This window comes from Aquabacter sp. DMC10 (genome assembly GCF_056314145.1).
On sequence record NZ_JBQUYX010000006.1, the window covers coordinates 56323 to 113993 of the forward strand.

Annotated in this window: 50 protein-coding genes (2 of these 50 only partly in view); 30 read left to right on the plus strand and 20 right to left on the minus strand. The window is 66.5% G+C overall.

The window, feature by feature from the left end; genetic code table 11:
- The 7 genes from thiL to glyA all read right to left on the minus strand — a co-directional run.
- Positions 1–337, minus strand: partial view of a thiamine-phosphate kinase gene (gene thiL, locus ACT54L_RS16590; protein WP_476086748.1) — the 5' end (the start) only. It extends 656 nt beyond the left edge of the window; 337 of the gene's 993 nt are visible here — the first part of the coding sequence; it begins with the start codon at positions 335–337; its stop codon lies off the left edge, out of view.
- 1 nt (position 338) lies between these two features.
- Entirely contained in the window at positions 339–821 is a 483-nt protein-coding gene (nusB, locus tag ACT54L_RS16595) for a transcription antitermination factor NusB (RefSeq protein ID WP_476086749.1), read from the minus strand.
- Complete coding sequence (ribH, locus tag ACT54L_RS16600; RefSeq protein WP_476086750.1) at positions 818–1309, minus strand: 6,7-dimethyl-8-ribityllumazine synthase; 492 nt, start codon at positions 1307–1309, stop codon at positions 818–820. Before ribH ends, nusB begins: the two co-directional genes overlap by 4 nt.
- Before the next feature lie 31 nt (positions 1310–1340).
- A complete protein-coding gene (locus ACT54L_RS16605) occupies positions 1341–1952 on the minus strand; it encodes a riboflavin synthase (protein ID WP_476086751.1) in 612 nt (203 codons plus the stop codon).
- A gap of 99 nt (positions 1953–2051) precedes the next feature.
- A complete protein-coding gene (gene ribD, locus ACT54L_RS16610) occupies positions 2052–3209 on the minus strand; it encodes a bifunctional diaminohydroxyphosphoribosylaminopyrimidine deaminase/5-amino-6-(5-phosphoribosylamino)uracil reductase RibD (protein ID WP_476086752.1) in 1158 nt (385 codons plus the stop codon).
- Positions 3206–3682, minus strand: a complete 477-nt coding sequence (nrdR, locus tag ACT54L_RS16615) for a transcriptional regulator NrdR (RefSeq protein WP_476086753.1) — start codon at positions 3680–3682, stop codon at positions 3206–3208. Before nrdR ends, ribD begins: the two co-directional genes overlap by 4 nt.
- A gap of 36 nt (positions 3683–3718) precedes the next feature.
- The gene (gene glyA / locus ACT54L_RS16620; RefSeq protein ID WP_476086754.1) at positions 3719–5032 is read right to left on the minus strand and encodes a serine hydroxymethyltransferase; all 1314 of its coding nucleotides are present in this window, start codon (positions 5030–5032) and stop codon (positions 3719–3721) included.
- Between the two features lie 240 nt (positions 5033–5272).
- Between glyA and ACT54L_RS16625 the strand changes: the two genes are divergently transcribed.
- The gene (locus tag ACT54L_RS16625; RefSeq protein ID WP_476086755.1) at positions 5273–6397 is read left to right on the plus strand and encodes a hypothetical protein; all 1125 of its coding nucleotides are present in this window, start codon (positions 5273–5275) and stop codon (positions 6395–6397) included.
- 69 nt (positions 6398–6466) lie between these two features.
- On the opposite strand, the gene ACT54L_RS16630 is transcribed toward ACT54L_RS16625, so the two are convergent.
- From ACT54L_RS16630 to exbB, 3 genes are read right to left on the minus strand one after another with little or no spacing between them, the layout of a single operon-like run.
- Positions 6467–7321 carry an energy transducer TonB gene (locus ACT54L_RS16630; protein WP_476086756.1) on the minus strand — a complete coding sequence of 285 codons (855 nt, stop codon included), beginning with the start codon at positions 7319–7321 and terminating at the stop codon, positions 6467–6469.
- Complete coding sequence (gene exbD, locus ACT54L_RS16635) at positions 7318–7758, minus strand: TonB system transport protein ExbD (protein ID WP_476086757.1); 441 nt, start codon at positions 7756–7758, stop codon at positions 7318–7320. Before exbD ends, ACT54L_RS16630 begins: the two co-directional genes overlap by 4 nt.
- A 15-nt stretch (positions 7759–7773) precedes the next feature.
- The gene (exbB, locus tag ACT54L_RS16640; RefSeq protein WP_476086758.1) at positions 7774–8508 is read right to left on the minus strand and encodes a tonB-system energizer ExbB; all 735 of its coding nucleotides are present in this window, start codon (positions 8506–8508) and stop codon (positions 7774–7776) included.
- Positions 8509–9340: 832 nt separating this feature from the next.
- Here exbB and ACT54L_RS16645 point away from each other — a divergent pair.
- Together ACT54L_RS16645 and ACT54L_RS16650 are read left to right on the plus strand one after the other, a co-directional pair.
- A complete protein-coding gene (locus ACT54L_RS16645) occupies positions 9341–9733 on the plus strand; it encodes a DUF2946 family protein (protein ID WP_476086759.1) in 393 nt (130 codons plus the stop codon).
- Positions 9734–9862: 129 nt separating this feature from the next.
- Complete coding sequence (locus tag ACT54L_RS16650; RefSeq protein ID WP_476086760.1) at positions 9863–11965, plus strand: TonB-dependent receptor family protein; 2103 nt, start codon at positions 9863–9865, stop codon at positions 11963–11965.
- Between the two features lie 66 nt (positions 11966–12031).
- Here ACT54L_RS16650 and metG read toward each other — a convergent pair whose 3' ends face one another.
- From metG to ACT54L_RS16685, 7 genes are all read right to left on the minus strand, one after another.
- Positions 12032–13582 (minus strand): methionine--tRNA ligase, encoded by a 1551-nt coding sequence (gene metG / locus ACT54L_RS16655; protein ID WP_476086761.1) that lies wholly within the window; start codon positions 13580–13582, stop codon positions 12032–12034.
- 132 nt (positions 13583–13714) lie between these two features.
- A complete protein-coding gene (locus ACT54L_RS16660; protein ID WP_476086762.1) occupies positions 13715–14737 on the minus strand; it encodes a DNA polymerase III subunit delta' in 1023 nt (340 codons plus the stop codon).
- Positions 14734–15399, minus strand: a complete 666-nt coding sequence (tmk, locus tag ACT54L_RS16665; protein ID WP_476086763.1) for a dTMP kinase — start codon at positions 15397–15399, stop codon at positions 14734–14736. Before tmk ends, ACT54L_RS16660 begins: the two co-directional genes overlap by 4 nt.
- Positions 15396–16646: a D-alanyl-D-alanine carboxypeptidase family protein gene (locus ACT54L_RS16670; RefSeq protein WP_476086764.1), complete on the minus strand. Its 1251-nt coding sequence runs from the start codon at positions 16644–16646 to the stop codon at positions 15396–15398. Before ACT54L_RS16670 ends, tmk begins: the two co-directional genes overlap by 4 nt.
- Entirely contained in the window at positions 16630–17628 is a 999-nt protein-coding gene (locus tag ACT54L_RS16675) for a septal ring lytic transglycosylase RlpA family protein (RefSeq protein ID WP_476086765.1), read from the minus strand. Before ACT54L_RS16675 ends, ACT54L_RS16670 begins: the two co-directional genes overlap by 17 nt.
- 373 nt (positions 17629–18001) lie before the next feature.
- Positions 18002–19867, minus strand: a complete 1866-nt coding sequence (locus tag ACT54L_RS16680; RefSeq protein ID WP_476086766.1) for a TRAP transporter large permease — start codon at positions 19865–19867, stop codon at positions 18002–18004.
- Positions 19868–19990: 123 nt separating this feature from the next.
- Positions 19991–21007, minus strand: a complete 1017-nt coding sequence (locus ACT54L_RS16685) for a TRAP transporter substrate-binding protein (RefSeq protein ID WP_476086767.1) — start codon at positions 21005–21007, stop codon at positions 19991–19993.
- A gap of 203 nt (positions 21008–21210) precedes the next feature.
- Here ACT54L_RS16685 and ACT54L_RS16690 point away from each other — a divergent pair, with 203 nt between their 5' ends.
- The 5 genes from ACT54L_RS16690 to ACT54L_RS16710 all read left to right on the plus strand — a co-directional run bounded on the left by ACT54L_RS16690 (position 21211) and on the right by ACT54L_RS16710 (position 27071).
- Complete coding sequence (locus ACT54L_RS16690; RefSeq protein ID WP_476086768.1) at positions 21211–22089, plus strand: IclR family transcriptional regulator; 879 nt, start codon at positions 21211–21213, stop codon at positions 22087–22089.
- Complete coding sequence (locus ACT54L_RS16695; RefSeq protein WP_476086769.1) at positions 22086–23255, plus strand: acetyl-CoA acetyltransferase; 1170 nt, start codon at positions 22086–22088, stop codon at positions 23253–23255. The genes ACT54L_RS16690 and ACT54L_RS16695 overlap by 4 nt, the downstream gene beginning before the upstream one ends.
- Positions 23252–24886 carry an acyl-CoA synthetase gene (locus tag ACT54L_RS16700; protein WP_476086770.1) on the plus strand — a complete coding sequence of 545 codons (1635 nt, stop codon included), beginning with the start codon at positions 23252–23254 and terminating at the stop codon, positions 24884–24886. The genes ACT54L_RS16695 and ACT54L_RS16700 overlap by 4 nt, the downstream gene beginning before the upstream one ends.
- A 39-nt stretch (positions 24887–24925) precedes the next feature.
- Positions 24926–25687 (plus strand): SDR family NAD(P)-dependent oxidoreductase, encoded by a 762-nt coding sequence (locus ACT54L_RS16705; RefSeq protein ID WP_476086771.1) that lies wholly within the window; start codon positions 24926–24928, stop codon positions 25685–25687.
- Between the two features lie 112 nt (positions 25688–25799).
- On the plus strand, positions 25800–27071 hold the full coding sequence (locus tag ACT54L_RS16710) for a serine/threonine-protein kinase (RefSeq protein ID WP_476086772.1): 1272 nt from the start codon (positions 25800–25802) through the stop codon (positions 27069–27071).
- 1 nt (position 27072) lies between these two features.
- On the opposite strand, the gene ACT54L_RS16715 is transcribed toward ACT54L_RS16710, so the two are convergent.
- Positions 27073–27993, minus strand: coding sequence for a protein-methionine-sulfoxide reductase heme-binding subunit MsrQ (locus ACT54L_RS16715; protein WP_476086773.1), 921 nt, complete (start codon positions 27991–27993; stop codon positions 27073–27075).
- An 88-nt stretch (positions 27994–28081) separates the two neighbouring features.
- The gene (locus ACT54L_RS16720; RefSeq protein ID WP_476086774.1) at positions 28082–28876 is read right to left on the minus strand and encodes a thymidylate synthase; all 795 of its coding nucleotides are present in this window, start codon (positions 28874–28876) and stop codon (positions 28082–28084) included.
- Between the two features lie 240 nt (positions 28877–29116).
- Between ACT54L_RS16720 and ACT54L_RS16725 the strand changes: the two genes are divergently transcribed.
- Genes ACT54L_RS16725 through ACT54L_RS16735 form a run of 3 tightly spaced genes read left to right on the plus strand, consistent with a single transcriptional unit; the run spans position 29117 to position 31085 of the window.
- The gene (locus ACT54L_RS16725; protein ID WP_476086775.1) at positions 29117–29827 is read left to right on the plus strand and encodes a PP2C family protein-serine/threonine phosphatase; all 711 of its coding nucleotides are present in this window, start codon (positions 29117–29119) and stop codon (positions 29825–29827) included.
- The gene (locus ACT54L_RS16730) at positions 29824–30291 is read left to right on the plus strand and encodes a hypothetical protein (protein WP_476086776.1); all 468 of its coding nucleotides are present in this window, start codon (positions 29824–29826) and stop codon (positions 30289–30291) included. The genes ACT54L_RS16725 and ACT54L_RS16730 overlap by 4 nt, the downstream gene beginning before the upstream one ends.
- On the plus strand, positions 30288–31085 hold the full coding sequence (locus ACT54L_RS16735; protein ID WP_476086777.1) for a MinD/ParA family ATP-binding protein: 798 nt from the start codon (positions 30288–30290) through the stop codon (positions 31083–31085). The genes ACT54L_RS16730 and ACT54L_RS16735 overlap by 4 nt, the downstream gene beginning before the upstream one ends.
- 26 nt (positions 31086–31111) lie before the next feature.
- Here ACT54L_RS16735 and tssJ read toward each other — a convergent pair whose 3' ends face one another.
- Positions 31112–31648 (minus strand): type VI secretion system lipoprotein TssJ, encoded by a 537-nt coding sequence (gene tssJ, locus ACT54L_RS16740; protein WP_476086778.1) that lies wholly within the window; start codon positions 31646–31648, stop codon positions 31112–31114.
- Between the two features lie 267 nt (positions 31649–31915).
- Here tssJ and tssH point away from each other — a divergent pair, with 267 nt between their 5' ends.
- The 19 genes from tssH to tssG all read left to right on the plus strand — a co-directional run.
- Positions 31916–34555: a type VI secretion system ATPase TssH gene (gene tssH / locus ACT54L_RS16745; protein ID WP_476086779.1), complete on the plus strand. Its 2640-nt coding sequence runs from the start codon at positions 31916–31918 to the stop codon at positions 34553–34555.
- A gap of 7 nt (positions 34556–34562) precedes the next feature.
- Positions 34563–34961, plus strand: a complete 399-nt coding sequence (locus ACT54L_RS16750) for a PAAR domain-containing protein (RefSeq protein ID WP_476086780.1) — start codon at positions 34563–34565, stop codon at positions 34959–34961.
- 75 nt (positions 34962–35036) lie between these two features.
- Complete coding sequence (locus ACT54L_RS16755; RefSeq protein ID WP_476086781.1) at positions 35037–36017, plus strand: methyltransferase domain-containing protein; 981 nt, start codon at positions 35037–35039, stop codon at positions 36015–36017.
- A 171-nt stretch (positions 36018–36188) separates the two neighbouring features.
- On the plus strand, positions 36189–38738 hold the full coding sequence (locus tag ACT54L_RS16760) for a hypothetical protein (RefSeq protein ID WP_476086782.1): 2550 nt from the start codon (positions 36189–36191) through the stop codon (positions 38736–38738).
- Between the two features lie 71 nt (positions 38739–38809).
- Complete coding sequence (locus tag ACT54L_RS16765; RefSeq protein ID WP_476086783.1) at positions 38810–39292, plus strand: Hcp family type VI secretion system effector; 483 nt, start codon at positions 38810–38812, stop codon at positions 39290–39292.
- A gap of 191 nt (positions 39293–39483) precedes the next feature.
- Positions 39484–41418, plus strand: a complete 1935-nt coding sequence (locus tag ACT54L_RS16770; RefSeq protein WP_476086784.1) for a type VI secretion system Vgr family protein — start codon at positions 39484–39486, stop codon at positions 41416–41418.
- Between the two features lie 8 nt (positions 41419–41426).
- Positions 41427–42038: a DUF6931 family protein gene (locus ACT54L_RS16775; RefSeq protein ID WP_476086785.1), complete on the plus strand. Its 612-nt coding sequence runs from the start codon at positions 41427–41429 to the stop codon at positions 42036–42038.
- Entirely contained in the window at positions 42035–43081 is a 1047-nt protein-coding gene (locus tag ACT54L_RS16780; RefSeq protein ID WP_476086786.1) for an FHA domain-containing protein, read from the plus strand. The genes ACT54L_RS16775 and ACT54L_RS16780 overlap by 4 nt, the downstream gene beginning before the upstream one ends.
- Positions 43078–44412 carry a type VI secretion system baseplate subunit TssK gene (tssK, locus tag ACT54L_RS16785; RefSeq protein WP_476086787.1) on the plus strand — a complete coding sequence of 445 codons (1335 nt, stop codon included), beginning with the start codon at positions 43078–43080 and terminating at the stop codon, positions 44410–44412. The genes ACT54L_RS16780 and tssK overlap by 4 nt, the downstream gene beginning before the upstream one ends.
- Before the next feature lie 88 nt (positions 44413–44500).
- The gene (icmH, locus tag ACT54L_RS16790) at positions 44501–46039 is read left to right on the plus strand and encodes a type IVB secretion system protein IcmH/DotU (protein ID WP_476086788.1); all 1539 of its coding nucleotides are present in this window, start codon (positions 44501–44503) and stop codon (positions 46037–46039) included.
- A 16-nt stretch (positions 46040–46055) separates the two neighbouring features.
- A complete protein-coding gene (tssM, locus tag ACT54L_RS16795; protein WP_476086789.1) occupies positions 46056–49556 on the plus strand; it encodes a type VI secretion system membrane subunit TssM in 3501 nt (1166 codons plus the stop codon).
- A 135-nt stretch (positions 49557–49691) separates the two neighbouring features.
- Positions 49692–50837: a type VI secretion system protein TssA gene (gene tssA, locus ACT54L_RS16800; RefSeq protein ID WP_476086790.1), complete on the plus strand. Its 1146-nt coding sequence runs from the start codon at positions 49692–49694 to the stop codon at positions 50835–50837.
- Positions 50838–50890: 53 nt separating this feature from the next.
- Positions 50891–51403, plus strand: a complete 513-nt coding sequence (gene tssB / locus ACT54L_RS16805) for a type VI secretion system contractile sheath small subunit (protein ID WP_476086791.1) — start codon at positions 50891–50893, stop codon at positions 51401–51403.
- Between the two features lie 3 nt (positions 51404–51406).
- Complete coding sequence (gene tssC / locus ACT54L_RS16810; RefSeq protein WP_476086792.1) at positions 51407–52894, plus strand: type VI secretion system contractile sheath large subunit; 1488 nt, start codon at positions 51407–51409, stop codon at positions 52892–52894.
- Positions 52895–53051: 157 nt separating this feature from the next.
- A complete protein-coding gene (gene tssC, locus ACT54L_RS16815) occupies positions 53052–54512 on the plus strand; it encodes a type VI secretion system contractile sheath large subunit (RefSeq protein WP_476086793.1) in 1461 nt (486 codons plus the stop codon).
- Between the two features lie 16 nt (positions 54513–54528).
- Positions 54529–55329, plus strand: a complete 801-nt coding sequence (locus ACT54L_RS16820; protein ID WP_476086794.1) for a type VI secretion system accessory protein TagJ — start codon at positions 54529–54531, stop codon at positions 55327–55329.
- Positions 55326–55769 (plus strand): type VI secretion system baseplate subunit TssE, encoded by a 444-nt coding sequence (gene tssE, locus ACT54L_RS16825; protein ID WP_476086795.1) that lies wholly within the window; start codon positions 55326–55328, stop codon positions 55767–55769. Before ACT54L_RS16820 ends, tssE begins: the two co-directional genes overlap by 4 nt.
- Entirely contained in the window at positions 55766–57589 is a 1824-nt protein-coding gene (gene tssF, locus ACT54L_RS16830) for a type VI secretion system baseplate subunit TssF (protein WP_476086796.1), read from the plus strand. The genes tssE and tssF overlap by 4 nt, the downstream gene beginning before the upstream one ends.
- Positions 57586–57671, plus strand: partial view of a type VI secretion system baseplate subunit TssG gene (gene tssG / locus ACT54L_RS16835; protein WP_476086797.1) — the start only. Its footprint extends 919 nt past the window's final position; 86 of the gene's 1005 nt are visible here — the first part of the coding sequence; the start codon lies at positions 57586–57588; the stop codon falls past the right edge of the window. The genes tssF and tssG overlap by 4 nt, the downstream gene beginning before the upstream one ends.

Here is a 57671-nt window from a genome sequence, read left to right on the forward strand (position 1 = left end):
CGCAATCCTCGCCCAGCGCGGTGGCAAAGGCCTCCAGCCATTCGGGCGCGGTCTCGCGGGAGATGGCCAGCGCGATCAGCGCGCCAATCGGCTCCGCCCCCTTGGCGGCAAGATCCGACACATTCACCCGCAACAGCTTGCGGGCGATGGAGGCAGGGGGATCATCGGGAAAGAAATGGACGCCGGCCACCAGCGCGTCCTTGGTCAGGACCAGTTCGCTGTGGGGCGGAGGACGCAGCAAGGCCGCATCATCCAGGAGCCCGCGCGCGGCGGGGTGCCGCGCGATCGGCCGGAAGAGGCGCGCGATGAAGGCGTCCTCTCCCGACCCTTCGCTCATGTCAGGCCGCTCCGGGGCGCGCGAACTCGGCCGCGCGCAACTCCCGCGCCAGCGTGTCCAGCACCGCATTGACCATGCCGGTCTCGTCCCGCTCCAGGAAGGCGCCGGCCACGTTCACATATTCCGCCACCACCACGCGGGCGGGAATGTCCGGCCGGCCGATGAGCTCATAGGCGCCGGCCCGCAGCGTCGCCCGCAGCACCGTCTCCACCCGGCGCAGCGGCCAGCCGGCGGCCAGTGCCTGGTCGATCATGGGATCGATGCGCAATTGCTCGCGCAGGACGCCCTGCACCACGTCGCGGAACAGGTTGGTGTCGGCGTCGGGATATTCCACCCCCTCCACCTCGCGGCCGAGCCAATAGCTCTGGAACTGGGCCAGGATGTCCTGGACCGGGGTTCCCGCCACGTCCATCTGATAGAGCGCCTGCACCGCCCCGAGGCGCGCCGCGCTCTTCTTCAGCGGTTTGCCATTGCCTTCGCTCATGCCGCCACCTGCCGCTTGAGGCGGATCAGCGACAGGGCCGCCTCCGCCGCGCCGCCGCCCTTGTTGCCCTCGGCGACCCGCGCCCGCTCGAACGCCTGCGCCTCGGTCTCCACGGTCAGAATGCCGTTGCCGGTGGGCAGGCCATGGGCCAGCGCCAGGTCCATGAGCGCGCGGGAGGATTCGCCCGCCACGATCTCGAAATGATAGGTCTCGCCGCGAATGACGCAACCGAGCGCCACGAGCCCCTCATAGGGGTCGCCCTGAAGCTCGGCGCCTTCCATGGCGATCTCGGCGGCGATGGGGATTTCCAGCGCGCCGGGCACCGTCACCACGTCCACCCGCGCGCCCGCCGCCTCCAGGGCCGCCTTGGCGCCGGTCAGAAGCTCGTCCGCCAGTTCCTCGTAGTACCGGCCCTCCACGACCAGGACCCGGGCGCCGGTCACCGGCGCGTCCGTCCCGCTCGCGCCCGCGCTGCGCGTGCCTGCCATGATGTCTCTCCTCGATCCGCGCTGACGGGTACTAGCCTCTGGGAAACTCCGCAAGCCGCGCCGCGTAGCGGGCCATCAGATCCACTTCCAGATTTACCATGTCCCCCGCCTTGGCGGACCCCCAGCTGGTGACCGCCAGGGTGTGGGGAATGAGCAGGCAGGTGAAACGGTTGCCCTCCACCGTATTGACCGTCAGCGACGTCCCATCGAGGCAGACCGACCCCTTGGCGGCAATGAAGCGGGCCAGATGGTCCGGCGCCTCGAAGGTGAAGCGGCTGGTCTCGGCAAAGTCCTGCCGCTCCACCAGCGGAATCGCCGCGTCCACATGGCCGGTCACCAGGTGCCCCCCCAGTTCCGCCCCCATGGCCAGCGCCCGCTCCAGATTGACCCGCTGCCCCGCCTGCCACGTGGCGACCGTGGTGATGGCGAGGGTCTCGGGAGCGGCATCGAACGTGAAGAGCGCCCCGAGCGGTCCCCCGCCGGTCGCCGAGGTCACCGTGAGGCAGACCCCCGAGCAGCAGATGGAGGCACCGATCTCGACACCTTCCGAAGGGTAATGCGAGGCGAGGGTGAGGGTGCGGACCTCGTTATGGGCGCGCACCTCGGTCAGAAGGCCGAGGTCGGAAACAATGCCGGTGAACATGGCGCACTTCCGCTCTGAGAAGAAGAAATTCGCCGGTCTTTTCGACCATTTCAGCTGGTATGTCGATGCGCCTCAGCGCGCACCTGCCGTGCGCGGCATTCAGCGCCGCACCAGCCGGACCATGCGGTCCACACCGAAGCTTGCCTCCTCCACCCGCACGAAGCCGACCGGCTCCAGCAGGCGGCCGAGCGGCTGGCCCGGCAGGGCATCGAGGGCGAAATCCCCAAGCGGAACAGGGGATTGGAAGACGGTAACCTCGTCCACGAGCCCGGCGTCCAGTAGCCCCGCCGCCAGGTGCGGCCCGCCTTCCACCATCACGCGGGTCACGCCCAGCAGGCCCAGCAGGTGCAGAACGGCGGAAAGGTCAAGCCGACCCCGCGCACCGCGCGGCACCCGATAGACCTCAACTCCTTGATCCACCAACGCTTTCTCATTATCGGCCGAGGCATCCTCGGCACAGATCACCCAGAGCGGCACCTGCTCCGCAGACCCCACCAACCGGGACGCCAAGGGCAGCCGCAGATCCCCGTCCAGCACCACCCGGACCGGCGAGCGGCCCTCCTGGCCCGGCAGGCGACAGGTCAGGAGAGGGTCATCCGCCAGGGCCGTGCCGATGCCGACCAAGATCACATCGGTCCGCGCCCGCAGGCCGTGGACCTTTTCGCCGGCTTCGGGACCCGTGATGGCGACCGGCGCGGGGCCGGGGAGTCCCACCTTGCCATCGGCGGAAACTGCCATCTTTAGAAGCAAATGCGGGCGGCCGCGGGTGACCCGGCTGATATGGCCGGCATGATCGAGTAGCGCCTGCTCGGCCCCCACCCCGACGGTAACCCAGATGCCCGCCGCCCGCAGACGGGCGACGCCGCGCCCCTTCACCCGGCGGTCCGGATCCTCGATGGCGGTCACCACCCGGCGGATGCCGGCGGCAACCACCGCATCGGCGCACGGCGGGGTGCGGCCAAAATGGGAGCAGGGCTCAAGGGTGACATAGAGGGTCGCTCCGCGCGCCGCTTCGCCGGCCTGGGCCAAGGCGAGCGGTTCGGCATGGGGGCGGCCGGCTGGCGCCGTTCCCGCTTCACCAAGGATTTCAGGGCCTTGAGGGGTGTGGCGGACGACAACGGCGCCCACGGACGGGTTCGGCCAGGTGCGCCCCAGACCGGCCTGACCCACCGCCAGGGCGCGGGCCATGAGCCGCTCGTCTTCCTGCGGGGTGGTGACGGGGTAAGGCTCCGGGCGACGGAGCCCCTCCTCTCTCACTCGACGCCCCGAGGCGGTTCGCCCTGGTGGCCGAGCTCGCCCAGAAGGCTCTCGAAGTCCTTGGCTTCCCTGAAGTTCCGGTAGACCGACGCGAACCGCACATAGGCCACGTCGTCGATCTGCTTCAGGCCCTCCATGACCAGTTCACCGATGGTCTCGGAGGTGATCTCGGTTTCGCCGAGACTTTCCAGCTGGCGAACAAGGCCGGAGAGCATGCGCTCCACGCGCTCGGTTTCCACCGGCCGCTTGCGCAGCGCGATCTCCACCGAGCGGGCCAGCTTGTCTCGGTCGAACGGCACCCGCCGGCCGGACCGCTTCACCACCATCAGCTCGCGCAGCTGCACCCGCTCGAAGGTGGTGAACCGCCCGCCGCAATCGGGGCAGACCCGACGGCGGCGGATGGCGGTGTTGTCCTCGGTGGGTCGGCTGTCCTTCACCTGGGTGTCCAGGCTGCCGCAATAGGGACACCGCATGGTACCTCTCCCGCTCCGGTGTCCGTGGTCCGGCGATCAGCCGTAGATGGGGAAGCGGTCGAGCAGCGCGCCGACCTTCTCCCGCACCGCGGCTTCCACCAGGCTGTCCTCGTCGACGCCCTTCTGGGAGAGGACTTCCAGCACTTCGGCGATCATGTCGCCCACCTGCTGGAACTCCTTCACGCCGAAGCCGCGCGTGGTGCAGGCCGGCGTCCCCAGGCGGATGCCGGAGGTCACGAAGGGCTTCTCGGGGTCGAACGGGATGCCGTTCTTGTTGGTGGTGATGTGGGCGCGGCCGAGCGCGATCTCCGACACCTTGCCGGTGAGGCGCTTGGGACGCAGGTCCACCAGCATCACATGGGTGTCGGTGCCGCCGGAGACGATGGCGAAGCCGTGGCCGCGCAGGGTTTCCGCAAGCGCCTTCGCGTTTTCCACGACGTTCTTCGCGTAAAGCTTGAATTCGGGACGCAGCGCCTCGCCAAACGCCACCGCCTTGGCAGCAATCACATGCATCAGCGGGCCGCCCTGGATGCCGGGGAAGATGGCCGAGTTGAACTTCTTGGCCAGTTCCTCGTCATTGGTCAGGATCATACCGCCGCGCGGGCCGCGCAGGGTCTTGTGGGTGGTGGTGGTGACCACATGGGCGTGGGGGAACGGGCTGGGATGCGCGCCACCCGCGACCAAGCCGGCAAAATGCGCCATATCCACCATGAGCTTGGCGCCCACGCTGTCGGCGATTTCGCGCATCTTGGCGAAGTCGATGACGCGCGGATAGGCCGAGCCGCCGGCCACGATCAGCTTGGGCTTATGCTGGTCGGCGAGGCGGGCGACCTCTTCATAGTCGATGCGATGGTCATCCTCGCGCACCCCATAGGGCACAGCGTTGAACCAGCGGCCGGACATGTTCACAGGCGAACCGTGCGTCAGATGGCCGCCGGCGGCGAGGTTCAGGCCAAGATAGGTGTCGCCGGGCTGGAGCAGAGCGAAGAACACGCCCTGATTGGCCTGGCTGCCGGAATTGGGCTGCACATTGGCGAATCCGCAATTGAACAGCTTCTTGGCCCGCTCAATGGCAAGATTTTCCGCCACGTCCACGAACTGGCAGCCGCCATAATAGCGCTTGCCCGGATAGCCTTCGGCATACTTGTTGGTCAGCACCGAGCCCTGGGCCTCCAGGACTGCGCGCGACACGATGTTCTCGGACGCGATCAGCTCGATCTCGTTGCGCTGGCGACCAAGTTCCGCCGTGATGGCGGCAGCGATATCCGGGTCGCTGTCGGCCAGGCCGGCAGAGAAGAAGCGGTTGTTTTCCTCCGTAACGGAGGAATGGTTCGCGTCGAGCGAGGCCATTGGCGGTCTCCGAAGTTCCGGCGCGATCCTTAACAGATGACCGCGATTTCCGGGCAGGCGGGTCGATTATCACAGGGCGGCCGCCAAGTCCAAAGCTGCGCCAAGTCCAAGGCTGTGCCACGCGCAAATCTCCCGCGCGCCGCGCAGGGGTGCCCCGAGCGTGCCGGCGAATGGCTTTGCTCCCTGCTCGCAATTTGGCAAGCCAGCGCCAATCATGTGGGCCAGCAACGGGGAGAATGCATGCGTGCGATCAAGATGCTGGAGCGCTTCATCTTCGGTGCACCCCTCTGGATCTATCTGCTGGCCCTGAGCGCGGCCGCCTTGGTGCGGACCGGTGTCTGGTACATCCCCAACATCAGCTATTCCCAGATCCTGGCGCAGAACCCTTTCAACAATCCGTTTGAAGAGGCGAAAGCCCATTACATCGTTTGGAGTTGGCTCGGCTCATTCCTGGCCTGGGCTGTCGGCGCCAGCGGTCCTCTCGCCTTCTATCTGCTTCATCTGGGTTTTTCGTTGGCCTTCATCGCCATCATCGTGGGGCTGTGCCTGCGCGCGTTGCCGCGCGACGAGGCCCGCATCGCCATCCTGGCCTTCTTCGCCCTGCCCGCATCCACCACGGCCCTGTTCTGGGTGAGCTATGATTCGCTGACCCTCCTGCTGATGGCTCTGGCCCTGGCCACGCGCCGCTGGCGCCTTGCTCCCCTGGTGTGCGGGGTCGGCCTTGGGCTGCAGAATTTCGAGCAGGGGACCTTATCCATGGGCGTGCTCTTCGTCGCACTCGCCCTGCGTGGCCACACGTGGCCGCCCGTTCCGGCCGGGCCGCTGTTTGCCCTACGCGTGTTGGCCGGCGCCGTGCTGGGAAAGCTTGCCCTGGTCATGATCTTCCACCTGGCCGGCGTCGAAGTGAATTCGGGGCGGCTTTATTATCTCCAGTCGGAGATTGGGAAATTTGCGGCCACCGCGGCCCTCCACGTCCATGTGGTGGTCTGGTCGACCCTGGGCGCCGGATGGCTGGTGGCTGTGCGCTATGCCGACCTCGGACGCGTGTCCCTTCCCTTCTTTCTCGCCCTGGCAGGCGCGGTGATGGTGAGCGCCATCAGCGACGACCAGACGCGGGTGGTGGCCATCATTGCCTTTCCCCTGGTGGCCCTGCATTGGCTGCTGGACCGCAACTTCCTGTCCACGGTCACGCGGACACAGGCGGCTGTCCTGTTGCTGGTCTTCCTGTTGGTGCCCTGGACCTGGACCTGGGGCGGCAAGCCCATGTGGTCGGTCTTCCCCTATGACGTGGCCTATCTGTTGAACACCGCCACGGGATGGCCGCCGCTGCCGCGCGACCTTCTGCCTCTCTGGCCCTTCCGCTGATTGGGACGACGCGACCCGGCTCGCGGAAACAAATCCGACGAAACACAGCGTTAGAGCGCTGAAAGCGATCTAGCGCTGATCGAAATTCACCGGAACCGTGAAGGTGATGGTCCCACCCGGCACTTCCGGTGGCGGTGCCGGCAAGGGCGAGGCGCGGTGGATCATGTCCAGCACCTCGCCGTCCAGCACGGCTGAGCCGGTGGACGACAGGAGGGAAGCGCCCACCACCTTGCCCGCCCGGTCGATGGTGAAGCGCAGGCGTGCCGTGCCTTCCTCCCGCCGGGCGCGCGCTTCGCTGGGATAGCGCTTGTGGCGGTTGATGTGGGCCATGACCGAGCTGCGCCAATTGGCCGGCGCCACCGAATTGCTGGCGGATGCGCCGCTGGTGGGCGCCGCCATGGCATTGGCCTGGGCCGCGTCCGAGCGCGGCGCGGCACTGGTCGCAGGCGCCGGCGGCTTGCGGCTCGCCTTCGGCTTGGGATTGGGCTTTTCAACCGGCTTTGGCGGCGGAGGCGTCTCCTCCACCTTCTTCTCCGGCTGGGGAGGCGGCAGCAAGGCCTCCGCGAGGGCCGCCGGCGGCGGGGGTGGCAGCAATTCCTCCAGCGGCTCCACCAGCTCCGGCTGGGGCGGCGGCTGCTCCGGCTCGTCCTGCGTGTCGGGAGCATCCTTCACCGGGTCCGGCGCCTGGGTCATTTGCGGCCCGGGCGCCACATCCTCCACCTCGGAGGGCGGCGCCACCGGCATGGGTGCCAGCTCGATCATCAAGGCTGCCGCAGGCGGGTCGGATGCGGTTGGCGCAGGCCAGTGCACCGCCAGATAGACGCCACCGACGTGAGCGGCCAGAATCACCGCGCCGGCCAGCAGCCAGCGACTGGTTGAATGCCTCCCGCCCGAGTGCCCGTCATACCAGTGGATGGCGCTCACTGGGGTGCTCCACCGGCGGCAGGCACCCCTTCCAGGCCAACCAGGGCGATCTTCAGGTAGCCGGCGTTCCGCAGGAGGTTCATCACCTCCATCACGTCGCCATATGGCACCGCCTTGTCGGCGCGGACGAAGACGCGCTGCTGGCGATCACCGCTGGTAGCGGCGTCGAGCACCCGGCCGAGGCCATCCCGCGGCACCGGATCATTGCCCAGGGAGAGGCCAAGGTCCGACTGAACGGTCAGGAACAGCGGCTTGTCCGGGCGCGGCTGGGGCTGCGCGGTGGAGGCCGGCAGGTCCACCGGCACGTCCACCGTGGACAGCGGGGCCGCCACCATGAAGATGATAAGCAGGACCAGCATCACGTCGATGAAGGGCGTGACGTTGATCTCGTGGGTCTCCGGCAGATCTTCGCCGCCGAGGTCGAGCTTGGCCGCCATGGGTTGAGGCTTTCCTTACTCGGCGGCAGCCCGCAGGTGGGACACCGGGCGCCCGTGGGCGCGGTCGAGATCTCTCGACAGATGCCGCATGACCTCGGCGGAGGTGTCCGACAGCTCGGCCTTATAGCCGGCGATGGCACGGGCGAAGATGTTGTAGATCACCACGGCCGGAATCGCGGCCACGAGGCCGATGGCGGTGGCCAGCAGCGCTTCGGCAATGCCCGGCGCGACCACCGCCAGATTGGTGGTCTGTGCCTTCGAGATGCCGATGAAGCTGTTCATGATGCCCCACACCGTGCCGAACAGGCCGATGAAGGGGGCGGTGGCGCCGATGGTGGCGAGGATGCCCGTGCCGGTCATCATGCGGCGGGCAGCGGCCGCCTCGATCCGGTTGAGCGCAATGGCCACCCGCTCCTTCACACCCTCCGCCGGGAGAGCGCGGGACGCGTCCAATTCGGCGGCAGCGGCGCGCACCAGCGTGCTCGCGGGATCCCGCGCCCCCGAGGGCAGGGCCCGCAGCACGCCATCAAGGCTGGCCGCTTCCCGCAGGGCGCGCAGGATGCCGCGCACCTTGGCCTTGCCTAGGGCCAGCTCAATGGACTTGGCGAGCCACACGGTCCAGGTGGCGACGGAGGCAAGGGCGAGCCCCACCATCACGATCTGCACCACCAGGGCGGCGGCCATGAACATGCCCCAGGGCGATAGATCGTGGGGCAGCAGGGCCGTCGGGTGATCTGTCGGCGCGGCCATGGCCATGCCGAGTGCGGGAGGCGCGGCATTGGCCGGTGCCGCGGCCGGCGACGGCGCCAAGGGAGCGGTGGCAGTGGCAGGGGCAGGGGCAGGGGCGGAACCCACTGCGGGGCCAGGTCCCGCCACCGTTGCCGCCGGCTCGACGGGTGCCGCCGGTGGGGCGGGATGCGCCGCATGCGGGCCGGCGCCGGCCGGGGTTGGCTTGGCGGGCGCAACCGGCGCTGATCCCGCCTGCGCGGCGGCGGAGGAGGTTGCGGGCGTCGTCGTGGAAGCCGGCGCGGCCTGCGCCCAGGCGCTGGACCCGCCGCCGAGGCCAAGGGCCGCCATCACGGCGAGAATCGGGAGCCATCGGGGACATACCGAGGGCATGCCCGAACTATCGCGTGTCGTCATCGCGTCACCGGCTTCAGAAAATGGCTGAGTTGGCTGGCGATCCCGCGAGGGGACGATGCTGGCTAAGGGGACTTATACCCCGAGTTTCCCGCCCGCGTTAAGTCTTTTTGCATCGCACCCCACTCGGGAGCGTCCCACACTTGCCGCAGAGCTGCCGCAATCCCCTTCCCCTCCCCGTCGGTCATGGTAGATTGCCGCAGTGGCATGCAGGCGCACCTCTTCCACGAAAGGTTTGCGGGACAACGCGAATCGGGTGGTGGCGCAAGCACAGGACCTTCACCACACAATTCGGGCGCAGTTCGTCGAGCTGGGAGCTGCGGGGCGGGAAATGACAGGCCGGAGCACGGGGGCGCGCAGAGAGCAGAAGGCGAAGCGGCCGAGCGGTGGCGTCGGTCTTTCGCGCGCGCATTTGGGCCGCGCCTTCAGCCTTCCGGGGGTCATGCAACGCCGGCCCTGGACCAAATGGTCGGTCTGCTCCTGGTCGGTGTCCTGGGGCCTCGCGTATCTCCTTCTCGCCCAACTGGTCCTGTCCGGTTTCGCGGCGGGCGCGGCGATGGCTGCGCGCGCGCAGGCCGACGCCCCCGCCGTCTGCACCGGCCTTTCAGAGGGGCCGGCCCAGCAGGACCAAGCCCCCCATCGTGCGCCGCATTGCCTGCTTTGCCCGCAGGCCGGGCATACACCTTTCCTGCCCACCGTGCCGGGCCTACCCACCCCCGTCTCAGTTTACGGGGCGGCCACGGTTGTGGTGCCCCAACCGGCCGAGCCGCGCCTGTGGGCCATCCGTGAGGGCGCCCGCACCCGTGCCCCGCCGGCCATTCTGCCCGCGGCCTGAAGCCATCTTTCCGCCATTGCATCGGCTTGTCGGCAGGCGCCTGTGTGCGCCGCCTCGGGCCATGCGCGCCATCCTTTTCCCGCTTTCCACGCCCCGCCTGGCCGTCTGCCGGGGGCGCCAGGATTTACCATGCCCCCTCGCCTCCCCTTGCCCGGAACCGGCGCGCTGCCTCGTGCCCTGATGGCGGCTCCGGTCGCCGCCCTGGCCCTGCCCGCCCTTCCCTCCGTCGCCAGCGCACAGGAAAGCCATTACGAACTGCCCGTCATCTCCATCAATGCCGGGCAGGATGGCAGCCTCACGGTCCAGTCCTATCTCCAGGCGCAACAGACCATCGACCTGACCCCCGGTGGCGTGGAAGTGGTGCCGGATACCCAATGGCGCGACACGCCGGCGGTGACCATCAAGGACATGCTGGACTATGTGCCCGGCGTCTTCGCCCAGCCGAAATGGGGCGAGGATACGCGCCTGTCGATTCGCGGGTCCGGCATTTCCCGCAACGCCCATTTGCGCGGCATCCAGCTGTACCAGAACGGCATCCCGCTCAGCAGCGCGGACGGCAGCGGCGACTTCCAGGAGATTGATCCCACGGCGTTCCAGTATGTGGAGGTCTTCAAGGGCGCCAATGGCTATCAATACGGCGCCAATGCGCTGGGCGGAGCCATCAATTTTGTCTCGCCCACGGGGCGCAGCGCGCCGGGCAGTGAGGTTCGCGTCGATGGCGGTGCGTTCGGCTTCGGACGCATTCAGGCCAATGTGGGCGGCGTGAACGGTCCCTTTGATGGCTTCATCACCGCCTCCTATCTCAGCCAGGACGGCTTCCGGCAGCACTCCTCGGGGGAATCGGTGCGCGGCAGCGCCAATTTCGGCTGGCAGCCCTCGTCCACCTTTGAGACGCGCTTTTATCTGAACGCCACCGACGTGCAGCAGGACATCCCCGGCGCGGTGTCCAAAACGGTGGCTCTCAATTCGCCCCAGACGGCCAACCCCACCAATGTGGCGCTGGATTACGAGCGCAACATCCAGGCCTTCCGCGCCGCCAACAAGACGACCTTCATCCTGTCCGACACCACCAAGCTGGATGCGGGCCTTTACTACAACAACCGCTCCCTCGTGCATCCCATCTTCCAGGTGCTGGACTATGGCTATGAGGAATACGGCGCCTTCACCCGCATGGTCGACGAGCGTATGATCGGCGGTTTCAACAACCGCCTGGTGATGGGCGTGAATTTTGGCACCGGCAACGTGGATGCCCAGCGCTATACCAATGTGAGCGGCAATTCCGGCAAGCTTGTCTATCGGTCCACCGACGAGGCCACCACGACGACCCTTTATGCCGAGGACAATTTCTACCTGACCAAGGACTTCGCGCTGGTGGGCGCCTTCCAGTATGTCAATGCCAGCCTCAACCGGGTCGCCTATCTCGGCACGGCATCCGGCGGCAACGACTATCAGCTCTTCCTGCCCAAGGCCGGCTTCATTTGGGAGCTGCAGGCCAATGCGCAGCTCTATGGCAACGTCTCGCGATCCGGCGAAGTGCCGACCTTCTCGGAACTGACCAATTTCGCCGTTGGCGACATCGCCAATCTGGAAGCCCAGACCGCCACCACGGTGGAAATCGGCACCCGCGGCCAGACCCCCACCTTCAACTGGGATGTCTCGCTTTATCGCTCCTGGGTGCAGAACGAGCTGCAATGCCAGGACACCGGCATCCTGATGGGCCTGACCTGCACGGTGGTGAATCTCTCGAGCACCATCCACCAGGGCATGGAAGTGGGCGCCAACTGGCAGGTCGGCAAAGGCCTGTGGACCAATGGCCCGGTCTCGGACAGCCTGTGGCTGAACCTTGCCTACACCTATTCGGATTTCTTCTTCGACAATGATCCGGTGTGGGGCAACAACCAGCTTCCGGGCATTCCGCGCCACTACATCCGCGCCGAGCTGCTCTACAAGCATCCGAGCGGCTTCTATGCGGGCCCCAACGTGGAATGGGTGCCCTTGGCCTATTATGTGGACGATGCCAATACGCTGAACACCTCGCCCTATGCCCTGCTCAACTTCCGCATGGGCTATGATCCCGGCGGGCGGTTCTCGGTCTATATGGACGCCCGCAACCTCCTGAACGTGAACTATATCGCCAGCGTCAACGTGACCGGGCGTGCCAGCCCGAACCAGGCCCTGTTCGAGCCCGGCAACGGGCGGGCCATCTATGTGGGCGGGCGGATGACGTTCTGATCCCCTGAACGCAGCAAGGCCGGGCGCGAGCCCGGCCTTGCCGGAAATGGACAGCGGCGGGAGGCGTCAGGCCTCCGGCTCCACATAACGCGGAAACACGCCCACCGGCGCCGGCAGCGTGATGGAGGGCGGCAGGCGGCCGGTGGCGCCGAGGCGGGCGAAGATGCGCTCGTCCTCGGGCAGCGCCAGCAGATCGAGGAGGCGGGCCGCACTCGCCGGCATGACCGGCTGGGCGAGAATGCCGATCTGGCGGATCACTTCCGCCGTCACCCACAGCACCGTTGCGAAGCGCGCCGGGTCCGTCTTGCGCAGCGCCCAAGGGGCCTGGGCGGCGAAATAGCGGTTGGCGTCCGCCACCACGGCCCACACGGCGGCCAGATAATGATGGATCGCCTGGATCTCCATGGCTTCGCGCGCCTTTTCCAGCATGCCGTCGGCGGCGGCGAGGATGGCCTCGTCCTCCGGCGAGAGCGGGCCGGGCTCCGGCACGATGCCGTCGAGATTCTTGGCGACCATGGAGAGGGAGCGCTGGGCGAGGTTGCCCAGATCATTGGCCAGATCCGCATTCATGCGGGTGACGATGGCCTCGTGGCTATAGGAGCCGTCCTGGCCAAACGAGACCTCCCGCAGGAAGAAATAACGCACGGGGTCGACGCCATAGGCGGCCACGAGGTCGAACGGATCGACCACATTGCCCACCGACTTCGACATCTTCTCCCCGCGATTGAACAGGAAGCCATGCCCGAACACGCGCTTGGGCGCGGCAAGGCCGGCGGACCACAGGAAGGCCGGCCAATAGACCGCGTGGAAGCGCGTGATGTCCTTGCCGATCACATGCAGGTCGGCCGGCCAATAGGTGCGGAACAGCTCGCCCTGCGTATCGGGATAGCCGAGCGCGGTGATGTAGTTGGTCAGCGCATCCACCCACACATACATGATGTGCTTGGGATCGCCTGGCACCGGAATGCCCCAGTCAAAGGTGGTTCGGGAGATGGACAGATCCTGGAGCCCGCCCGCCACGAAGCTCACCACCTCGTTGCGGCGCGCCTCGGGGGCGATGAAGTCGGGATTGGCGGCGTAATGGTCCAACAGGCGCTGCTGGTAGGCGGACAGGCGGAAGAAATAGCTCTCCTCCTCCACCCATTCCACCGGCGTGCCCTGGGGGCCGAGGCGCACGCCCTGGTCGTTGAGCGTGGTTTCGTCCTCGGCGTAATAGGCCTCGTCGCGGACCGAATACCAGCCGGCATAGGTGGACTTGTAGATGTCCCCATTGGCCTGCATCCGCTCCCAGATGGCCTGGGCGGAGCGGTGGTGGCGGGCTTCCGTGGTGCGGATGAAGTCGTCATTGGAGAGGCCGAACGCCTCCACCATGGCCTGGAAGCGCGGAACGTTGCGCTCCAGAAGTTCCTGCGTGGTCAGCCCCGCCTTCTGCGCGGTCTGGAGCATCTTGATGCCGTGCTCGTCCGTGCCGGTGAGAAAGCGGACGTCATAGCCGTCCAGCCGCTTGAAGCGGGCGATGCAATCCGTGGCGATCGCCTCATAGGCGTGGCCCATGTGGGGCACGCCATTGGGATAGGCGATGGCGGTGGTGATGTAGAATGGCGTCTTGGACGACATGGCAGACCAATCGAAGGCCTCGCCGCCTGCGGCCCGAAGAACGCTCGCCACCGGCCCGGAGCCCCGGCGCACCGATGGGTCGTCGCGCCGGATGCAGGGCCGGCGGATCGCGCGGACCTTGCCCTTCCGCCGCTAGCGGGCCGCCTCAGCGAGGGCGGTGAAAATGCGGAACACGAGCGCCTTGCGATCGAGATTGAACGTATCAGCCTCGGCGCCCGCGCGTCGCACCTTCTCCCACACCTCGGACAGCCGGACAAGGCGCCCGCGGTCATGGCCGCCCGAGAGGGTCTGCGCGGCCACCCAGTCGGTCACGGCTTCGATGAAGAGATCCAGGCCGCCGGCCCGGTCGCCCTGGAGGCGCGCGCCGAGGCCGTGCAGATCCTCCGGGCGCACCTGGGGCAGCTGGTCCAGGAGGCGCTGCGTCGCCACCCGCACCTCCAGCCCCTCCCCCCGCGCCAGCACCAGGGCCCGGCGCACACTCCCGCCGGCGGCCGCCGCGGCCGCGGGCAGCGCCGCCTCATCCAGCTCCGCGTCCTGCTTGAGGTCGTCGAGGGCGGAGAGCACGTCCGGCTCGTGCAATTCCCGAAGGCGCAGGAGCCGCGTGCGGGAGCGGATGGTAGGGAGCACCCGGCCAGGCGCATGGCACACCAGCAGGAAGAGTGCGCGGGGCGGCGGCTCCTCAAGGGTCTTCAGCAGCGCATTGGCACCGAAGGCATTCAGCTCGTCCACCGCGTCCACGATGCAGACCCGCCAGCCGCCCGACGCGGCCGTTGAGCCGAAGAAGGGCCGCACCTTGCGCACCATCTCAGCCGGGATGACGGTGGGGATCTTGTCCTCCCCGCTTTCCGCCGCCCGCCGCAGCACCAGCAGATCGGGATGGGACATGGCCGCCACCTGGCGGAAAACGGGATCGCGCTCGGACACGAAGAAATCGTGCTGGTCCGGCGCCGCCCGCCCGCCCGCGAGCACAAAACGGGCGATGCGATAGGCCAGCGTAGCCTTACCAATCCCCTCCGGCCCACCGATCAGGAGCGCATGGGGCATGCGTCCGGCGCGCCAGTCAGCCATGAGGTCCGCCTCGTGGGCGGCATGGCCGAACAGATGGGCGCGCGTGCGCGGATGGGGCGCGCCGGCCAGCACATCGCCTTCGCTCATGCGTGCGCCTCCAGCGGCAGCGTCAGGCCAAGCCGGGATTCCAGCGCAGCGCGGATGTCCTGCCACACCAGATCCGCGGTGCGGGTGGCATCCACCACCACATAGCGGTTCCCATCATCCCGCGCGAGGGCGAGAAAGGCAGCGCGCACGGCGGTGTGGAAGGCGAGGCCCTCCCGCTCGAAGCGGTCGGCGGCGGCACCTTTGCCGCGCGCCGCGGCGCGCTCCAGGCCGATTTCCGGCGGCACGTCGAGGATGAAGGTGAGATCCGGCCGCAGCCCCGGAGCGGCCACGCGCTCAAGCGCGGCGAGAAAGCGGAGATCGACCTTTCCGACTGCGCCCTGATAGACGCGGGTGGAATCCATGAAGCGGTCGCATACCACCCATTTGCCCCCATCCAGCGCCGGCCGGATGGTGTGGTCCACATGGTCGGCCCGCGCCGCGGCAAACAGCACCGCCTCGGCGTCCGGTCCGAACGGCTCGGCGGCACCGGACAGAAGCACCTCGCGCAAACGCTCGGCACCGGGCGACCCACCCGGTTCGCGGGTTGTCACGACCTCGCGGCCGCTCCTCCGCAAGGCGTCCGCAAGACGCCGCACCTGGGTGGACTTGCCCCCGCCCTCCCCACCTTCCAGGGTGAGGAAGCGGCCCCGTGTGACGGTCATTTCTTCAGCTTGGCCATCAGCTGGTTGGTCAAGTCGCGCGCGGTGTCGCCGACGGTGACCGTCGCACCATCGAGCGCCCGCTGCCAGAGGGTGCCGACCGTCACTTCGGACGTGGTGACGAGGGGGATCTCCAACACTTTCATCTGGCCGCGCATGATCTCCAGCTTTGCCACCTCGGTGCCCTTGGCAATGGGCGCGCGCAGGGGCGAGGTGTAGCTCACGCGGGAGACGATCTTGTCCGGGGTGTTGCGCGGCAGAAGCAGCATGACCGGCTCGCGCGGCGCAATCCCCACCGAGCCCACGTCGCCGCCGAACACATTGGCCCGGCCGAGCTCGGTATCCGCCGCGAAAAGCTGGCGATACTCGAAGGAATGGAATCCCCATTCCAGCAGCCGCTTGGCCTCCTCAAGCCGTTCCTTGTCGGTCTTGGCCCCCATGACCGCCACGATCAGGCGGCGATTGGCTTGAAGGGCGGAGCCAACAATGTGGTACCCAGTGTCCCGCAGCCAGGCCGCCTGAAGCCCGTCCGCCCCGACCCCGGCATTCAGCAGAGGGTTGCGGTTGCGCTGCTTGATCTTGCTCCACTCGATGTCCGGCACCGAGAACAGCGGATAATATTTGGGGAAGGTGCGGATCACGTAGCGCGCCAGCTGCGCCATGTCCTTGGCGGTGGACACCTGGTCCGGATCGGCGAACCCCTGGGCATTGCGGAACGAGGAATTGGCAAGGCCGATGGCGCTGCCCAGCTCGTTCATCTTCATGGCGAAGGCCGTCTCGGTGCCCGAGACGCCTTCAGCCAACGCGATGGCCGCGTCATTGCCGGACACCGTGAGGGCACCGATCAGCAGGTCTTCCACCCGCACAGGCTTGTTCACCTCGGCGAACATGGCGGCACCGCCCGAGGGTCCGCCGCCGCGCCGCCAAGCATTCACCGAGACGGTGAAGGGCGTGTCGGGCGTGATCTTGCCGGCTTGCAACTCGTTGAAGACCACGGCCGCGGTCATGATCTTCACCAGGCTGCCGGGCGCCATGCGCCGGTCGGCATCCTTCTCGAACAGAATGGCGCCGGTGGAGAAATCCACCAGAATGGCCGAGGGCACGGGGGTTTGGAATGTGCCCTGCGCGGCGGCAGGGGTGGCCTCGGCCATCAGCCCGAGCGCGGCGACAAAGAACAGGCCCGCGCCGGCGAGCCGGGCGCGGGCCTTCTTGAAGAGGCTGCGATGGTTCAGATCAGCGTCCTGAGGCATAGGCTGGAACACCCGCATAACCAAGGCCGGACACCGGCTGGGCGCCCACGGCCCAGCCCGACGCGACCACCGTGCTCCGCGGCTGAGGCGCCGGCTGCACTGCCTGGAAGGCCGTCTGCGCGCTCTGGCGAGCGGCAGGCGCGGAGACTGTCTCGGCTGTCTGGACGGGGGCGGTCTCGATATTGGCCGCCTGCCGCACCGGCTCGGCGGCCGACGAGGCCGGCTCGCCGTCCTGGTGGCCCAGGTCATAGGGGCGCTGCAGCGGGAAAGGCACTTCTCCGTCGTCGGACTTCGGCGGCATCACGCGGGGAAGCGAGGGCACGAAGGGCGCGGCAGAGGCCACCATGACAGCGGAATTGGACGGCACCTGGGCCGGGCCGTCATCGCGCAGCGTAGCGGCCAGCTTGCGGTCGTCAGACCCGTCCAGCGGCGCGCGGCCCACATATTCCACGCGCACCTTGGCGATGCCATTGCTCTTGAAGCCGAGCAGGTCGGCCGTGGCGTGGGATACGTCGATCAGGCGGTTGGAATGATAGGGACCGCGATCATTCACGCGGACGATGATGGACTTGTTGTTCCGCAGATTGGTCACCCGCACATAGCAGGGCATGGGCAGGGTCGGATGGGCTGCGGAGATGGAGGCCCGGTCAAAGACCTCGCCATTGGCAGTCAGGCGGCCGTGAAAATCGTCGCCATACCAGGAAGCGATGCCTTCGGAGACGTAGTTGGGGTCTTCCTTAGGCACATAGGTCTTGCCGGCGATCTGGTAGGGCTTGCCCACCCGGTAGGTGCCGCCACCCTTGGGAACCGCCTCCCCGTCCGCCACCACACGGGGGCTGGCCGAAACGCCGTAGCGGGGATCGATGGTGCTGCCAAGCTTATTGGCGCCACTGCAACCGGCCAGAGCCAGGCAAAGAATGGCGATACCGACGGAACCGCCGCCGAGGCGGTTTTGGGATCCGATCTGATGCTCGCGCGTCATGTCCGTCCTGTCCAGTTTCGTCGCCTATGCCGCAGGCACCCGGCGACTCAAGGACCGTTGCCAATATGGCACGGCACCGTCCGAATGAACACAAGAGTGACATGGAACCCGGCAAAAATGCGGCAAGCCTGTGGCCATGGTTAACAGTATGTAATGAATCGTGTGCTGGCGCGGGTTTGCCCAACCTGCCCCAAGCCGCTTTCCCCTAAGGGAAATCTCGCTCGATCCGCGAATGCGGTGCGTGATGCGGCAAAAGGGCCTGCGCTCCGGCGGCGTGCCACGCTTCTGCCAATAGCCCTCCCCGCCCCCCCTTGGAAAGGGCCGGCGGGGAACGCTCTTAACGCTTTCTTACTTTCCCGCTCCGGGCCGGCGCTCACAGATAGCCGATGGACAGCCAGGGCACGGCGGCGATCACCAGAAGGCCGACGAACAGGGCCACCAGATAGGGCCAGATGGCGCCGATGGCCTCGTCCGGCGAGACATTGCCGATCTTGCAGGCCAGGTAGAAGCCGATGCCGATGGGCGGCGTCATGAGGCCAATGTTCATGGCCGTCACGATGACCATGGAATAGTGCACGTCATTGATGCCGAGCTTGCGGGCGATGGGATACATGAGCGGCGCCATCAGCACGATGGCGGGCAGCCCTTCCAGCACGCAGCCGAGCACCAAAAACAGCACCACCGACAGGGCCAGGAAGGTGATCCACCCGCCGGGCAGAGAGGCCATGAAGGTGGCCAGCTCCTGCGCGATGCCAGCCTGCGTGATCGCCCAGGCCATGGAGACGGCCGTGCCGAGGATCATCAGGATGGCGCCGGTGAGCGCGGCCGTCTCCACCAGCATGCCGTAGAAGGTGCGCAGCGAGATGCCGCCATAAAGCACCACGCCCACGAACAGCGCGTAGACCACGGCAATGGTGGACACCTCCGTTGCCGTGGCCACCCCGCCCGAGACCGCGCTGCGGATGAGGAAAGGCAGGACGAGGGCCGGGGTCGCCACCAGGGCGGCGCGCAGGATCAGCTTGCCCGGCGCGCGCGTCACGCCATGCATGTCCTCCTTGCGCGCCTTGATGCGGGCCAGCGCCGCCAGAACCGCCAGCAGCACCATGGCCACCACAAAGCCGGAGGTGAAGAGCGCGGCGATGGAGACCCCTGCCACCGATCCCAGCACGATCAGCACGATGGAGGGCGGCACCGTGTCCGCCATGGCCGCTCCGGTGGCCAGAAGCGCGATCATCTCCCGCGGGCTATGCCCGCGCCGCTTCATTTCTGGGAACAAGGCGGGGGCGACGGTGGCCATGTCCGACACCTTGGACCCCGATATGCCGGAGACCACGAACAGCGAGCCCAGCAGCACATAGGACATGCCCGCCCGCACATGGCCGAGCAGGGAGGCGAGGAAGTCCACGATGGCCTTGCCCATGCCCGTGGCATCGAGCACGCAGCCCAGCAGCACAAACACCGGAACTGACAGCAGGATGAGGCCGGACATGCCCTCGTCCATGCGGCCGATCATGACGAAGATGGGCACCCGGGTGGCGAAAGCGAGATAGCTCAGCGTGCCCACCCCGAAGCAGAAGGCGATGGGAACGCCCGCCGCCAGGGCACCCGCCACGAACACCACCAGGAAGAGGACGATGGTGATGTTGCCGGCGCGGATCAGGCTCGGTGCAGAAAACCACAGCACCACGAACAGGCCGGCAATGATGGCCAGCGAAGCCGCGATATCCACCACATGCGCCCGCCGCACCGCGCGCGCCACCGCGATGGCAGCCATGGCGCAGATCCCCACCGGCAGGGCGGAGACGCGGAAGCTGTTGGGAATGTTGAGGGCGGGCGTGGTCACATACCACTCCTCGACCATGTAGTCATAGGCCGGATAGACCAAGGCCAGGAGGAAGGCCGCCACCACCAGGAGGGCGAAGGTATCCACGAAGCGCTGCCAGCGCGGGGGCAGCGCATGGAGGAACAAGGTCAGCCGCAAGTGCTCGTTGCGGTCCAGGGCGATGATGGAGCCCAACATCGCCAGCCACAGGAAAGAGATGGACGCCGCCTCGTCGATCCAAACCACGGGCAGCGAAAACAGGTAGCGCGAGAGCGCGCCCACGAGCAGCAGGCCCACCACCGTCAGCAGCAAGGCGGCGGCGAGCCATTCCACCGGCTTCAGATAGCGCGACCCCGCGCGCGGCTCGTCGGTCTCCGCCAGCACAGGCAAGGAAGTGTCGTCGAATGCGGATGCCATGGTGGTCTGCCCGTCCTAACGGAATGCCCTTGGGTCATCTTGCAGGCGCACGAATCCGCCGGGAGACAAGACTCCCGGCGGTAGCCGGGGCGCCTGCCGACGCCCGGCCGTCTCAGAACGCCCTCAGAGTTTGCCGGCGTATTTTTCGAGGATGGTCCAGGCCTCGTCGCCATACTTGCCCTTCCACTCGGCATAGAAGCCAGCGGAGCGGAGCTTGTCGCGGAAGCTGTCCACCTTGGGCTCGTTGAAGGCGAGGCCCTTGTCGGTGAGCTCCTTGCGCAGGTTGGCGTTCAGCTGGGCGACGTCCGCCCGTTCCTTGACGCCCGCCTCATTGATGTTCTTGGCCACGATGGTGCGCAGGTCCGCCGGCAGGGCCTCCCAGGAGCGGCGATTGGCCAGGAACCAAAAGCCGTCCCACATGTGGTTGGTCAGCGAGCAGTATTTCTGCACTTCGTAGAGCTTGGCGGTGGCGATGATGGCGAGCGGGTTCTCCTGCGCGTCCACCACCTTCGTTTGGAGCGCCGTATAGACCTCGGCGAAATTGATGGAGGCGGGCGAGGACTCGAACGCCTTGAACATGGACGTCCAGAGCGGGGACACCGGCACGCGGATCTTCAGGCCCTTGAGGTCCTCGGCGGTGGCGATGGGCTTGGTGGACGTGGTGATCTGGCGGAAGCCGTTGTCCCAGATCTTGTCCATGGCCACGATGCCGGCCTTGGCGATCTGCCCGCGCACATAGGTGCCGAGGTCGCCGTCCATGGCCTTCCACACGGTGTCATAGTCCGGGAAGGCAAAGCCGATGCCGCTCACCGAGGCATTGGGCACCAGGGTGGAGAGGATCAGCGGCGACAGGGTGAAGAATTCCACGCCCCCGGAGCGCAGCTGGCTCAGCATGTCGGTGTCGCCGCCAAGCTGGCTGGACGGGAAGATCTTGATCTCCACGCGGCCATTGGTCTGCTGCTTGATGGCCTCGGCCATCTCGTTCGCCCGCACGTTCATGGGGTGGGTGACGGGCAGGTTGTTGGCGTACTTGTAGGAAAATTCGGCGCTCTGGGCGCGGGCCACGAACGGCGCGCACACGCCCCCCACCAGCGCACCCGCGGCACCCGCCTTCAACAACGCGCGACGGCTCAACGACATGTCATGCTCCTCCAGTCTCAAGGTCCAGGACGGACCGGCGTTCCCATGTTTTCAGGTCCATCATGTGGACCCATTCTTCGTGACACTCATGCTGGCCCACTTGCCGGTTGAAGGCAAGGGGGCTATGGTCCTTGCAAATACTGGCCCCACAGGCTGGACACAACAATAAGTTAGGTCCATCTGATGGACCTCGGGAGAGAGCAGTGACCCGCGCGGGTGACGATCCGTCCATCGGCGGCACGCAGAGCATCGAGCGCGCCATCGCGCTCCTGCTGATGGTCGGCCGTGCGGGCACGGCCGGCGCGCGGCTGTCCGACCTGGTGCTTCAATCCGGCCTCCCCAAGCCGACGGCGCGGCGTGTTCTCTTGGCCCTCGTTCGTTCAGGTCTCCTGGACCAAGACGAGGTGTCGCGGCGTTATCATATCGGCCCCGAGGCCTTTATCCTAGGCACCCTCGCTTCCGCCCGCTTCGGCATTCACGCGCTCTCCCTGGATGGTCTCGCGCGCCTTGCCCGCGATACGGGGGACAGCGTGTTTCTTTCCGTGCCGCGCGACACGTATGCCGTCTGCCTCCATCGCGAGGAGGGGGCCTTCCCGCTGCGCACCCACGTGCTGCAGGCGGGCGACCGGCACCCGCTCGGCGTCGGGGCGGGAAGCCTCGCCCTCCTGTCCGCCCTGCCCGACGAGGAAGTGGATCGCATCATCGCCGCCAATGGCGAGGTGCTGGCGCACAATTACCCCGCCTATTCGCCCGATCGCCTGCGGCAGCTGGTGGTGGATACGCGTGCACGTGGCTACGCCTTCAATCCGGGCCTCGTCATGGCGGGATCCTGGGGCATTGGCGTGCCCGTGCTTGGCCCTGAGGGCCGCGCCGTCGGCGCACTGTCTATTGCAGCCGTGGAAAGCCGTCTGCCGGAGAGCCGCCATCCCGAGCTCGTTCCCCTGCTGAACCGCGAATCGGCGCTGCTGACGCAGGCCCTCTCCCATCCCACGACGGCGCCCCAAGGCGGTCCGTCCCGTTCCACGCCCCTCCCCCGCACCGGGCGCTTCGCGCCCCGCCCCCTTCAGAAGGTGAGACCATGACGCGCGCTGCAATCGTGGGCTATGCCCATTCCCCGTTCGGAAAGCTTGAGGATGCGGACACCGAGGCGCTGATGGCGCGCGTGTCGGTCGCCGCGCTGGAGCATGCCGGCGTCGAGCCGCAGGATGTGGACGGCATCTATGTGGGCGTCTTCAACGGCGGCTTCCAGAAGCAGGACTTCCAGGGCGCCCTGGTGGCGCTCGCCGACGAGCGCCTCGCCCATACCCCCGCGACGCGCCTGGAAAACGCCTGCGCCACCGGCTCGGCAGCCATCTTCTCGGCCCTGGATTTCGTGGAATCCGGGCGTGGCCGCATCGCACTGGTGGTGGGCGCGGAGAAGATGACCGCCAAGCCCAATGCGGAGGTGGGCGACATCCTGCTCAACGCCTCCTATCGCAAGGAAGAGGCGGACATTGAGGGTGGCTTTGCCGGCGTGTTCGGCCGCATCGCCCAGACCTATTTTCAGCGCTATGGCGACCGCTCCGAGGAACTGGCGCAGATCGCCGCCAAGAACCACCGCAACGGCGTCTCCAACCCCTTCGCCCAGATCCGCAAGGACCTCGGCTTCGACTTCTGCAATACGGTCTCGGACAAGAACCCGCTTGTGGCCGGCCCGCTGCGCCGCACCGACTGCTCGCTGGTCTCCGACGGCGCCGCCGCCCTCGTCATCGCCGATGCGGAGACGGCCGCCGACATGAAGCGCGCCATCGGCTTCCGCGCCCGCGCCCATCGCAACGACATCCTCCCCCTCTCCCGCCGCGACCCCATCGCCTTTGCCGGCGCCCGCCAGGCCTGGGCGCAGGCGCTGGAGCAGTCGGGGCTGAGCCTTGACGACCTCTCTTTGGTGGAAACCCACGACTGCTTCACCATCGCCGAGATGCTGGAATATGAGGCCATGGGCCTCGCCAAGCCCGGCGAGGGCTACAAGGTGGTGCGCGAGGGCATCACCCAGAAGGACGGCCGCCTGCCGGTGAACGTCTCCGGCGGCCTCAAGGCCAAGGGCCATCCCATCGGCGCCACCGGCGTCTCCATGCATGTGCTGAGCGCCATGCAACTCATGGGCGAGGCCGGCGACATGCAGGTGAAGGACGCCGCCATTGCCGGCGTCTTCAACATGGGCGGCGCGGCGGTGGCCAATTACGTCTCCATCCTGGAGCGCCAGAAGTGAGCGCGGCAGCCGCTCCCAAGGGCGGGCTCGTGCCCTGCACCAAGCGGGTCATGAACCTCGCCCACCTCTTGCGGCAGGCGGCGCGCCGCTTCCCGCAGGAGATCGGCTTCGTCCACGGCGCATCCGAAACCACCTGGGCACAGATGAACGCGCGGGTGGACGCCATGGCGGCGGCGCTCGTGAAGCGCGGAATCGGCAAGGGCGACCGCATCCTGGTGCAGTCGAAAAACTGCCTGGAAATGTTCGAATCCATGTTCGCCGCCTTCCGCATCGGCGCGGTGTGGGTGCCCACCAATTTCCGCCAGACCCCGGATGAGGTGGCCTACCTGGCGCAGGCGTCGGGCGCCATCGCCATGATCTGCCACGCCGACTTTCCCGAGCATGTGAAGGTGGCCCGCGCCCAGTCACCCGCCATCGGCTTCGTCATCGGCATCGGCACCGGCGCGTTCGGGGAGGATTACAACGCCCTGGTCACCGCCCACATGGGTGAAAGGGTGCCGGTCGCGGACGTGGAGCACGACGATCCCTGCTGGTTTTTCTTTACCTCCGGCACCACCGGACGTCCGAAGGCGGCTGTACTGACCCACGGCCAGATGGGCTTCGTCATCACCAACCATCTGTGCGACCTGATGCCCGGCACCACCCATGAGGATGCCTCCCTGGTGGTGGCGCCCCTCTCCCACGGGGCGGGCGTGCACCAGCTGGTCCAGGTGGCGCGGGCGGCGAAGACCATCCTCCTTCCGTCGGAGAAGTTCGACGTGGCGGAAGCCTGGCGGCTGGTGGAGCACTGGCGGGTCACCAACCTCTTCACGGTGCCCACCATCACCAAGCTCTTGGCCGAGCATCCCTCGGTGGACAGCTACGACCATTCCAGCCTGCGCTACGTCATCTATGCCGGCGCGCCCATGTACCGCGAGGACCAGAAGCGGGCGCTTGCCAAGCTCGGCAAGGTGCTCGTGCAGTATTTCGGGCTGGGCGAGGTTACCGGCAACATCACTGTCCTGCCCCCTGCCCTGCACGAGCCGGATGACGGGCCCCATGTGAAGCTCGGCACCTGCGGTTTCGAGCGCACCGGCATGATGGTGGAAATCCAGGACGACACCGGCCGCGAGGTCGCCCCCTTCGAGACCGGCGAGATATGTGTGGCGGGCCTGGCGGTGTTCGCCGGCTATTACAACAACCCGGACGCCAATGCGAAAGCGTTTCGCAATGGCTGGTTCCGCACCGGCGATCTCGGACACATGGACGAACAGGGCTTCGTCTACATCACCGGGCGCGCCTCCGACATGTACATATCGGGCGGCTCCAACGTCTATCCCCGCGAGGTGGAGGAAAAGGCGCTCCAGCATCCCGACCTGATCGAGGTGGCCATCCTGGGTGTGCCCGACCCCATGTGGGGCGAGGTGGGTGTTGCGGTGTGCGTTCCTCGGGTGGGCGCCGAGGTCAGCGAGACCGACATCATCGCGTTCCTCGACGGCAAGGTGTCCCGCTACAAGCTGCCCAAGCGCGTGTTCTTCTGGGACGCGCTGCCGAAATCCGCCTACGGCAAGATCACCAAAAAGATGGTCCGCGAGGAACTGGAAGCGCGGGGCGCATTGCCCCTGGAAGGCGCGAAGGAGCCGACGGCCTGAGGCCGTCGCCCGACCCAATCGATACAAGGGAGGAAAAGAGTGTCCAAGACTGGCAGCGTGATCGTCACGGGCGGTGCTTCGGGTATTGGCCTTGCGGTGGTGGAGGACCTTTTGAAGGAAGGCTGGCGCGTGGTGGCGGCGGATCTGGCCCCCGGCGCCATCGCCCGGGCGCGCGAGGCCTTCACCGCCTATGGCGACCAGGTGCGTTTTGAGGAGGTGGACATCTCCGAGGAGACCGCCGTGGCCGATCTCGTCGCCACCACGGACGCCACGTTCGGCCCCCTGTGGGGCGTGGTGAATTCCGCCGGCATCGCCAAGGACGTGCCGGCGCTCGAAACCTCTGTGGAGATGTTCCGCAAGATCCTGGACGTGAATCTGGTGGGCACCTTCCTGGTGGCGCGCGAGGCGGCCAAGATCATGAAGGGCCATGGCGGCGGGTCCATCGTCAACATCGCCTCGGTGTCCGGCATGCGGGGCAATATGGGCCGTGCCGCCTATGGCTCGTCCAAGGGCGGCGTTCTGACGCTCACCAAGATCCTGGCGGTGGAATTCGCCGCCTATGGAATCCGGGTCAACGGCGTTGCCCCCGGCCCCATCGAGACGCCCCTGGTGAAGGAAGTGCACACCAAGGAAGCCCGCGAGGCCTGGATGCGCACCGTACCGCTGCGCCGCTATGCCCAGCCGCGGGAAGTGTCCGGCGCCATCGCCTTCCTGCTGGACGAGACCAAATCGTCCTTCGTCACGGGCGAGACCATCTGCGTGGACGGCGGTTTCGCCTCTGGCGGCCTCCTGCCCAATTGAGCGGTCGGGGTGGACGGAACCTGCCGTCCGCCCCCTTCAATTGCGGGTCCGCCGGCTCTAAGGTGCACGCCGGTTCCCGTGGTCCGGCTCGTCGATGGCGCAGAACGCATATATGGACGCCGCCCTGTCGGCCTTTCTCGCCGGTCGGCGCACCTTTGACCAGTTGGCCCGTGAACTGGCGAGCGTGTGCCAGGCCACCGATGACCTCGATCATCTCAGCCAGCGGCTCCAGCGCTATACCGACGATCGCTATCTCCCCTTCGACATGGCCGAATCCTTGCTGCGCGAGGTGGGGCGGCTGGTGAGCGAACGCACCGGCGGGGCAGCGGCGGATGGTAAGGGCCGCAGAAGTGCGGACCAGACGGTGGACACCGCCATCATCTCGGCCCTGGTGGATCGCTTCAAGCCGCTGCGGTCCGGCCGTCGCGCCGCGCCGTCGGACAAGCCGGATGAACTGGACGCCAATCTCTCCACCTTCCGCAGCCTGCGTTTTCGCAAGGATGCCAAGGCTGCCGTGGCGGGACATCGACGCAGCCTTGCCCTGCCCACAGCGCAGGCACCGGAGGCCCTGGTCGGCCTCATGCTGCGCGATCGATTCGTGCTCGATTCGGAATTGGGGCGCGGCGGCATGGGCGTCGTGTTCCGTGCCGTGGATCGGCGGAGGCTGGAGGCGGGGGCACCGGACCCCTATGTGGCCATCAAGCTCCTGAACGAGGATTTCTCCTCCCATCCGGATGCGCTGCGCACCATGGAGGCGGAGGCCCGTCGTACCCAGCAGCTCACCCATCCCTCCATCCTGCATGTGCACGATTTTGATCGCGATGGCCGCCACGCCTTCATCGTGATGGAGCTGCTGAACGGGGCGGCCCTCGACGCCGTCATTCACGAGCAGCCGCGCTTTCCCGGCAGCCCGCTCGCCCGCGACGCCATCCTTCAGATGAGCGCCGGTGTTGCCTTCGCCCACGACCGGGGCGTCATCCATGCAGACCTCAAGCTCGCCAACCTCTTTCTGTGCAAGGACGGGCGTCTCAAGATCCTGGACTTCGGCATCTCCTCTACCGCCCAGTCCCTTGATTTCGACGCCGCCGCCCTCGGCGCCCTCACCCCGGCGTATGCCAGCCCAGAACGCCTGCGCAACGACCCGCTCACGGCGTCCGACGATGTCTATGCGCTGGGCTGCATCGTGCATCTGATGCTCACGGGCCGCCATCCCTTCGACCGCAAGTCCGGCCAGGAGGCGCAGGACCAAGGCCTCGTCCCCCCGCCCTTGCCCATGCTGGAGCGGCGGGAGGAACGGGCGGTGCGTCGCGCCTTGAATTTCCGCAGCGCCGAGCGACAGGCCAATGCCGGGATGTTCCTGGCCGAATATACCGGAGAGACCTGACCTATCCGCGCGCCGGGGAGACGCGTCCGGTGCCCTCGCTTTTTGCTGCCATCTTTCCTGCCGTCTTGCCCCCGGCCTTGTTGGGCTTGGGCGGAGCGATCCAGTGGCGCGCCTGCGCGGCGGCCGCCACCAGGAGGCCCGTTGCCGTCACCCACCAGGCCGGCGAAAGGCCGCCCGCCGGATCAAGATTGGCCGCCGCCACCAGCCAGGGATCGATGCCAGTCGCAAGGCCATACCAGGCCACTTCCACCAGCGCGGTGGTGAGCCCGGCGCCCAGTGCCAGCACAGCAAAGCCCAGCGGCCCCACCACCCGCAGGCGCCAGAAGGCCAACCGGTAGCCCAGCAGAAGCACAAGGAAGCCCGTCATCATCACTGGCTCGGTGACGTCGAGCCGGGACTGGATGAAAAAGTGGGCCATGGCCACGATGGCGAGGGGATAGACGATGGCATGGAGCGCGTTCCAGCGCTTGCCCCCCATGGCCCGGATGGCGGCATTGAAGGAGGTGGCGCCCAGCACCATGAGCATCAGCAACGCCCCGGCGCCGATGGTCAGGTAGAAGCGCAGCACGATCTCGCTCGCCACCCGGCCGAGATCCCAGCCCTGGTCGGCGGCATAAAGGACGAGGTGCAGACCCGCATAGCCCAGGGCCGCCAGCCCGAGCGGGCGCCGGGCCAGCACAAGCTTGGGCCACTGAAACAACCGCCGCGCGGGCGTGACGGCAAGGCTCAGCAACAGGAAGCGGATCGCCCACAGGCCGGTGAAGTGGATCGCCTCGGACACCGGGCGGGCTCCGAAATCCCACACCGCCACGCGCCAGCCCAGCCACGCGAGCGGCAGGAACACGCCGATGAAGGCGGCGGTCTTCTCGAAACTGAGGCGCCCGTTGCGCTCATGGAACAGGGCCGGGGGTAGGAAGGTCATTCAGGTCCATCCGCGGTGGAATATGCCCACCATACGGTGTGCCCGGCGCCGGAATTACGCCCCGCCCGCGCACGATGGCGTGAACCCGTCAGACCGCCACCGGTGCCTTGATGGCGGGATGGGGGTCGTAATTCTCGAACCGGATGTCCTCGTAGCGGAAGGCGAAGAGGTCGGTCACATCCCCGTTCAGCACCAGCTTGGGCAGGGGGCGCGGGGTGCGGGAGAGCTGAAGCTGGGCCTGTTCCACATGGTTGAGGTAAAGGTGGGCGTCGCCGAGCGTGTGGACGAAATCCCCCGGCTTCAGGCCCGTGACCTGCGCCACCATGTGGGTGAGCAAGGCATAGGAGGCGATGTTGAACGGCACGCCCAGGAAGACGTCGGCGGAGCGCTGGTAGAGCTGGCAGGACAGCCGCCCCTCCGCCACGTAGAATTGGAACAGGCAGTGGCACGGCGGCAAAGCCATGCGCGGCACGTCGGACGGATTCCAGGCGGTGACGATGAGCCGGCGGGAATCGGGATTGCGGCGGATGTCGGTAACCAACTGGGCGATCTGGTCGATCACCCCGCCTTCGGGCGTTGGCCAGGAGCGCCATTGATGGCCATAGACCGGCCCGAGCTCCCCCCGCTCGTCCGCCCATTCGTCCCAGATGGTAACGCCATTCTCCTGCAGGTAGCGCACATTGGTGTCGCCGGCCAGGAACCACAGCAATTCATGCACGATGGACTTCAGATGCAGCCGCTTGGTGGTGACCAGCGGAAAGCCCTCGGAAAGGTCGAACCGCATCTGATAGCCGAACAGGGAGCGCGTGCCGGTGCCGGTGCGGTCGCCCTTGACCACGCCCTCGTCAAGGAGGCGCTGCAGGAGGTCGAGATAGGTGCGCATGGGCAAAGATCCGGCTTGCGTTCGGCTGTGCTGGGAGCGCCAACACTAACCACCCCCGAAGCGCCGCGTCGAGGCCCACCAATCGCATGGCCGCCGTCCGTTTGTGGATCGATGGGCCTTCCCGCCGCACAGGCTGGAGCGCGATCTGTCGCGCTTCTGAATTGATGCCGACACGTTCACCACCCAGAATGGCCCTCTCCCCGCGCAGAATCGGAGCTGCGCCCAGCCGCCGGAAACCTGATGCCGGGTCTTGAGAACTTGACCGTGTCCTCCTCCAGTTGCCGGGGCGCCGCGCGCACCCGCAACCAGGATGCCTTCCTGGCTTCCCCCCGCGCGGGCGTGTTCGCGGTGGCGGACGGCATTGGCGGCTTGCCCAATGGGGACTGGGCCAGCCGGTCCATTGTGGAAGCCCTGGAGGAAGACACCACCCTGCCGAGCCTGGGCTTCGAGCAATTGGTGCGTCGGGCGGAAGCCGCGGTTTTGCGGACCAATCGCAGCCTTTATGAAACCGGCTGCCGGGCCGCCCCGCCCTTCACCATGGGGTCCACCATTGCCTTGTCCCTGGTGGGGGAAGACCGGGTCGCCTGCCTGTGGGCGGGCGATTCGCGCATCTATCTCCACCATGACGGCGCGCTTTATCTTCTGACCATGGACCATGTGGAGAAGATCCCCTTCGGCCCGGCTGGCGTCAGCCGCACCGTCCTGACGCGCGCTGTCGGCTCCGCCCCCCGTCTGAAGCTCGACCGCGTGACCGTCCCCTTCGCGGCCGGCGACACCCTGCTCCTGTGCTCGGATGGCGTTTTCAACGTGCTGTCCCCAACCTTGCTGCGCGACCTGATCGCGGGCCGGGGCGACAATCTGGCGGATCGGATCGTCAGCGAGGCGCTGGACGCGGGAACCCAGGACGACGCCACCGCCGTCACCGTCTTCGCCGACGGGGTGCCGCAATGACGCGCGCTGGCGCACAGGCCGAGGAGGCGACCCATCTGCCGACAGGGGATGATCCGCTCCAGCGCCTGGAGCGCGTGTGCCGGGAAATCGCCCAGGGCAATTACAAGCACACCGAGGATCTGTTCGCCCTCACCACGGCGGAGGATGCCTCCCCAACCATCCAGCAACTGGCGGAGGCGTTCGGCTTCATGCTGGTGCAGGTGGAGGCGCGCGAGATGCGCCTGTCCGGCCTCATCGAGGATTTGCGGACACTCCAGAAGGAGCTGGAGGCCGCCAATAGCCGTCTCACCCAGGAAAACGCCCAGCTCTCTGCCCATGTGCAGAAGCTGCGCATCGACATCGACCGCAAGCAATTCCGCAGGGAAGTTGGAGAAATCGCCGATACCGATTATTTCCGGGAATTGCAGAGCCGCGCCCGCGTGATGCGGGCCCGCCACAAAGGCGAACCGGACGCTGAGACATGACGCGCATCATCTCCACGCATTCCTATCGCGGTGGCACCGGCAAGTCGAACATCACCGCCAATCTTGCCGCCCTCCTGGCTCAGAACGGGCATCGGGTCGGCATCATCGACACCGACATCCATTCGCCCGGCATTCACGTGCTGTTCGGCATCGAGCCGCGCATGCTGGTCCACACGCTCAACGACTTCCTGTGGGGCCGCTGCGCGGTGGAGGAAGCGACCCTGGATGTGACCGCCCAGGCCATGCCCAAGGGGGCGCCGCCGGCGGGACAGGTGATCCTGGTACCCAGTTCCATGCGCACCGGAGAAATCGCCCGCATCCTGAAGGAAGGCTATCCTGTCGATCTGCTCAATGAGGGCATTCAGGGCCTGTGCGAGCGGCTCGCCCTCGACTTCCTGCTCATCGACACCCATCCCGGGGTCAATGAGGAGACGTTGCTCTCCATCGCCATTTCCGACTGTCTGCTGCTGGTGCTGCGGCCGGACCACCAGGACTACCAGGGCACGGCGGTAACGCTGGAGCTGGCGCGGCGGCTGGAAGTGCCGCAATTGCTGCTGGTGGTGAACAAGGTGCTGTCGGGGGCCGATTTCGGAGCATTGGCTGACCAGATCACGAGCGCCTTCCGCACCCCCGTCGCCACCGTACTGCCCCTGACGGAGGACTTGGTCCGCCTCGGCAGCGCCGGCGTGCTGGCGGCCCTGGAGCCACAGGCCACCTATGTGGAGGGCCTGCGCAATGTGTTGGCCTACATCGAGGCCGACAGCGAGCGTGACCTGTCCCCGCAGCCCCGCTGAAGGGGACGCGGGGAACCACCATCCGTTCAAATGGGCAGGGCGAAGGGCTTTGGCCCCACCCGCACCACTTGGGCCACCACCTGAAGGTCCACCACATTCACCTGGAGGTCGTTGACGACCCCGGGCTGCAGCGGTGCGATCGACCGCCACTGGGCCTGGTCGATGTTGCGGAAGGCCGCCATCACACCGAGAAACACCGCGTCCGGCGGCAAATTGTCCACATAGACTTCGGTGCCACCGGGGGGAATGACGAATTCCTTGCGGCTGACGAGACTTTGGCCAAGGGCCTGAGCATCCCCATTGAACAGGGTGAGGAAGTCGGCCTGCTGGAAATCCATGTCCGACCGCAGCGCATAAAGGCGCACCAGGATGGGAAGCGGCTGGCCATTGGGACCGCGGTTGGAATCCCCGTCCACCAGGATGCGCATGCCCAGGGTGGTCTGGCGCGGCGGAGGGGCAGCGCCACACCCGCTCAGCGCCGTCGCCGTGGCGATGAGAAGCGCCCGGCGCGATGGCCTCCAGGTTACCCGTTGGAAAGCCGCGATGGGGCGGCGCACGACCATGGCGAACGTGACCTCTTGGATTCGGCAGGGCGAACGGCGCCGAAATCCCGTGCCCGGTGTGAAGGCGTGACCGCGCTTAAACCACGCCATCTATGACATCGGCGCGACACACCCCGCCGCAACGGCCTAAAACCCCTTTCGCTTCAACGTTTTCCTCCCCTATCGCCGCCGACACATTGCTCTCGCGCAATGCCACTAAGGTCGGTAGCGGGGGAAGCGTTTCCGTCCCCCTCGGTGGGCACACCGCCGAACTGCGGGGGGGTAAGCATGGCGTCCGTCGATCTCAAGGCTTTGATGGCTCGGCTCGATCCGCTCGGCCGCACGGCACTGGAGGCGGCGGCAGGCTTTGCCCTCATGCGCACCCACTACAATGTGGAGCTGGAGCACTGGCTCATGAAGCTGGTGGAGGAGGAGCGTTCGGACGTGGCGCTCATGCTCTCCCGCTCCGGCATCGACATGGGCCGTCTCTCTCTCGATCTCTCCCGCGCCCTGGACCGCCTGCGCGCCGGAAATGGACGTCCCCCCGGCCTCTCCCCGGATGTGGTGGACCTTGTTAAAAATGCCTGGTTCCTGGCTTCCATCGATGCCGGGCAGACGCAGATCCGCACCGGCCATCTTCTCCTGGCCCTGCTTGGCGACGAGCGTCTGGCCCTGCGCGCCGGCGACATGGCGCCGGCCCTGCGAACGCTTTCCCCAGACACGCTCAAGCGGGACTTCTTCCCTCTCACCACCGATTCTCGCGAGACCAACACCACCCCTGCCGCGGTCATCGGCGGGGACGAATTCGGCGCAGGCCCGGGGGGCGGCGCTCAAGGCGGTGGCGACCCGCTGGCCCGGTTTACCGTCGACCTGACCGCTCAGGCGCGCGAAGGGCGCATCGACACCATTCTGGGGCGCGATGAAGAGATCCGTCAGATCGTCGACATTCTGATCCGCCGCCGGCAGAACAATCCCATCCTCACCGGCGAAGCCGGCGTCGGCAAGACCGCTGTGGTGGAAGGCTTTGCGCTGCGCATTGCCTCGGGCGACGTGCCCCCTGCCCTGCGCAATGTGACGCTGCGCACCCTCGATCTCGGCCTGCTCCAGGCGGGTGCCGGCGTGAAAGGCGAGTTCGAGGCCCGCCTGCGCTCGGTCATCGATGCGGTCAAGGCCAGCCCCAATCCCGTGATCCTGTTCATCGATGAGGCCCATACCCTGATCGGCGCCGGCGGCGCGGCAGGCCAGGGCGACGCGGCCAATCTGCTGAAGCCAGCCTTGGCGCGCGGTGAGCTGCGCACCATCGCGGCCACGACCTGGGCCGAGTACAAGAAGTATTTCGAGAAGGACGCCGCACTGGTGCGACGCTTCCAGGTGGTGAAGGTGGACGAGCCGAGCGAGCCGGTGGCGGCGGCCATGCTGCGCGGGCTCGTGCCGACCCTGGAGCGCTATCACAAGGTGCGCATTCTGGATGAGGCGGTGACCGAGGCGGTGCGGCTGTCCGCCCGCTACATTCCCGCTCGCCAGCTGCCGGACAAGGGCGTCTCCCTGCTCGACACCGCCTGCGCCCGCGTGGCGGTGAGCCAGACCACCATTCCCGCCGCCGTTGAAGACCGCGCCCGCAGGCTGGATCTCATCGGCGATGAACTGGCGCTGCTGGCGCGCGAGAGCGCCACCGGGCGCGATCATGGCGCGCGCCAGGCCGCGCTGGAAGAAGAGCGCAGCCGCGTGTCGGCGGAGCGGGACGTCCTCGCCAATCGATGGGAGGAGGAGCGCACCCTGGTGGAGCAGCTCTCCGGCCTGCGCAAGGAGATCGAGGCCGGAACGCCGGAAGACCCAGTGCCCGAGGGGCTGGCGGAAGAATTTACCACCGCAAGCGCCGCACTCGCCGCTCTTCAGGGCGAGGAGCCGCTGGTGCATCCGCTGGTGGACGGCCAGGCCATTGCCGAAGTGGTCCAGAACTGGACCGGCATTCCCGCCGGCCGCATGCGCTCCGATGAAATCCACACCGTCCTGGCGCTGCAGGAGCGCATGGAGGAGCGGATCGTTGGCCAGTCCCATGCCATCGCCGCTGTCGCCCAGGCGATCCGCACGTCACGCGCGGGCCTGACCGATCCACGCAAGCCGCTGGGCGTGTTCCTGATGGTCGGCCCCTCCGGCGTCGGCAAGACCGAAACGGCGCTGACGCTGGCCGAGCTGCTCTATGGCGGCTCCCAGAATCTCACCACCATCAACATGTCGGAGTTCAAGGAGGAACATAAGGTCAGCCTGCTCATGGGCAGCCCACCCGGCTATGTGGGCTACGGGGAAGGCGGCATCCTCACCGAGGCCGTCCGCCGCCGGCCTTATTCCGTGATTCTGCTGGACGAGATGGAAAAGGCCCATCCCGGCGTCCAGGACGTGTTCTTCCAGGTGTTCGACAAGGGCCACATGAAGGACGGCGAAGGCCGGGATGTGGACTTCAAGAACACCATCATTCTGATGACCTCCAACGCTGCGTCCGATCAGATCGCCCGTCTGTGCGCCGACCCGCTCACCATTCCCGAGCCGGCCGTGCTCGCCGAGGCGCTGCGCCCGGAATTGAGCAAGCACTACAAGGCCGCCTTCCTGGGGCGCGTCACCCTGGTGCCCTACCTGCCTCTGAGCGAAGCTGTGATCCGCAAGATCGTGGTCCTGCAGCTGGGCCGCATCGGCAAGCGTGTGAAGGACGCCTATGGGGCGGCCTTCACATTCGCGCCCGAACTGGTCCAGGCGATCGCCGAGCGATGCACGGAAAGCGCATCGGGCGCGCGCAACATCGAGAACATCCTGTCGCGCACCCTTCTGCCGGAGCTCTCCTCGGGTGTTCTGGAGCGCATGGCAAACGGAGAGGCCATCGGCACCATCCATGTGGGTCTCGGCCCGGATGGCTTCACCTACGCCATCGGTTGAAACATCCATGCCTCCCGCAGCCCGCCTCGGCGACAAGGTGCTCCAGACCGCGCCCCACTGCCATGCGCCCATACATGTGCCGTTCGTGGCGATACCGCCGCCACCTCCCGTGCCCATGCCGCATGCCGCGGTGCCCCTGGCCATCGTAAAGGGCCTTCCGACGGTGCTTATCGGCAAGATGCCTGCAGCGCGCATGACCGACACCACGGTGCCCTGCATGCTCGGCGGCTGCGTGCCGGCCGGCCCGGGGATGATCCTGAAGGGCTCCGCGACGGTGCTCATCGGCAATCTCCCCGCCGCCCGGGTTGGCGATCCCACTTTGCATGCCAGCTGTGTGGCGCCGATCCCCAGCCCAGAGGGCTCCGTGCTGCCGCCGGGATGCCCCACCGTACTCATCGGCGGCTGACCCATGCGCCTGAAGCATTTCCAAGCCTTGACGCCGATCTGCCCCGCCTGCGGGGCGCGCGGTGAGGCTCATCCATTGACGCTCATCGACCCGCGCATTGCGGATGGCGATGTGCGCACCGGGCTTTTGGCCTGCCCCGCGCCGGCCTGCGGTGCGGCCTATCCCATTCTCCAGGGCGCGCCGATCCTGGTGGCGGACGTGGCCGCATGGCTCACCGCGAACCTGCATCTGGTTCTGCAGTGCGATGTGGATCACGCCGGCGTCGCGGATCTGGTCGCCCGGGCCGTCGGCCCGGATTCATCCTACGCGGTGATCCGCCAGCAGGCGGCGAGCTATGGTTACGACCATTATGGCGACTTGGACCCCGCCTCCGCCCATGAGGACGCCCCCCCGGGCGGCGTGCGGCGTGTCGCCAGCCAGCTTATGGCGCTGCTGCCATCGCCGCGGGGGCCGGCGCTCGACATCGGCTGCGCCGCTGGCCGCACCAGCTTCGACCTCGCGGACAAGACAGGCACGCTGGTGCTCGGCATTGATCTCAACTGGCCGCTGCTGAAAATCGGTCGCGGCGTGATCGATGACGGACTGGCGCGCTATCCTCATCGGCGCAACGGCAACCGCTACGACCAGAAGGCGCTGCCTGCGGACCTGGACGGCGGCGGCCACGTCGACTTCTGGGTCGCCGACGCCTTGAACCTGCCCTTCGCGGACCGGGCTTTCGGCCTCGCCATTTCCCTCAACCTGGTGGATTGCGTCAGCTCCCCCAGCGGCGCGGTGCGCGAGGCAAGCCGGGTTCTGGCAGATGAGGGCGGGCTGATCCTCGCCACGCCCTTCGACTGGTCCCCCCACGCCACCCCGCCTGCTGCCTGGCAGGAGGACGGGGATCTGCCGGGTCTCGTCGAGTCGGCCTTCGCTCCGGCCCCCTGCCCGCTTGCGCCGGCCGGACCGCCGCTGGACCTTGCCTGGAAGGTGCGCCTGCACGAGCGGTCCCACATGCATTATCGCTGCCAGGGAATAGCTCTTACAAAAGAGCGGACCGGCAGTGAGCGCGTTATTTGAGTGTCATCCAACCAGGATACCACTCGACACGACGTATCTCATGAATTCGGCGATACGTCCGCTGAACTTCTGGCCGTCGGTTGTAAGGGCCTATTGGCACTTATCTTTCGTTTTATTTTTCGGTGCGGGCACAGTTGGCACTAACGCGCAGGCAGACGAAAGGCATCGGGGATGGCCACCGTCAAATCTTATGAGCTCGCCGCCTATTTGACGATGGTGCATGACGCCATCAGCAAGAAAGCGCGTGACATCTTCACCGAAACGGCGACCTCCAGCCCTGCTCCGCAGCTTATTTCCGGCTACACCCCCATGAAGGGGAAGGTGGACCAGGCCGAGGTCATCGCGTTGGCGGTGGTTCTGGCGGAACTGTTCACCAAGGCTGAGAACCGCACGCTGCTCACCGACGCAGACAGGTTCGTCTATGGGTCGTCGGTGAAGTCGCTTTCGGACGCCATCGACAATGTGCGCGAAGCACTTCAATCGCAGGTCGCCTATGATAACTCCCTTAAGGCAACCCTCGACTTCCTGGAAAATACAAACGCAATCAAATCCGCCACCGATTCTCTGACCACCAAGATGAAGGCCGACCTCCAGGCGCCCAATCACTGGGCGGTGGCGGTTCTGGACGTCCTGCTCGTGACGGGGTTGCAGTCGGTCCCTCTGGTCGGCAACATCCTCTCCACGGTGGTGAAGGGTGGCATTGTTTCGGCCACCACAAGCTGCCTGGGCGGAATGGCGGCGAACCAGACGCAGGCCCTGCGCAGCACCAATAACGACGTGCAATCCGCCCAGAAAGGCACGGGTGGCCTCAACCCGTTCAACGAAATGGGCGGCGGTGTCTACGGCTATTCCTTCGGCCAAAAGACGAGCGGAACGTATAAAGGCAACACTATCCAGAATGATCTGGGTGGACAAGCCGCCCAGGGTCTCGCCAACCAGGCATCGTCACAGATGCAGACCCTGATTAATGCGGGCGCTTACGACAAGGATAAGGCGAAGGACAATATTGCGAGCCAGTGGTACTCCACAGGCATAAACGCGACCTTCTTTTATACGATGGTGAAGCAGAGCAAGCAGGATAATGAAAAGACCGAACTCAAGGTCCTCGCTGATGACGCTGAGTTTCTGAGGGAATTCGCCGGCCGCGACACGAACCGCTGGCTGGCCATGAGTCAGAATCCCCAGACCGCCAACCAGCTGGTCGCCAGCTTCAGCAATCGTGGCGCCTCCAACGGCAAGGTCAAGGACGCGGCCCGTCTGGTGGGCGCCGAGTTCGAGAAAACGCTGAACCAGGACAAGAAAACCCTGGACAATTTCGCCAAGTCTGTCGCCGGCAAGCTGAAGCAGTTCCGAAAGCTGGTGGACGAGTTTTTGTCCATGAGCGTTGCCCTCGCTCTTTCGGACAGCATTGAGAAATTCAAGACGCAAGCGGCCGGCAAGGGCATCGATCCGCAGAAATTCGGAACCCTGAAGAAAAGCGCCGAAATCTCGAGTCACGACGAGAACATATGCGCCCTCCTGATCCTGTCCTATTACTTCATTAAGGACATCAAGCACAAAGTCCGCCTGATGGATGAGCTTCGCGCCTTGAATGGAAGCGAACCCTACATCAATGCCATTGAAGGTCAGATGCGCGCGGTGGTTCAGCGTCGCGAGGATTACCAGAGGACCGCCGCGCTCGCGCAGATACCGGATCGGATCAAGCAGGCGCAGGCCAACTTTGAACGGGCCCGGACGGACTTTCAGGAGATGGCCAACAAGGCGGGCGTGGAGGACACCCAGCTCGATCGAGGCCGGTTCGTGGTGAAGGCGCAGCAGGCGAATCTGGAACGCTTGCGCGAGACAATGAAGAGCCAGAACGATGCCATTCAAAGGGCAGTGTCAGATTTTCCCACCCTTCAAGGCAGCCGCCTGAAGACCTTCCAGGTCCAGAATGACCTGTCTGCCGCCGCGAATAAGCTGAAGATGGAGGGCCTTGGTTCGTCCGCGAACTTTTCATGGTCCCCGATCACCACGGCGTCCAAGAATTACGTGGATCAGTTGAAACGCGCAACGATGCAGGACATCCAGGCGATCTTCCCAAGCCCCGCCGAAAGCGGGTTCGAGGAAGCGATGAAGGCGGTACTGGCGTGCACGGTCATCATCTCCCAGGTGCACGCCCAGAGCGCGCGTGGGCAGGACATTGAAATCAGCTACGGCGCCGTCTCCGCGCTCACTGATCCCAAACTGGACTTCGTATATCTGTATACGAAAATATTCGGCATCGCGACGAACAAGGACAAGATGAACGCCCTGGTCCAGGACGTGGGCGGGGTGGCAAGTTATCGCCTTCGTTGGCCGAAAGACACCAAGATGACGGGCAGCGCCAGTATTGCCGAAACGTCCACCATGTACGCTTTCGCGGCCACTGTCGTTGCTTATGTGGATCTGGCAGAAATCGCCAGGGGCACCATCACTTGGGGCGTGTATAAGAAATTCCTGAATTTGGTCGTCAGGGAGATCAACGAGAAGGCCATCAGTCTCAAGAATGAGAATAGCGCCCTCTACAAGGAAGAGCTCAAGCGGGCGGAAAAGTCCTTCAAGGACAACAAGGACGCGCTAAGCCAGAAGCTCAAGCTCGCCAAAGAGCAAGAAAAGATCAAGGCCGAGGAACAGAAGAAAAAAGATAAAGAAAAGACAAAGGCCGCGCAGACGGCCCTGGTCGGCAAACGAAAGATCTGATCCCGCCTTCCGCAATCCCCCCATAAGCGGCGCCCCGATTGGCGGGGGCCGCCGAACCTGGAGCATGACCCATGGCCATCTACCTCAATTATGACAACGGCTATATTGCGGGCGAGGCGACCCATTCGGATCACCCGAAGTGGATTGACGTCCTGTCCTTGTCTTGGGGCGTGGGCCGCGCCATTGCCACGCCGTCGGGCTCCACCAGCAACCGTGAGTCTTCCGAGCCGTCGGTGAGCGAAGTGTCCATCGTCAAGATGTTCGATGCGGCCTCGCCGAAGCTGTTCACCGAGGCCTGCACGGGCAATTCGGGCAAGGTGGTCAAGATCGACCTGGTCAGCACCGGCAGCCCCGGCGTGACCTATGTCACCTACACGCTCACCAATGCGCTGATCTCGTCCTACTCGGTCTCCACCTCCGGCGACCGCCCGACGGAGTCCATCTCCATCTCCTTCACGAAGCTCGAGTTCAAGTTCACGCCTTATGGCGACGACAACAAGGCCGGCACCCCGGTTACCGTCTCCTACGATCTGGCCACCACCAAGTCGGCCTGATCTGCACGGGTGTCCTTTTTGACTCGCGTTTGCCCTGCCCTCGTGTGCCCCACGGCACAGCCGGGGGCGGGGCGAATGGCGTTCTCAGCGCGGAGCGCGCGCCAACCCGCGCCGGTAGGTCACTACGGCGCCATTCGTCATACGTTTGTTTCATGACCCGCCTAAATACGGCTTGAAGGTTTGCCGACGCCATGAGTTCCGAGACCCCTCCGGTCCAGACCGGACGCCTGATCACGCTGACCACCCCGCTCGGCGGCGACGTTCTTCTGGCGACAGCCATGGAGGGGCGCGAGGGCGTGTCTGAGCTGTTCCGGTTCACATTGTCCCTGGTTTCGACCAATGCCGGGATTACCGCTGCGCAATTGCTCGGCAAGCCGGTGACCGTCAGCCTGAACCTTCCGAAGGCGGCGCCCCGCCTCATCAATGGCATCGTCACCGCCTTCAGCGCCGGGGCACGCACCGTGGACGGGCTGCGCCGCTATGAGGTCGTGCTTTCACCAAAACTCTGGTTGCTCACGCGGACGGTGGATTGTCGCGTGTTCCAGCACCAGAGTGTGGTCCAGATCGCACAGACCCTGCTCGCCGACGGCGGGATTTCCGACTACCAGACCAAGGGTCTGTCCGGCAGCCATCCGGCGCGGGACTATTGCGTGCAGTATCGGGAGAGTGACTTCGATTTTCTTGCCCGCATCTGCGCAGAAGAGGGCATCTACTTCTATTTCTCGCACGCCGCAGGCAAGCACACCTTGGTCCTGTCCGACAGCGTCTCCGGCTATGGCGACGTGCTCGCCACCAAGGTGCAGCACGCGCCCCCGGAAAGCGGCCTCACCCTTGCGGTGCAGTCCTTCCAGGTCCGCTCGTCTTTCCGCTCCGGCAAAGCGACCTTGCGCGACTATAATTTCGAGCAGCCCTCCACCGACCTGACGGCCACCACCAGCACGGTGCTCGACAACGCCGCCTTCAAGAGCTGGGAAGTGTTCGATTATCCCGGCGGCTACGACCAGAAGGGCGACGGCACATCCTTGTCCCGCACCCGCATGGAAGCGATCGAGGCTGGCTATAGCGAGGCCCAGGGCCGATCCACCTTGCCCCAGTTCGCCGCCGGCATCCGCTTCACCTTGTCCGACCATGAGGTGGCCGCCGAGGAAAACAAGACCTATGTGCTGAGCGCAGTGGACCACCGAGCGGAAGACCTCAGCCACCTGGGCAATCAGGAGGCCGTCACCTCCTATTCCAACGCCTTTTCGGCGGTCCCCTCCAGCGTGGCCTTGCGTCCGCCCACCTTGCCCCCGCGTCCTCTCATTCCCGGACCCCAGACCGCGCTTGTGGTGGGCCCGTCGGGCGAAGAGATCTATTGCGATAAATACGGCCGCGTCCGGGTTCAGTTTTTCTGGGATCGCCTCGGAAAGAAGGACGACCAGAGCTCCTGCTGGGTGCGGGTCGCCCAGACGCTATCGGGCTCGGGCTTCGGCACCCATTTCATCCCACGGGTGGGCATGGAGGTGGTGGTTGTCTTTCTGGACGGCGACCCCGATCGGCCATTGATCGTTGGCTGCGTTCCCAATGGGCAGAATCTGCCACCCTACACACTGCCGGACAATAAGACCCAGAGCGGCATCAAGACTCGCTCCTCCAGCCAGGGCAGTGCCACGACCTTCAACGAGCTGCGCTTCGAGGACAAAAAGGGCGCCGAGCTGGTCTATATGCACGCCCAGAAGGACTTCACCCGGGAGGTGGAGAATGATGACGCGCTCACGGTCCGCCATGACCAGACGCTGACCATCAAGAACAATCGGACCGAGACGGTCCAGGAGGGCAATGAGAGCGTCACGGTGTCCAAGGGCAACCGGTCGGTCACCGTGTCCCAGGGCAATGACACTCTCACGCTGTCCAAGGGCAATGCCACCACCACATGCGATAGCGGGTCCATCACCTTGAAGGCGGCCCAGTCCATCACGCTGAAGGTCGGGGGCAACTCGCTGACCATCAACCAGAGCGGCATGACGCTCAAGGCCACCCAGATCACCATTTCCGCCGATGGCAAGATCCAGCTCGGTGCGCCCATGGTGAAAGTCAATGGCGACGGCACAGTCCAGGTCCAGGGCGGCCTGGTCACCTTGAACTAGGACCGGCCATGGATCTGGGCCAGCTTGCCACCCAACTTCCCAAACTGCGCTTCGCAACCGCGGAGCAGCTGGCCGCCATCCTGCCGCCCGACTCCGACGTGCAGCCCCTGTTCGTGCCGAAGCGGGCCGTCCGGGACCTCTTTGCCGTCCTCATAACGGCGGGCGAGCAGGTCACCGCCATCCGCTATCTGGCGGTGGCGCTGCCGCGCCGCGAAGCGGTCTGGTGGGCGTGCGCCGTGGCGCGGCGGTTCCCCGCGCCTGCGCCCCTGCCGGAGGACGAGGCCTGCTGGGCGGTCGCGGAAGCCTGGGTGTACGAACCTGGCGATGCCCAGCGCCGGGCGACCTATGCTCCAGCGAAAGCCCTGGATTTCTCCACCGCCGGCGCCTATGCGGCGCTCGGCGCCTACTGGTCCGGGGGCAGCCTTGCCCCGCCCGAGACCGCTCTCGTCATTCCCCCCGGCGATGCGCTCACCGGCAGCGCGGTCGGCGCCTCGGTGATCTTGAGCTGCGTCCCGGGTCCGGCGAGCGAGATCTCCCACCGGCACGAGACCGCCCTTGCCATGGGGTTCGACATTGCCAATGGCGGCAGCGGACTGATCGAGAGGGGGGCGGTGCCATGAGGCCGGTGCTCACCCTGACCGTGGTCGGACCGTCCGATCTGGCGCCCGACGACCGCACCCGGAGCCTGGAGAATGGTCGGCTGCGCATCGGGCGCGACAGCGACAATGACTGGGTCATCGAGGATCCCGCCCGCCTCATCTCCCGCCATCATTGCACGATCATGGCCACCGACGGCCTGTTCACGGTCATCGACACCTCGGTGAACGGGCTTGTCATCAATGATGCGGAACGCCCGCTGGGACGGGGCAATTCCGCCTTGCTGAGCGATGGGGATATTCTGCATCTGGCCGGCATCGAGGTGGCGGTGGCGCTGGGCGAAATCCGTGAACCGGGCCGTGATCCCCTGCGGGCCGTGCTGCCGCCCCGCAAGGGTTTTCCCGCCAGCAACAGCGGCCCCGCAGAGGGGCTGCCGCCCGGTGCAGGGCCAAGCGCTTCCCCTGGACCTTCCCCTGGACCTGCCCCTGGACCTGCCCCGGGTCCTGGACTTGGGGCAGGCCCCGTCCTGCCCATCCCCAACGCCTTTCCCTTCGCGCCGCGCGCCGCGGAGCCGCCGCCCTGGCTGCGTCAGTCTGCTCCCCCTGAACCCGCCACGCCGCGCCCGGTGGCGCAGGTGACGCCGGACGATCATGTGCCTGCGGAGCGGCAGGCCTTCGTTCAAAGCTCTGTCTCGCCCCATCTCATCCCGGACGACTGGGATGCGGACCTGCCGGCCCTGCGCGCTCCGCCTCCTTCCCTTCCGCTCCCGTCCTCGCCGTCCTCCCCCCCGGATGACGCGCGCGGGCTCACGCTTGTCCTGATCGAGGCGCTGGGTCGCATCGCCCTCGCCTCGGACGAGGAAGGGTCGGAGCTGTTCCGGGGATCGACCGAGGCCGTCCTGGCCCGGCTATCGGCCGGAGATACCGGCTGGACCGCCCTCACCCTGGACAGCCTTTCCCTGGCCATCGCGGCACGCCTCAGCCGCGCGGGCGTTCCCCCTCTGGCAAAGAGCGCCTCGCGCGCCATCGAAACCGACCGCACGGCCGAGGGAGACATCGCGCCATGAGCAACCACAGCAAGGTCGTGTGGTCCGAGGGCATGTTCCTCAAGGCCCAGCATTTCCAGCAGCAGGACCGGTTCGTGGAGCGCCTGGTGCGCCAGCGCACCGAAGCCATGTCCCCCTATGCCTGGGGCCTGCGCAGCCTCGCCCTCAACCGGGATCTGCTCGGCCTCGGCAAGCTGGCGCTGGATCGCTGCGACGGCGTCTTCGAGGATGGGACGCCGTTCTGCGTGCCCGAGGACGATCCCCACCCGGCCCCCTTGGTCCCGCCCGTCGCCCTGACCAACAGCATTGTCTATCTGTGCGTGCCCTTGGTCCTGCGGGGGGCGCCCGAAGTGGACATGGGCGCGCACATTCAATCCACCGCGCGCTTCCGGGCCGAGGACCAGGAGGTCATTGACGCCATCGCCGGTTCCCAGGCGGTGGCGCAGGTGCGGACCGCCCGGCTGCGGCTCAGCCTGATGCTTGAGCACGAGGATCGGGCTGGCTTCCAGTGCCTCGGCATCGCGCGCATCGCGGAAGTCACGGCCGATCACCGCATCATCCTTGATCCCGACTATATTCCCCCGTGCCTCAACGCCTCGGTCTCCAAGGTGCTGAGCGGCGCCCTCTCTGAAGTGACCGCCATGCTGCATCATCGCGGCCAGGCGTTGGCGCCGCGGGTGACCGGCTCCAGCTCCCATGCGGTCGCTGAGATCGCCGATTTTCTCATGCTCCAGATGATCAACCGGGCCGAGCCCGTGCTGATCCACCTTGCCAGCCTGAAGACGCTCCACCCGGAACGGCTCTTCTGCGCGTTACTTGCGCTGGCGGGCGAACTGTCCACCTTCACCGTCGTCCACAAGCGGCCCATGGACTTTCCCGCCTACCGGCACGATGACCTTGAAACCCCGTTTGCCGCGGTGCTCACCGACTTGCGCCGCTCGCTCAGCACGGTGTTGGAGCAAAGCGCCATTCAGATCCCGCTGGAGGATCGGCGCTATGGCATCCGCGTGGGCACCATTCCCGACCGCAGCCTTGTGGCCAGTGCAGTGTTCGTGCTGGTCGTGAAGGCCAGCCTTCCGGGAGAGACCATTCGCCGGTCGCTTCCCGCCCTGGTGAAGATCGGGCCGGTGGAGCAGATCCGGGAATTGGTCAATGTCCAGCTCCCGGGCATCCGCGTCCAGCCGCTGGCCGTCGCGCCGCGCCAGATCCCCTATCATGCGGGCGCGGTCTATTTTGAACTGGAGGCGGACAGCCCCCTCTGGCGGCACATGGCCACCACCGGAGGCATCGCCGTTCACCTGGCGGGCGACTTCCCCGACGCCACGCTGGAATTGTGGGCGATCCGCCGGTGAGCGCCGAGGCCTTCCTCTCCGGCAGCATCGTCATGCAGATGCAACACCTTGCCGCCAAACCTGCATCATTTGCGGGGGCTAAACGGGCATGACAACGGGCGCACAAGCCCCGGAAGGCGAGGAGACCACCATTTTCTCGCCCGCCGCCGCCGCGCGCCGGGGGCAAGGGCGGGAATCGGCGGGGTCTGAGCAGTCAGGCATTCCCCTGCCCCGCCCCACCGGCCCGGCAGGTGCCGCCCCTTCGGCAGGTCCCGGGTCTCTGCGCCAGTCGCCTCCATCCTTCGTGGCGCCCGCTGCCGTGCGGCGGACGCGCGCCGCGCCGAAGGCGACCACCCTTTCCCTCGGCCGCGAGCGCCGGCCGGAAGCCATTCAGGCGGCGGCCGACATCTATCGGGACAATCCAGGCCTCGCCCTGGCGGTTCCCATCTTCGAGATGCTGGTCCACCTGAAGGGTGAGCAATTCGTCGACGTGCGCGCCGTGCATGCGCAGATGCTGGAGGAGTTGCACGTCTTCGAGACGCGGGCGGCGGCCCAGGGCCTGTCGCACCAGCATGTCCAGCTGATCCTTTATGCCCTGGCGGCCACTGCCGACGACACCATCCTCCAGACCCCCTGGGCCAAGGACAGCGACTGGACCTCAAAGACGCTCATCTCGGCCTATTTCCAGGAAACCTGGGGCGGCGAGCGCTTTTTCTCGCTGCTCCAGCAGATGATGACGGCGCCGCACACGGCCGTGCGCGAAGTCGAGTTTTATTTCTTCTGCATCGAGTTCGGCTTCGAGGGCAAATACAGGCTGGCCTCCAACGGGCCGGGCGAGCTTTCCCGCATCCAGGACGACCTGTTCCAGTTCCTGCGTTCCGTGCGCGGCTCCATCAAGCCGGACCTCTCGCCCGCCTGGCGCGGACTGGACATGGGACGCAACAAGCCCAGGGACCTCATGGTCTATTGGCTCGGGGCACTCGGCACGATGGGCGCGCTGGCGATCCTGTTCCTGGTCATGTCCATCACCTTGAGGCGGGAAGCAGGGCTCGTCGCCCATCAAGTGGAAGGCCTGCTGGTGGACCCGCCGCCCATTCTCCGGCCCGCGGCGACAAAGCCCCAGGATCCCCCGCCCGCTCCCGCCCCGGTGGTGCCTGCGGCAACACCGGCGCCGCCAGCGCCGCCCAAGCCCGCCGCCGTGCCCACGCTGACGCCCTTCCAGATCATCTCCAACGCCCTGGCGGCGGATCAGAAGGCGGGTGTCGTGACCGTGACGGAGCGGGACGGCAAAGTGGTGATTCGCACGCGCGGCGAAGTCTTCGCGTCCGCCAGCACCACGCTGCGGGCACCCTTTCCCGACGTGCTGAAGCATGTGGCTGACGCCATTGGCCCCGTGATGCGCTCTGCGGAAATTGTCGGCTTCACCGACAACGTGCCCATCCGGTCGGTCGCCTTCCCGGACAATCTGGCTTTGTCTACGGCGCGCGCGCAGAGGGTGGCGGACGTTCTGGGGTCCGACCTGACCGTGACCCCGCGCCCGCCCATCACAGCCACGGGACGGGGGGCAGCGGACCCTGTCGCGTCCAATGACACGCCGGAAGGCCGCCAGAGCAACCGGCGGGTCGAGATCCTCGTGACACCGCACTAGGCGCCAAGGGAAAAAGATGCCCGCTCGTTCCTCCTGGACCTTCTGGCGCTGGCTGGTGCTGCTGGTCTGCACCTTGATCGTCGCGGCGTTGGTGTGGTTCGCGGTGCCCCACGTCTCGGTGGCCGGTCACAGCCTCCTTCCCGATTTGTCGTCCCGCATCCTGGCCTTGGTCCTGGTGGCGCTGGTGAGCGCCATGGTCGCCCTGTTCTGGATCATGGCGCGCCACGGCGAACGCGCGGCGCGCCGGGAGGGGGCGGCGCCCGAGCAGCCGCGCGAGCTGCGCCTCAGCCAGATGCGGGCGCAGGATCGGGGCTTCCGTCTGGCGCTCGGGGTGCTCCGGCGCATCCGCAAGCCGCGCTTTCTCAGCTCCAGCTACCGCTACGAATTGCCCTGGTACGCCGTGATCGGCCCAAAGGGCGCCGGCAAGACAGCGCTCGTGCACGGCTCCGGCCTGCGCTTTCCCTTGAACGAGCGCCGCAGCGGCCGCATCAGCGCCGGGCCCCTGGACTTTTCCTTCACCGACCAGGCCGTGCTGGTGGAGGCGCGCAGTCCCTCGGTGGCGGATGATGAGACCGGCCTGATGGCCACGTTCGGCGCCCTCCTGCGCCGCTACCGGGCCCGCCAGCCGTTGAACGGTGTGCTGCTGGTGCTCAGCCTGCCTGAGGTTCTGGCGGCCTCGGACGTGACGCGCTTTTCCTTCCATGCGGACCTGCGCGAGCAGTTGGAACGCCTGCAGAGGGAGATCCGCCGCCGGGTGCCGGTCTACGTGGTGTTGAGCCATATGGACCAGATCCCTGGCTTCGAGACGTTCGTGGCCAATCTGTCCACCGTGGACCGCCGCAGCGTGTTCGGCCTCACGCTTCCGCTCTATGACGAGAAGGGAATCACCACCAAGGGAAAGCCCCTCGCCGCGACCGTGGCCGCCGAGTTCGACCATTTCCTGCAATGGCAGCGTCCCCGCACCCTGACCCAGTTGAACGCCGCCTTCGAGGTGCAGGAGCGGCTGGACTGCTTCCTGTTCGTGCCGCAGCTGGCGACGCTGAAAGCGGTCATCGCGGAAATGGTGGAAGACGTCTTCCGCCCCACGGACTTTGAACGCCCGCTTCTGCTGCGCGGCCTGTATTTCACCGCCGCCCCCGACCTGTCGTCGGAGGACACCTCCACCCTGGGCGCGGTTGATGCCGAAGGGGTCCCGGCCGAGCGTCGCAACGAGGGCTACTTCATCCGCGACCTGCTGGAAAAGGTGGTGTTCGCCGAGGCTGGCATCGCCGAGCGCGATCCGACGTCCCGCAAGCGGGAGACGGCGGTGCGCTGGGCCCTCACCGTCGCCGGCACCAGCGCTGCGGTCGCCCTCGTCCTGTGGTGGTCGGTGAGTTTCGTCGCCAACCGCTATCTCGTGGAGGATCTCGGCCAGGCGGCCGGACGGGCGCAGCAGGTGGTGGCCGACCTGACCTCGGCGGTCCAGGAATCCGCTGCCGAGCAGGTGGATCTCTCGGTCGTCGTCCCCACCCTCAATGCCCTGGAAAACCTTCCCACCGGTTGGGGCTATCGGGGCGCGGCGCCGCCCTTGCGCATGGCCGGAGGCCTGTCACAGGCGACCTACCTGTCGTCCTTCACCATCGACGAATACAAAGACGGCCTCCTCTCCCTGCTGCTTCCGCGCCTTGAGACCGCGGTTCAGAAGGCCGTCACGGACACGCTTTCAAACCCGCAGGACCTCTATGGGGCCCTGATGGTCTATCTGATGCTGGGCGGCGCCGGGCCCATGAACCAGGACGCCATCGCAGACTGGATGCGCCGCTACCTCATTTCGGCCTATCCCGGCCCGGCCCAGGCCCCGTTGCGGGCGGCCATCCTGGAGCATGTGCGGAACCTGCTGACCATCGGCGTTCCACCGCTGGAAATGAACCAGCAACTGGTCTCGCAGGCGCGCACGGTGCTGAGCGCCTATCCTTCCGCCGAGCGCGGCATGTCCGAGCTGCTGAAGCTGCCGGAAATCACCTCGCTCATCCCGTGGCGACTGACCGACGTGGCCGGCCCGCTCTCGCCCTATGCGCTGACCCGGCGCTCCGGCAAGCCCCTCTCCACGCCCATCGCCGGCATGTACACGGCGGACCAGTTCTTCACCGTGGTCCTTCCCGCCATCGACCGCATTGCGCAGCGGCTCGCAGCGGAGGACTGGGTGCGCTTTCCCGCAGCGCCCGACGTGACCCCGGCGGACCGCGCCGCCCAGTTGAAGCGCGACATCCGCGCGCTTTATGTGAGCGACTACATCGCCGAATGGCAGACCCTGCTCAGCGACGTGGCCATCCTGCCCTTTGATAGCCTGCAAGCCGAGGTTGCGATCCTCCAGGCCCTGATCGGCCCGCCCTCGCCCCTCGACGGCTATCTCAAATCCGTGGCGCAGCAGACCACCCTGACGCCGCCGGCCCAGCCGGACCCGGCCAAGACCGCGGCAGAGCAATTCCGAGCCATGATCCCCGGCGGGGAGGCCCCGGCGCCGAGCACACCCGGGGCGGGGCTCGCCCAAACCGTGACCGAGCATTTCTCCAGCCTCCACCGTTTCGTCGCCGGCCAACCCAGTCCCCTGGAAGAAGTGCTCAAGGCGGTCGGACAGTTGCGGATGGTGATCGGGCCGGCCGCGAGCGTCGGGTCGGGAAGCCCCAGCCAGCTCACGGATCTCACCTCCGGCCCCGCCTTCGCCCAGATCCTGAACCAGCTGAAGCTCTCCACGGTGACAGCTCCGCCCGGACTTGCGGAATCCATCCTCGGCCTGGTCCGCCAGACCTCGTCCATCACCAATGCCGGGGTGCGCGCGGACCTGGACGCCACCTGGAAAACGCAGATCCTGCCCTTCTGCCAGCAGGCCATTGGCGGTCGCTATCCGTTCGCGGTCTCGTCCACCGACACGACCCTTGCCGACTTCGCGCGCATGTTCGGTCCCGACGGCCTGCTTGAGCGCTTCTTCGATCGCCAGTTGAAGCCGTTCGTGGACACCTCCGTCTCGCCCTGGAAGATGATGACCAATGCGGGCGCGGCCCCTGACATCACGCCCCAGGGGCTGGCCTTGTTTGAGCAGGCGGAGCGCATCCGCACCATGTTCTTCCCCCAAGGGGCGACCACGCCGCAGCTGACCTTCGAGATCACGCCGACGGACCTGGACGCGGGGGCCATGCGGGTGCGCCTGGACATCGACGGTCAGGTGCTGCTCTATCAATATGGACCGCCCCAATCGGCCGCCTTCAAATGGCCGGGCTCCCCCTCCGGCGTGCGGCTGGAATTTGGCGCCAGCACCCCCGGGCAGCCCTCATCCCTCACCGTACCCGGTCCCTGGGCGCTGTTCCGCTTCATCGGCGGGCGCCAGCTCACGCGCCTTGCGCCGACGCGCTTCGCCTTTACGACAACGCTGGGGGCCCGCAGCGCCACCTTTACCTTGGATGCTGCCAGCGTGAACAACCCCTTCCGGCAAAATCCCATGACGGGCTTCAGGTGTCTCCCCTCGCTGGTGTCTGGGTAGGGCGTTTTAATCCGCTTCGTGTCATCAAGCTGATGTAAAACTCACTTATCACCTTAACTGCTATCCGGCTCTTTTGCATCCGCGGAGCGCACGTCTCTCACCACAAGTCGTTATCCTGCTTCCCATGCAAAGGCCATGACGGATACTTTCACATTCGATCCCCAATTACTCTTGGCGCCCATTCGCGCGGACGCGCCGGTGGGGACCGATCCGCGAAACGATATTTCGCCATCTTCTCCCTTTCTGGCGCTGAAGGATGCCCGCGCGGCGGCGCGCCGTAAGGAGCGCGCCCGGGATATTGACGCGGACGCGCCCTCCTCCATCGAGGACTGGGATCAGGTTGCACGCTTGGCCTATGACATCCTGTCCGAACAGGGCAAGGACCTCGAAGTCTGCGCGTGGATGATCGAGGGCCTCCTGCGCGTGGACGGCTTCATCGGACTGCGCACCGGGGTCGAAGTGGCCCGTGGCCTGGTTCAGGCCTATTGGGACGAGATCTTCCCCCTGCCCGACGAGGACGGAAACGAGCCGCGCCTCGCCCCCTTCATCGCCCTCAATGGTGCCAATTCCGACGGGACCCTGGTCCAGCCCCTGCGCAAGGTGCCGCTGACGCCGGGCATCGACGGCGTCCCGCTCTGGCAATATGAGCAGGCGATCGAGGTGAGCCGGATCGGCGACGTCGCCAAGCGGGAAGCGCGGATCGCCGCTGGCGCCCTGGCGCTGGACGCCTTCACCATGACTGTCCAGGAAGGCACCGCCGCCTTCTATTCCGCGCAGATCGCCCAGATCGAGGCGGCGCTGGCCAGCCTCAACGCCCTGTCCGATGCCTTCTCGGCCCATGTGGGGGCCGACGCGCCGCCCGCTGGCGCCATCCGGGCGCTGCTGGAAGCCAATCGGGAGGCGGTCCAGACCTTTGCCGCCGACAAGCTCGCCCAGGCTGCAGCCTCTCGCGCCCATGCCGAGGCGGAAAGCCGCTTCGCGGAGGCCCACGAGGGCGAGGACGGTGAAGTGGGGGATGCCGAGGCCGATGAGGAAGCCGGCACCGGCCTGCCCGCCCGCAAGCCCGTGACGCGCGAGCAGGCCCTTCTGCAAATTCTTGAAATTGCGCGTTTCTTCCGCATCAACGAGCCGCACTCGCCGATCTCGTACGTGCTGGAAGAGACGGTTCGTCGTGCGCGCATGTCCATGACCGAGCTGCTCGACGAGCTGATCGTGGACCATGACGCGCGCCGCTACTTCTATGTCGCCTCCGGCATCCGTCCGCCTGCGGGCGACCACTAGAGCGCGACCCTCCGCCCGACCCTTGTTTCCGCACCATGGGGGACCTGCCCGCGATGCCCAGTATCCATGACAAGCTGAACCGGGTGCGCAAGCCCCGCGTCCACATCACCTATGATGTCGAGACGGAAGGCGCGATGGTGCAGAAGGAACTGCCCTTCGTGGTCGGCGTGCTCGGCGACTTCTCCGGCGATCCCAGCGAGGCCCTCAAGCCCCTGGCGGAGCGCAAGTTCATCCAGATCGACCGGGACAATTTCGACCAGGTGCTGGCGCGCATGACGCCTGGCCTGAAGATCAAGGTGGACAATACGCTCGCCGACGATGGCAGCCAGCTGTCCGTGGAACTCGCCTTCAAGTCCATGGAAGACTTCGAGCCGGCCGCCGTTGTGGAGCGCGTGGAGCCCCTGCGCAAGCTGATGGAAGTGCGCAGCCAGCTGCGCGACCTGCTCTCCAAGGCCGACCGGTCGGAAAACCTGGAGACGCTGCTGGAGCAGATCCTCTCCGACGAAGCGCGCCTCAAGGCGTTCGGCGAGGAACTGGGCGTGGCCCAAGAGAAGACGGAGGGCTGATCCATGAGCACCGCTGAAGCACAGGCCCAGGCCGCCGACGCGGTCGAGACCAAGGAACTCTCCTTCCTCGACCAGGCCATCGCCGCCACCAAGCAGACCGACCCGGACCGTACGGCCGAACTGCTGCGCACCCTCACCCAGGAAGCGCTGGCCGGCACCATCACCTATTCCAAGAACCTGGCCCAGACCATCAATGCCGCCATCACGGCGATTGACGGCAAGCTGTCGGCCCAGCTCAACGCTGTCATGCACCATCCTGACTTCCAGAAGCTGGAAGGCACTTGGCGCGGGCTGAACCATCTTGTGATGAGCTCGGAAACGGGCACCAGCCTGAAGATCCGTGTGCTCAACTGCACCAAAAAGGAACTCTATAAGAGCCTCACGAAGGCCTCAGAGTTCGACCAGAGCGTGATCTTCAAGAAGATCTACGAGACCGAATTCGGCAGCCCCGGCGGCGAGCCCTATGGCGCGCTCATCGGCGACTACGAATTCACCAATCACCCCGAGGACGTGGAGCTGCTGAGCCAGGTCTCCCAGGTGTCGGCCGCGGCATTTGCCCCCTTCATCTCGGCGGCGAGCCCCAAGCTCTTCGGCTTCGACGAATATACCGAGCTCTCCAAGCCCCGCGACCTGGAGAAGATCTTCGACAGCGTGGAATATGCCAAGTGGCGCAGCTTCCGCGAAAGCGAGGATTCCCGCTTCGTCACCCTGACCTTGCCGCGCACCCTCGCCCGCCTGCCCTATGGCAGCCAGACCAAGCCGGTCGAGGCCTTCGACTATGAGGAAAGCCCGCTGGACAATGGCGTGGCGCGCGGCATGGCGCACGATGAATATTGCTGGATGAACTCGGCCTATGTGCTCGGCGCGCGCCTGACCGACGCCTTCGCCCAGCATGGCTGGTGCACCGCCATTCGCGGCGCCGAGGGCGGCGGCAAGGTGGAGAACCTGCCGAGCCACGTCTTCGTCTCCGACGACGGCGACACCGACCAGCAGTGCCCCACCGAGATCGGCATCACCGACCGGCGCGAGGCGGAGCTCTCCAAGCTCGGCTTCCTGCCGCTCTGCCATTACAAGGGCACGGACTACGCGGTCTTCTTCGGCGCGCAGACCACCCAGAAGCCCAAGAAGTACGACCGGCCAGAAGCCACCGCCAATGCGGCCATTTCCGCCCGCCTGCCCTACATCATGGCGACCTCTCGCTTTGCCCATTATCTGAAGATCATGGGCCGCGACAAGGTTGGGTCCTTCTTGGAAGCCAGCGACTGCGAGGCGTGGCTGAACCGTTGGATCATCAACTATGTCAACGGCAATCCCGATGCTGGGCAGGAGATGAAGGCCAAGTATCCGCTGGCCGAGGCCAAGGTCGAGGTCCGCGAAATCCCCGGCAAGCCCGGCTCCTACAATGCCGTGGCGTGGCTGCGGCCCTGGCTGCAGATGGAGGAGCTCACCACCTCCCTGCGCATGGTCGCCCGCATCCCCGCGGCGGCCTGACGCCAGACGTCCTGAAGGCGCCGGCGTGCCGGACATCCTGCAAGACACGACAGAAGGCCCGTCCCGCGCGGACGGGCCTTCTTCCGCATTGCCCGGGGCCGATCCGGGGCAAGCGGACACCTGTGCGCGTTCGGCGCTGCGCCGCGAAGCCGTTGACATGGCGCTCGGCCGTCGCGAGGACGCCCGCCTGGATGCCTTCCTGTCGGCCCGCGACCCTGCCTCCGCCTTTGCCGAATGGTTCGGCGCCGACCTTTCGGTGATCCGCGACGCCCGCACCTTGCGGGCGGCTATTGAACGGGACATTGCCTTTCTCGACGCGTTGCTCACCCAGCAACTCAACCAGGTCATGCACCATCGCCGCTTCCTCAAACTGGAGGCGTCCTGGCGGGGGCTGCGCTATCTGGTGACCTGCGCCGCAGGCGCGGAGAATGTGCTGGTGCGCGTGCTCAATGCCGCCTGGCGCGAACTGGCTAATGATTTCGACCGGGCGGGCGATTTCGACCAAAGTGCCCTCTTTACCAAGGTCTACAGCGAGGAATTCGGCATGCCCGGCGGCAAGCCGTATGGCGTGCTCCTGTGCGACTATACGGTCCAGCACCGGCCGACCCCAGAGCACCCGGTGGACGACGTCTCCGCAGTGTCGAGCCTTGCGTCCGTGGCAGCTGCGGCCTTTGCCCCGGCCATTCTGAACGCCTCGCCCCGGCTTCTGGGCCTGGATGATTTCCGCGAGCTGGACCATGTGCAGAGCCTGGGCGGCCTGTTCCGTCCCATCGAATATGCCCGCTTCAACCGGCTGCGGGACGCGGAAGATTCCCGCTTCATCGGTCTTGTCCTGCCCCGCATCCTGCTGCGCGCCCCCCGCAGCCGTGACGGGGTGACGGGTCTGCCCTTCCGCTACCGGGAGGATGTGGAGGGGCTTTCCGCCGACCGGTTGTGCTGGGGCGGGGCCGTGTTTGCCTTTGGCGAGGTGCTGGTGCGCAACTTCCACCTCCATGGCTGGTTTGCGGACATTTGCGGCACGCGCCGGGACGAATTGGATCATGGGGTGGTCGCGGGCCTATCCGCCCCCTCCGCCGAAACCGACGCGCCAGGCCTGGTGCCGCGCTTTGCCTGCGAGCTGGCCATTCCCTCCCATGTGGAACAGGACCTCTGGCAGTCAGGCCTGATGACCTTGAATGTGTGCAAGGACACCCCGCGCCTTGCCTTCCATTCCTCGGTGTCGATCCAGTCGGTCAGCGCCTCCGATCCCTCGCCGGCCGGCGTCAATGCGCGCCTGTCTGCCATGCTGCGCTATATTTTGTGCGTCTCGCGCTTTGCCCATTACGTGAAGGTGAAGATCCGTGACCGCATCGGCTCCTATGTGAGTGCCGACGCCTGCGAGCGGGATCTCCAGTCCTGGCTGCACGAATACTGCCTCGGCAATGACGATGCCTCGCCCGAAATGAAGGCGCGCTATCCGCTGCGGGAGGCGCGCGTCTCCGTGCGGCCGGCGCCGGGGCGTTCCAGCGCTCTGAACTGCGTGCTGCACCTGCGGCCCCATTTCCAGCTCGACCACGTCTTCACCACCTTCAAGCTCGTGACGGAACTGGCCCTTGCGCCAGCCCGCACGACGCCCTGACCCCGGAAGGCCCGCCATGTCCCAGTCTGCCGTCGACCTGTTCAGCGAAGGCCGCCTTGCCGATGCCATCGCCGCCATGGGCGCCGAGGTTCGCGCGCGCCCGGCCGACATCGCCACCCGCAGCCTGCTGGTGGAATTGCTCTGCGTGGCCGGCGATCTCCAGCGCGCGGACGCGCAGCTGGCCGCCATGGCCGACCAGGACCCTGCGGCCGCCGTCCAGATTGCGACGCTGCGCCAGTTCATCCGGGCGGACATGGCCCGCGCGCAAGTCTGGGGAGAGGGCCGGGCACCGGAACTCCTGGACGCCCCGCCGCCCCATCTGGCGCTGCGCCTGGAAGGCCTGATGCACCTGCGCGCCGGCCGCATGAGCGAGGCGGTTCAGGCCCTCACGGATGCCGAAGAGGCGCGCCCCGCTCTGGCCGGACGCCTTGACGGCGTCGCCTTCGACGATTTCCGCGACCTGGATGATCTCAGCGCCGGCGTCCTGGAGGTGCTGTCTTCCACCGGCAAGTATTTTTGGGTGCCGATGGAGCGCGTGGAGCTGATCGGCTTCCACGCCCCCACCCGCATCATCGACGGCGCCTGGCGGGCGGCGGAGATTTCCGTGCGCGGCGGCCCCGAGGGCGAAGTCATCATACCCGCCATCTACCCCTTTGCGCCCGCCAAGGAGCGGGAGGCGGCGGCGCTGGGCCGGGAAACCGAATGGCACGAGATCGGCCCGGACTGCATGCGCGGCGAAGGCCTGCGCTGCTTCCTTGCAGGCGAGGAGAGCCTGACCATTCTCGAACTCGGCCGCCTGGAGTTCGAGCCCGCATGAGCCGCGTCGGACCCGATCTGCTGGACCGCTTGGCCGGAGGGGAAGGGAGCCTTTCCGCGCGGGTGCGCGCCGGCCTGAAGCGGGACCTGGAAGATCTGTTCAACACCAACCGCCGGGTCCTGGGCTGGCCGGCCGCGCTCAACGAACTGGACGGCTCGCTGCTCGACTACGGCATCACCGACCTGTCCACCGCCAACCTGTCCACCCCCCAGCGGCGCGCCGCCGTGGTGGAGGAACTGGGTGCCATGATCCGCGCCCAGGAGCCCCGGCTGCGCAACATGCGCATCTTCGCCCTGGAAAATGCCGATCCCGCCGACCGCGTGCTGCGCATTCGCATCGAAGGCCATGTGCGCATCGAGGCCGAATATGAGCCGGTGGTGTTCAACACGATCATCGACACCATCGGCAATACCGTCTCCCTGACGAGCGCCATGCCGTGACCGACGTTCTGCTTCCCTATTACAACGACGAGCTGGACTATCTGCGGCACATGGCGGGCGAATTCGCCGCCCGTCATCCCAAGACCGCAAGCCATCTGCGCCTGTCCGCCGATGCCATCGACGATCCCCATGTGGCGCGCCTCATGGAGGGCGTGGCCTTCCTGAATGCTCGCGTGGCACGCAAGCTGGACGACGACTTCCCCGAGCTCGTCAATACGCTGCTTGACGTTCTTTATCCCTATTACCTCGCCCCCATTCCCACCATGGGCACCGTGCAGTTCCAGCCCAAGCCGGAGGTGACCGTTCCTCAGCTCATGGCGGTCGGCACGGAGCTGGATACGGAGCCGGTGAAGGGCGAAACCTGCCGCTTCCGCACCTGTTATCCGGTCACGGTCTGGCCGGTGTCCCTGGTGGAGGCGAGCCTCAGGGGGCGCCCCCTGGTGGGCCCCGTCAATCCCCATGCTCACGGCGCGGCGGCCACCCTGCATCTGAAGCTGCGGTGCACGGCGCCCGACATGACCTTCGGCGCGCTGCAGCCGGATCACCTGCGCTTCTTCCTGCGCGGCCAGCCGTCCCTCACCTACGGCCTTCAGGAACTCATTCTCAACCACACGGTCTCCGTCGCCCTGGCGGAGGGGCCCGCGGACCCGGAGCCGGTCTTCCTGCCACCCTCGGCCATCCATCCGGTGGGCTTCGAGGCGGATGAGGGCCTCCTGCCCCATCCCGATCAGGCCCAGCCCGCGTATCGGCTGCTGACCGAATACTTCGCCTTCCCGGAGAAGTTCCTCTATTTCGACGTGGACCTCGCCGCCAAGGTGCTGCGCAAGGCGGGGCGTGATCTCAGCATCTTCCTTTACCTGGACAAGAGCGCGGTGGCGCTGGAGCGGGCGGTCAACCAGGACGCCTTCGCGCTGGGTTGCACGCCGGTCATCAATCTGTTCCGCCAGCGGGCGGAACCAATCCTCATTTCCCACGCTAGGTTCGAGCATCGCGTCATTCCCGATGCCCGCCGGCCGGACGCCCTGGAGGTGCATTCCATTCTCTCGGTGTCCGTGTCCGACGCCGCGGGCACGCTGAAGGATGTCCTGCCCTTCTATGCGCAGACCCCCGATGCGGAGCGGAGCGGGGCGGCCCGTTGGGCGGCGGCCCGCCGTGGGGCTCCGGGACGGGAAGTCGGCACCGAGATGTTCCTGTCCTTCAGTGACGTGGATCCCGACTTCGCGGCCGATGACCTTGTGGCGAGCGTGGAGACCTTGTGCCTGAACGGCAATTTGCCATCAAAGCTGCCCTATGGCGGCGGCCATCCCGTGCTGACACTGGTGGAAGGCGCCGGCAGCGTCGGCGAGGTGGTGTGCGTCTCCCCTCTGACCCACGCCCTGCGGCTGCCCGAGGATGACCGGCGGCACTGGCGTCTCATGTCGCATCTGATCCTGAACCACCTCTCTTTGGTGGGTCCCGGCGGCCTGGAGGCGCTTCAGGAGATCCTGCGGCTCTATGACTTCCGCAGTTCGCCGGAAACCCATCGCCTCATCCAGGGCGTCACCGGCCTCTGGGCCCGCCCGGGGGTTGCCCGCGCGCCCCGGCGGGAGGGGGACGCGCCTTGGGCAGAGGCCGTGTGCCGGGGCATCGACATCACCGTCGAGCTGGACCCCAGTCATTTCAGCGCCAGCGGCCTCTATTTGTTCGCCATGGTGTTGGACCGCTTCTTTGCCCTGCATGCCAGCATCAATTCCTTCACCCGCCTCACCGCGACCGTGAAGGGCCAGACAGGATTGCTCAAGACATGGCCCGCCCGCGCCGGCGATCGCACCGTCCTGTGATCGACACGCTTCTTGCGCATCCCGGCCGCTTCGACCTCGTGCAGGCGGTCCGGGTCGTCGAGGCCGTCGCTGCCACCGAGGC

Excerpts from the sequence above, each read along its gene's own strand:
- ACT54L_RS16670 (WP_476086764.1), bottom strand. The coding sequence starts at position 16,646 with ATGCCTCAGGACGCTGATCTGAACCATCGCAGCCTCTTCAAGAAGGCC.
- ACT54L_RS16750 (WP_476086780.1), top strand. The coding sequence starts at position 34,563 with ATGCCTCCCGCAGCCCGCCTCGGCGACAAGGTGCTCCAGACCGCGCCC.
- glyA (WP_476086754.1), bottom strand. The coding sequence starts at position 5,032 with ATGGCCTCGCTCGACGCGAACCATTCCTCCGTTACGGAGGAAAACAAC.
- ACT54L_RS16675 (WP_476086765.1), bottom strand. The coding sequence starts at position 17,628 with ATGACGCGCGAGCATCAGATCGGATCCCAAAACCGCCTCGGCGGCGGT.
- ACT54L_RS16625 (WP_476086755.1), top strand. The coding sequence starts at position 5,273 with ATGCGTGCGATCAAGATGCTGGAGCGCTTCATCTTCGGTGCACCCCTC.
- tssM (WP_476086789.1), top strand. The coding sequence starts at position 46,056 with ATGCCCGCTCGTTCCTCCTGGACCTTCTGGCGCTGGCTGGTGCTGCTG.
- nrdR (WP_476086753.1), bottom strand. The coding sequence starts at position 3,682 with ATGCGGTGTCCCTATTGCGGCAGCCTGGACACCCAGGTGAAGGACAGC.
- tssC (WP_476086793.1), top strand. The coding sequence starts at position 53,052 with ATGGCGCTCGGCCGTCGCGAGGACGCCCGCCTGGATGCCTTCCTGTCG.
- ACT54L_RS16695 (WP_476086769.1), top strand. The coding sequence starts at position 22,086 with ATGACGCGCGCTGCAATCGTGGGCTATGCCCATTCCCCGTTCGGAAAG.
- tssE (WP_476086795.1), top strand. The coding sequence starts at position 55,326 with ATGAGCCGCGTCGGACCCGATCTGCTGGACCGCTTGGCCGGAGGGGAA.
- ACT54L_RS16660 (WP_476086762.1), bottom strand. The coding sequence starts at position 14,737 with ATGAGCGAAGGCGATGTGCTGGCCGGCGCGCCCCATCCGCGCACGCGC.
- tssH (WP_476086779.1), top strand. The coding sequence starts at position 31,916 with ATGGCGTCCGTCGATCTCAAGGCTTTGATGGCTCGGCTCGATCCGCTC.
- ribH (WP_476086750.1), bottom strand. The coding sequence starts at position 1,309 with ATGGCAGGCACGCGCAGCGCGGGCGCGAGCGGGACGGACGCGCCGGTG.
- ACT54L_RS16780 (WP_476086786.1), top strand. The coding sequence starts at position 42,035 with ATGAGGCCGGTGCTCACCCTGACCGTGGTCGGACCGTCCGATCTGGCG.
- metG (WP_476086761.1), bottom strand. The coding sequence starts at position 13,582 with ATGTCGTCCAAGACGCCATTCTACATCACCACCGCCATCGCCTATCCC.
- exbD (WP_476086757.1), bottom strand. The coding sequence starts at position 7,758 with ATGGCGGCCAAGCTCGACCTCGGCGGCGAAGATCTGCCGGAGACCCAC.
- ACT54L_RS16650 (WP_476086760.1), top strand. The coding sequence starts at position 9,863 with ATGCCCCCTCGCCTCCCCTTGCCCGGAACCGGCGCGCTGCCTCGTGCC.
- ACT54L_RS16685 (WP_476086767.1), bottom strand. The coding sequence starts at position 21,007 with ATGTCGTTGAGCCGTCGCGCGTTGTTGAAGGCGGGTGCCGCGGGTGCG.
- ACT54L_RS16775 (WP_476086785.1), top strand. The coding sequence starts at position 41,427 with ATGGATCTGGGCCAGCTTGCCACCCAACTTCCCAAACTGCGCTTCGCA.
- ACT54L_RS16720 (WP_476086774.1), bottom strand. The coding sequence starts at position 28,876 with ATGCGCACCTATCTCGACCTCCTGCAGCGCCTCCTTGACGAGGGCGTG.
- ACT54L_RS16710 (WP_476086772.1), top strand. The coding sequence starts at position 25,800 with ATGGACGCCGCCCTGTCGGCCTTTCTCGCCGGTCGGCGCACCTTTGAC.
- tssC (WP_476086792.1), top strand. The coding sequence starts at position 51,407 with ATGAGCACCGCTGAAGCACAGGCCCAGGCCGCCGACGCGGTCGAGACC.
- exbB (WP_476086758.1), bottom strand. The coding sequence starts at position 8,508 with ATGGCCGCGCCGACAGATCACCCGACGGCCCTGCTGCCCCACGATCTA.
- ACT54L_RS16820 (WP_476086794.1), top strand. The coding sequence starts at position 54,529 with ATGTCCCAGTCTGCCGTCGACCTGTTCAGCGAAGGCCGCCTTGCCGAT.
- tssJ (WP_476086778.1), bottom strand. The coding sequence starts at position 31,648 with ATGGTCGTGCGCCGCCCCATCGCGGCTTTCCAACGGGTAACCTGGAGG.
- ACT54L_RS16765 (WP_476086783.1), top strand. The coding sequence starts at position 38,810 with ATGGCCATCTACCTCAATTATGACAACGGCTATATTGCGGGCGAGGCG.
- ACT54L_RS16645 (WP_476086759.1), top strand. The coding sequence starts at position 9,341 with ATGCAACGCCGGCCCTGGACCAAATGGTCGGTCTGCTCCTGGTCGGTG.
- tssB (WP_476086791.1), top strand. The coding sequence starts at position 50,891 with ATGCCCAGTATCCATGACAAGCTGAACCGGGTGCGCAAGCCCCGCGTC.
- icmH (WP_476086788.1), top strand. The coding sequence starts at position 44,501 with ATGACAACGGGCGCACAAGCCCCGGAAGGCGAGGAGACCACCATTTTC.
- ACT54L_RS16730 (WP_476086776.1), top strand. The coding sequence starts at position 29,824 with ATGACGCGCGCTGGCGCACAGGCCGAGGAGGCGACCCATCTGCCGACA.
- tmk (WP_476086763.1), bottom strand. The coding sequence starts at position 15,399 with ATGACCGTCACACGGGGCCGCTTCCTCACCCTGGAAGGTGGGGAGGGC.
- ACT54L_RS16680 (WP_476086766.1), bottom strand. The coding sequence starts at position 19,867 with ATGGCATCCGCATTCGACGACACTTCCTTGCCTGTGCTGGCGGAGACC.
- tssA (WP_476086790.1), top strand. The coding sequence starts at position 49,692 with ATGACGGATACTTTCACATTCGATCCCCAATTACTCTTGGCGCCCATT.
- ACT54L_RS16770 (WP_476086784.1), top strand. The coding sequence starts at position 39,484 with ATGAGTTCCGAGACCCCTCCGGTCCAGACCGGACGCCTGATCACGCTG.
- ACT54L_RS16760 (WP_476086782.1), top strand. The coding sequence starts at position 36,189 with ATGGCCACCGTCAAATCTTATGAGCTCGCCGCCTATTTGACGATGGTG.
- ACT54L_RS16715 (WP_476086773.1), bottom strand. The coding sequence starts at position 27,993 with ATGACCTTCCTACCCCCGGCCCTGTTCCATGAGCGCAACGGGCGCCTC.
- ACT54L_RS16735 (WP_476086777.1), top strand. The coding sequence starts at position 30,288 with ATGACGCGCATCATCTCCACGCATTCCTATCGCGGTGGCACCGGCAAG.
- ACT54L_RS16605 (WP_476086751.1), bottom strand. The coding sequence starts at position 1,952 with ATGTTCACCGGCATTGTTTCCGACCTCGGCCTTCTGACCGAGGTGCGC.
- nusB (WP_476086749.1), bottom strand. The coding sequence starts at position 821 with ATGAGCGAAGGCAATGGCAAACCGCTGAAGAAGAGCGCGGCGCGCCTC.
- ACT54L_RS16725 (WP_476086775.1), top strand. The coding sequence starts at position 29,117 with ATGCCGGGTCTTGAGAACTTGACCGTGTCCTCCTCCAGTTGCCGGGGC.
- tssK (WP_476086787.1), top strand. The coding sequence starts at position 43,078 with ATGAGCAACCACAGCAAGGTCGTGTGGTCCGAGGGCATGTTCCTCAAG.